Below are 57,671 nucleotides of genomic sequence, written 5' to 3'. Positions count from 1 at the left end.
GGCAAGGCGGCCATCGCCGGCCCCGCGCCCGACGGCATTGACCTGAGCGGCGCGACGCCCATCGCGCCGGTCGTCAACGGCACAGGCGATGTGTCTTTTACCAACAACGCGCACACCGGCAGTCTGGCGCTGATCGGGCGGCCCATGAACGGCGTGACGCTGTTTGGCCGCGTCGGCAACAGCGTGCGCATTCCGGCCTTGATCGAAACCTTCTTCTTCCGCGTCTTCAATCAAGGCACGTTCGCGTTCGTGTTTTATCCCAACGCCAATATCAAACCGGAACGCGGCGTCAATGTGGACACGGGCCTCAAGGTCACGAAGAAATACTTCCGCGCCGGGCTGACCTATTACAACAACACCTACACCAACTTCATCGAGCAGAGCGCGCCGATCTTGCAGGCGGGTGGCCCCGGCAGCGTGACCGCGCGCATCAACCAAGAGTTGGGGACGAACTTCGGCTTTGCCTTCTGGGTGCAGCGCCGCAACACGGGCCGCGCGCGTTCGCAAGGGTTGGAAACCGAATTTGAAGTGCCGATCAGTCTGGGCAGCGCCGGTTCGCTCAATCTGTCGAGCAACATGAGTTGGCAGCACGGCCAAGACCTGACGCCGACGTATGCGCAGCGTTGCGCGCTGGATCGCCAGGCGGTGTACAACAGCTATGTCGGCAGCAACTTTTTCAACTTCGGGACGCGCTCGGCCAGCACGGGCGGCGCGAATTGCCCGCTGACGGGTGTGCCCGCCTCGGTTTATACCGACGTGCCCTTTGAGCGCATCGTGCCGTTTATGGCTTCGACGACGTTGCGTTATCAGGAACCGAAGGGTCGCCTGTTCGCCGAATTGAACGCCCGGCAACGCACGCGCATTCACCGGCTCGATCCCGACTTGCAGGAAAACTTCCTGCGCTTCGGCTATTTCACCATGCGCTCATTGGCGGGGGTGACGACCTACAGCGCGCGCGGCGGTTATTCATGGTATCGCGAGAACGGACGGCTGTCGCTGAATCTGGCGCTCGACAATCTGAGCGATAAGTTTTACGCCGAGCCGTTCCAATACACGGCAGCGCGGGGCCGCAGCCTAAGCGTCGGCTTCACGGTCGAAGCATTCAATTTGCTGAAAGTTTTCGGCAAATAACCGTCACGGCGTTGGAACAAGACGGTTGCCACAGAGTCACAGAGTCACAGAGCCAGGCAGAGTAAAAAGAGAGAGCTCAAGCTTACCCTGTTGCGTTCACTCCGTGTCCCTGTGCCTCTGCGGCAAATTCTTTTTCCCTAGTTTTGCGGGCTTTGATTTCGATTTGCTTGCCGCACAGCGTGCGCTCTGGTTCAATGACGCCCGTGTCAACGAACCAATTTTCGAATCCTGATCCCTCCCTCCCAATCCAATTCGATCCAGTGAAAGTCGCGCATGTGCTGATGGTTGGCACGCGCGCGTTGGCGCTGTTCAAAACGGCGTTGGCCACGGGCGAGTGGCCGCCGTTTTTTGAACTGCTGGCCGATGATTTCACGCTCTATTTTCCGCACGGCAAGTTTCAGGGCCTGAGTGTTGGCAAGGCCCAAGGCGAAGCGTTTTTCCACTTGGTGACCGAGGCTTTTGGCGGCTGTCTGACCATCACCGAAGTCATGCGCGTCGCGGCGAGCGAGACGACGTTCATCTTCGAGTTTCGCAACGAAGGCCACTTGCGCGGGGCCGAATACAAAAACCGCGTGACGATTTCATGGGACATTCGCGGCGAACAGATTGTGGCGGCGCGCGAATACTTTGGCAGCGATGGCAAATCGAATTGAGGCCCTGGGTACGCATCGCTTCCAGCGTGCGGCCGGGGCCTCAGACAGTAATGATGCCGGAAGGGGTTTCCTTTCAGCATTAGCCGGTTTGACGCCACGCCTGCACGCTGGAAGCGGTGCGTACCCAGGGCTGAGCAATCGTCAATGACAGAGCAATCCAAAAACTATCCCGTCGTCGCCTTCCTGATTTGCTTGCTTGCATACGCGGCCAGCCAGATGGACTTGGCGCTGTTTGGTTACGTGCTGCCGCTGCTGCGCAAAGACTTCGGCTTCGGCATCGAAGTCGCCGGGCGCATCCTGGCGGTGTCGTTCCTGATCGGCAGCGTGCTGATTGTCTGGCTTGGCTCGATGGCCGATAAATTTGGGCGCAAGACGATGTTTCAATTCGCGCTGGTCGCGTCGGGCATCATCATCGCCCTGCATTCGTTGGCCCGTAGCGTCGAAATGATTACGCTGTTGCGCGGCTTGAGTATTGCCACCGGCGGCTTGCTCTATCCGGTGACGGGCGCGATTGTGGCGGAGGAAGCGCCCGCGCGGTATCGCGGCCTGTACGCCGGATTCTTGCAAACGGGCTATCCCTTCGGCTGGTTCATCGCGCCGTTTTTGGCCGCGCCGCTGCAACGGCATTACGGCTGGCGCGGCGTATTTTTGCTGGGTTTGTTGAGCCTGTCGCTGGTGTTGGTGGTGCGCTTCTTTTTGCGCGAACCGCAGCGCTTTGCTCAACAGCAAGCAGCGTTGGCTAAGCGCCGCCCGTTTGAACGCCTAGGCGAATTGTTCACGCCAGAGATGCGGCGGCGCACCGTCACGCTCTGGTTCGGGCAGTTTCTCTTCGTCATCGCTTACGGCGGTTCGGCGTTTTTGCTGCCGACGTACTTGCACGAAGCGCGCGGCTTTGAAGTCATCCAAGCGGGCTATCTTTCGGGCATCGCTAACGGCATTGGGATTCTGGGTTACATCTTCGCGGCTTTAGTCGGCGAATTCGTGTTGACGCGGCGCAACACGATCATCCTCTGGGCCTGGCTGGGAACGCTGGCGTTTCTCGCGCTGCTCTGGCTGGCTTCGACCTGGAGCGCGGTATTGGTGGCGTATGCACTAATGACGATGTTTTTTTACGGCACGGCGGCGGTCAAATTCGCCTTCATCGGCGAACACTTTCCGACGCGCTTGCGGGCGACGGGGCTGGCGTTTAGCGGTTCATTCGCCGTCACGCTGGGCAGCGCGCTAGGGCCGTTAATGGTAGCGTATGCGGTGCGGCACATCGGTTGGAACTGGGCGTTCTCATGTTTCGCCGTCGTGCCGCTGTTTTTATCCGGGCTGGTCTTTTTAGCATTGAAGCCGTTGCCTTCGGGGTTGGAAGTGGAGGCAATTGCAGCGTGAATCTAGCCGCAGATGGACGCAGAGCAACGCCGATAGGCCTTTCATCGGCGTCATTCCGCGTTAATCAGCGGCAGTTATCTTGAGGAGCAAAAATGAAAGCAATTGTGGTTCATGAATTTGGCGGTATTGACGCGATGAAGTTGGAAGAATGGCCCGATCCCGTGCCGGGGCCGGGGCAGTTGCTCGTGCGCGTCAAAGCTTCGGGCATCAACTTCGCCGAGACGCGCATGCGCGCCGGTAACTTTTTCGGCCAGGAATTGCCCTTCGTCATGGGCATGGAATCGGCGGGCGTGGTCGAAGCCGTGGGTGAGGGCGTGACCGGCTTCAAAGCGGGCGACCGCGTCTTTGGTCGCGCGCGCGGTTCGCACGCCGAAAAAGTCTTGATGGGCGCGGAGCACGCGCTGCATCTGCCGGATAACCTGACGTTTGAGCAGGGCGCGGCGATTCCCGTGGGCTGGCTGACGGCCTGGCACGGGCTGATTACCGTCGCGCAATTGAAACCGGGCCAGCGCGTCCTGATCGAAGCTGTCGCCAGCAGCGTCGGCAGCGCGGCGCTGCAAATCGCCAAGTGGCGCAACGCCTGGGTTGCGGGTACGGCCAGCCGTGATGACAAAGTGCAAAAGGCGTTGGCCTGGGGCGCGGATGCGGCCTACAACTACAAGACCGAAGACGTCGCCAAGCGCGTGCAGGCAGACACGGGCGGCAAAGGCATTGATGTCGGGATGATGACCATCGGCGCCGAGACGGCACAAACGCTGTGGGATGTGATGGCGATGGACGGCAAGGTCATTATGTACGGCACGACGGGCGGGCGCGTCATCAGCTTCGATCTGGCGATTGGGATGAAGAACCTGCAATTGCTGAGCATCAGCATCACGTCGAGTCCGGCTTATTTCACCGTCACCTTACCGGAGTTCCGCGCGCAGGCGTTGCCATTGTTCGCGGGCGGGATTTTCAAACCGGTGGTGGATTGCGTGCTGCCATTGAAACAAGTCGGTAAGGCGCACGAGATGATTGATGCGCGCACGCATTTCGGGAAGGTCATTTTGTCGGTGCCGTAAGGCAATCAAACACGCCCGTCTTTCACAGGCGAAAGATTCAATGTCATCCTCAACCCCGCTTTCAAGACGGCGCGATTTCATGCAAGCGGTGCGCGGCTATCCGCGCACCGCCTTTCTCATTTGTCTGTGCGGCGTCAGCCTCGAAAACATGGATCAGGCGTTGTACCAATACGTCTTTCCGCAACTGCTCACGCACTTTGGCTGGACGCCGCAACAGGCGGGTCTTTATTCGGCCATCGTCTTCACCATCGCCGGAGCGAGCATTGCGGCGTTGGGTGTGCTGACGGATCGCGTGGGGCGCAAGCGCGTCTTTATGCTTTCGATGATTGTCGGCTCGTTCTTTGTGGCGACGATGTTTTGGGCGCGCACGACCTGGCAAGTGCTGACGTTGCGCACCCTCGGCTTTGCGACGGGCGGCATTCAATCGCCGGTGACGGGCACCATCGTGGTCGAAGAAGCGCCGCCAAAATATCGCGGCTTGTTATCGGGCATTTTGCAGATCGGCTATCCGCTGGGCTGGGCTTTGGCTTCGCTGGCGTGTTTGGCCGTGATCAAACTGGTGGGGCAGGACGCCTGGTTGGCGGGCGCGTGGCGCTATGCGTTCTTTATCAGCCTGCTCAGCATTCCGTATTTTCTGCTGATCGCCAAATATCTGCGCGAGACCAAAGCCTTCGAGGCCGCCCAATCCGCCATCCGCCATCCGCCATCCGCCATCCAGGCGCCGCGCTTCAAAGAATTGTTCGGCCCGCAACTGCGCTTCAAAACCGCAATGCTTTTTCTGGGCGAATTCTTCCATGTCTTCGCCTACGGCACGACGCTGTGGCTGAATCTGTACTTTCAAAAGGCGCGGCTGTGGCAGCCGAAAGATGCGATTGCAATCGTGGGGTTGTCTTACGCGGTGGGTTCGCTGGGTTACATCGTCTCGGCGTATGTCGGCGAATTCCTGCTCAAGCGGCGCAACGTCATCATCATTTGGGCGCAATTGGGCGCGCTGTCGTTTGCCGTAATGATCTGGCTGGCACATTCCTGGTGGGCGGTATTGATTAGTTATTGCCTGATGACGTTTTTCTTTTACGGCACGACGGCGGTCAAATTCACCTTCATTGCCGAGAACTTTCCGACGCGCTTGCGGGCGACGGGGGTAACGTTTGCAGGCTCGCTGGCGGTAAATCTGGGCGTGGCCTATGGGCCGCTGGCCTTGGGGTTTGCCGTGGAGCGGTTGGGCTGGAATTGGGCCTATTCAATCTGCGGGATTGCTTCCATCTTCGTTTCCGGCTTATTCTTCCTCGCACTTCCCGCCGAAATACATGAACTGGATTAGCGCGCAACATTCGCAAGCGAGTTGTTAGGTCAGACGACCTAGACTACACGCTCGCTTAACAAGGAGAACTTTACGAATGCCCCCATCTATGTCCACGGCTGCTGCGACCAGCGGCCCCGTCATCAGCGCGATCAAAAGCGCTGTCATCCGCGTGCAGACCATCGAACAGGCGCGCCCGTTTTATGAAAAGCTGCTGGGCCTGCAGGCGTTGAGTGAGACCGACATGCTCACCGACAAAACGCGCCGCCTGTGGGGTTTGAATGCGCGGCAGGTGCGTTGTTTGCGGCTGGGCAAACCCGGCGACAATTTCGGCATGCTCGATCTGGTCGAACTGACGGGCCAAACCTCCGAGCCGTTGCGCAATCCGAATCGCCCCTGGGATTACGGCTGGTTCACCTTGAATCTGAAAACCAACCACCTCGACCGCGCGATTGAGGCCGTGCGCGACTTGGGCGCCCTGACCATCTCGGCCCCACACAGTTATGAGGCGGGCGGCAAGCAAATCCGGGAAGTCATGATTAACCTGGTCTCCGGTGAACGGCTGACGCTGTTGCAAGTCGGCCCAGTTGACGAAACCGCGCCGTTGTTTGGCGAACCGCTGGCCACGATGGGCGCGGTCGTGCCTTCGCTGGCGGAATCGTTGGCGTTTTATCGTGATGCGCTGGGGCTGGGCGTCGCCGTGACGCTGGATCAAACGGGCGAACCTTTTGCGACGATGTTGGGCATGCCTGCCAGCACGCGCGTGCAAATGGCGCTGCTGACATCCGGCGGCAACTGGACGGGCAAATTTGAATTGTTGCAATTGACGCCGCCGCCCGGCACGCCGCCCGCGCTGGATCGCAATCGCGATGCCGATGGGATGCGGCTGGGCTTTTGGATGATGAGCGTGATGACGCCGGATGTGGATCAGTTGCAGGCCGCCTGCCGCCACGCCGGAGTGAGCGTCATCCGCGGCCCCGCCACGATTGACCGGCCCTGCTATGGCCGCGTCAAAGCGCTGGTCATACGTGCGCCGGGCGGTGAGTTGTTGGAATGCATGGCGCCCGCCACGGGGCCGGTGTCATCGCGTTGAAGCCTGGGTACGCACACGGAGAGGCGTATGTCCCTCGGAAGCTGTTTTTATCAGGACTTACGCAGAAGTTTGCCACAGAGGCACAGAGACACAGAGCAAGAGAGAAAGAGTGAGGAACGAAAGCGAGCGGGCAAGCGCAAAGAATAATCGGGTCATTGCAATATCTCCCATAACAATGTGCTTGCTCTGTGCCTCTGTGGCTATGCTTCGTGTTGTGGCGTAAGTCCGATTGATCAAAATGAACTTCACGATCCGCGCGGCGGCAGTGACCGATGAACCCTTCTTGTGGGAGATGCTTTATCAAGCCTTGCACGTGCCGCCGGGGCAACCGCCCTTTCCGCGCGCGATCTTGCAGCAACCCGAAATCAGCCAGTATTTGGTTGAGTGGGGCCGCCCCGCTGATTTTGCCTTACTTGCTGAAACCGCCGGGCGAGCAGTAGGCGCAGCCTGGCTACGGTTGCTGCCGCAAGGCTACGGTTATGTGGATGCGGCGACGCCGGAATTAACGCTCGCCGTCGTGCCGGAACAGCGCGGGCGCGGCCTCGGCGCGGCGTTGTTAAGGGCGTTGCTGGCCCACGCCCAAATGCGCTATCGCGCTGTGTCGCTGAGCGTGTCAGCCGACAATCCGGCAACGCGGCTCTATCAACGGGTGGGGTTTGAAACCCTGAGGCGAACGGGCGCTTCACTGGTGATGTGCAAATTTCTAGGCTGAACGCCAATGCTGTTCTGGACTAGACCCCATTGCACCAAAAGTTTTATGACGAAGCGCAACCGTGCCAGGAAATCATCGAAACCAAATCAGCCACGGCACGTCTTTTTGAAATAAGCGCTCGCTGCAACGGGCACCCGCTGGCTGATTCCAGAGATGTCCTCCGACAAACTTCTTCCCACCCTGAATACCACCGTTGCCGGGCAGGCGAAAGGAATTAACGCAATGACGACCACCACGGCCTATCGCGCAATCTGCATGCAGGTGAAGTGTCAAGCCGTTAGCATGATCAAGGACAAGGCCGAAGCGCGCCTGGTGATGAAAAAATCCATCGAACGGCTGCACGCACAAACCCTGACGGCGTCCGGTTTTTTTGGCGATGATCTCAAACTGGCCGTTTTCCCGGAGTATTTTCTCTCGGGCTTTCCTTGGGGCGAATCCATTTCCGCTTGGGCCGACAAGGCTGCGCTCGAAATGAACGGCCCCGAATACGAAGGGCTGGGCAAAATCGCGCAGGCAGGCAAACTCTATCTCGCGGGCAACAATTACGAAGTTGATCCGAAATTTCCCGGCCTTTACTTCCAAACTTCGTTTCTCATCGAACCCTCCGGCAATGTCGTGCTGCGGTACCGCCGCTTGAATTCCATGTTTGCGCCGACGCCGCACGATGTCTGGGACAAGTATCTGGATGTGTACGGGCTGGACGGTGTTTTCCCCGTGGCCAAAACGCCTTTCGGCAATTTTGCGGCGATTGCCTCGGAAGAAATTCTCTATCCCGAAATCGCGCGTTGCCATGCGATGCGCGGGGCCGAAATCTTTCTGCACAGCTCTTCGCAAGCGAACGAAACGGCCAAAGGCATCAAAGAGGTCTGCACGATTGCGCGCGCCATCGAAAATTCGGCTTATGTCATTTCCACCAATTCGGGCGGTTATCTGGGCACGCCGGTGCCGGATGCTTCCACCGACGGCGGTTCGAAGATCGTGGATTATCAGGGCCTCGTGCTCACAAAAACCGGTTGGGGCGAAAGCTGGGCCGCCACGGCGGAGCTTGATCTAGTGGCGTTGCGGCGCTTCCGCCAACGGCCCGGCATGGAAAACATGCTGGCGCGCCAACGCTTCGAGGCGTATGCGGCCAGCTACGCCGAACATCACCATTATCCCGCCAACAATATGCTCGATGTGCAACCGGAACGCAGCCATTTCATCAATACCCAAAAAGAGACGATTGAGAAATTGGTCAAGGCCGGGGTGATTAGGGAGTGAGGAACGTGCCATGCGCTGGGATACATTTGAATGGGACGATGAAAACAGGAAGAATGGCAACGTCCAGCATCTACGCGATCACGGGATTGAGCCAGAGGAAGCGGAGGAGTGTTTCGAACACATCTATGACAGGGTGCGGGATGAACGGCGCGCTGAAGCGGTGTACATTTTGGATGGCAGGACGAATCGTGGCCGTCGGCTGCGCCTAGTCTTTGAGGATAAAGGGCACGGGTTAGCCCGGATTTTCACTGGTTGGGATTTGCAACCGAAGAAGAAAAAGAAATGAAGAAACAAATTCGTGAGCTAGCCGCCGTCGAGCGCGCACAACTCGAAGAGGCGTACCATCAAATGAATCCGGCAGACCTGGATGAGCTAATGGCGCACGCCACCAGCTACCAGCCGGTGCTGTTCCACTTGCCCGAAGCACTGGTCACGCAGTTAAAGGCGCTGGCCGAAGTGACGGGCGAGTCCGGGTATCAAACCATGATCTGCCGTTGGATCGAAGAACGGCTGCAACAGGAAGCACGCTTGGCGCTGCGCATCGCCAAACAAGCCAAGCCCAAAGCCATCGCGGTGCTGGCGCGGCGCGGCGCTAAAAAGACGGTGCGCACGCAAACCATTTAACGGAAAACCAAAATGAAAAGAATTTTTCTCGTACTGGCGCTCAGCGGCGTCTGGCCGCTGGCTGGTTCATTGCAGCCCGCTTGCTGAACGGGGGCCAACGCGCAACGCGCCAGCCAGTAAATCAGCTTTCCCCTGGCAGTATTCCCAGCCAAGCCTTGCCGCAACCGCGCGCACGCGCTACCTTACGCCTGCACAAAATCAATTCCCGCAAGACAATCCAACACCACGGAGACGACGCAATGAACCGATTGATGAACCGCTGTCTCATACCAACATGCTGCACAGCCCTGCTGCTCGGCGCGTTGGCCTGCGATCCGCCCAAGAAAGACGAGCGCGCGACACCGGCTGCCACAAGTAAGAACGCGGCACTGCCCAAACCAACCATGACCAAAGCACCCTTCGGAAAACTCGCAGACGGCACGGCCGTTGACATTTACACGCTGGCAAATAGCAAAGGCTTTGAAGCCCGCATCACTAATTACGGCGGCATCGTCGTTTCCATCAAAGCGCCCGACAAAGCTGGCAAGCTCGACGATGTCGTGCTCGGCTTTGACAACCTGGATGGCTATCTCAAGACGCATCCATTTTTCGGCGCGCTCGCCGGGCGCTATGCCAACCGCATCGCCAAAGGCCAATTCAAACTGGGCGGCAAGACGTATAAGCTTTTCGTCAACAACGGGCCCAACAGCTTGCACGGTGGCAAGGTCGGCTTCGACAAAAAACTTTGGACGGCCAAAGACGTTTCCACTGACAAGGCGGCGGGCTTGGAATTGAGCTATCTCAGCAAAGACGGTGAGGAAGGCTACCCCGGCAACCTCAACGTGACGGTGACGTATTGGGTGACCAACGACAACGAATTGAGGATTGATTATGCCGCCACGACCGACAAAGAGACGGTGCTGAACATCACCAACCATTCCTATTTCAACCTGGCGGGCGCGGGCAATGGCGACATCCTCAAACATGAAGTGATAATCAATGCCGACCGCATCACGCCGGTGGACGAGACGCTCATTCCGACTGGCGACATCAAACCCGTCGCCGGGACGCCGCTCGATTTCACCAAACCGATGGTCATCGGCGCGCGCATTGACGACGCCAAAGATCAGCAGATGGTTTTTGGCAAAGGCTACGACCACAATTTTGTGTTGAACAACAGCACCGGCGCTGTGGCGCTGGCCGCGCGTGTGACTGAGCCCACGACAGGCCGCGTCTTGGAAGTCTTGACCGATCAACCCGGCGTGCAGCTTTACACCGGCAATTTCCTGGATGGCACGCTCACCGGCAAGGGCGGCAAGGTTTATCCGCGCCGCGCGGGCTTCTGCCTGGAGACGCAGCATTACCCCGATTCGCCCAATCATCCGAACTTCCCGACGACCGCGTTGAAGCCGGGTGAACAGTTCAAGAGCACGACTGTGTTTAAGTTTTCGGTGCAGTAATTCAGACTCGAAGTTTCTTTGGAGTGCGGCGGCTCGACGCCGCTTTGGTATCCCTTCGGCAATTCGAACAATTGCAGGAACCGACCACCACAGTAATACGCGCATTCGCTGCGTCTGATACCGAGGGGTATATCAAAGCGGCGTCGAGCCGCCGCACTCCAAAGGCTCCGCCAAATCGAAGTCGCGAAAAGAGGAGCAACCCCATGAAACCCGAAAAGCCCGATACCGATCTGGAACGCCGCACGCTGCTCAAATCCGCCGTGGCGGTGACGGTTGGTTTAGCTGCCGCAGAAAACAATGCCAACGCCGCGCCCGCGCACAGCGAAGAAGTCATCGCGCCGCGCACCGCGCAAGCACAGCCGCGTCGAACGACCGTCCGCGAAAGCGTCAAGATCACCAAGCTCGAAACTTTTCTGGTCAAACCGCGCTGGCTCTTTCTGAAAGTCCACACCGACGCGGGCGTGGTCGGCCTGGGCGAGCCGATTACCGAAGGCCGCGCGCTGACCTGCGCCGAAGCGGTCAAAGAGATCGCGCCGTATCTGGTCGGCAAAGACCCGCGTGACATCACGCACCACTGGCAAGCGATTTACCGCCACGCCTTTTATCGCGGCGGCCCGATTCTTACCAGCGCGCTGAGCGGTATTGACCAAGCGCTCTGGGACATCAAAGGCAAACTGCTGGGCGTGCCGGTGTATGAATTGCTCGGCGGCCCGACGCGCCAGCGCATTCGTGTGTACGCGCACGCGGGCACGCCGGAGTTGATCAAAGAGCGGCGCGCGCAAGGTTTCACCGCCTTCAAAACCGGCCCCGCCAAGCTGAATGGCCGCAACGCGCGCCTCATCGAAAACAAAGCCTGGATTGATAACGCCGCCGCCAAGTTTGAAGAACTGCGCAAGATCGTCGGCAAGGAAGGCGACTTGGGTATTGACTTCCACGGCGCGGTGCCGCCCGCCACGGCCAAAATCCTAATGAAAGAATTGGAGCAGTTCCACCCCTTCTTTTACGAAGAGGTCATCAATTGCCAGGACGTGAATTTGATGGCCGAGTTGGCAAAGACCACACACATCCCGATTGCGACGGGCGAGCGCATCTTCACCAAATGGGGCTTCCGCGAGATTCTGGAAAAGGGCGCGGCGACGATCTTGCAACCCGACCTGTGCCATGCGGGCGGCATTACCGAAGTCAAAATCATCGCGGGTATGGCCGAGTCTTATTACGCTTCGATTGCGCCGCACAATCCGCTCGGCCCGATTTCGCTGGCCGCCGGCTTGCAGATCGCGGCTTCGATTCCCAACTTCCTGTGTCAGGAGCAGGTGAGTTTGGGCGAAGGCTACATCAAGAAACCGTTCACTGTGCGCGATGGCTATCTTGATCTGCCGACCGGGCCGGGCTTGGGCATCGAATTGGATGAAGAAGCCATGAAAGACAAGCTCGGGCACGATTGGCGCAATCAGGAAACGTATGACCCGGATGATGGGTCAGTAGTGGATTGGTAGAAAGAGAAAAGAGATTACGGAACAGACGGAAATAACGGAACAGACTGAAAAGATGCTTAGGCTAAGTTTTGTTTCTGTTTGTTCCGTTATTTCCGCCTGTTCCGTAATCTCACCTCCTTTAGGCAGGACAGACTCTCAATAATGACGCGCGTTAGCGGCGTCCATTTCCCCAGGAGCAGACGCATGCGAAGAAAGATTTTCTGGTCACTCATCTTGGCTACGACAAGCTTGTTCGCAGCCTTTCAAATCGCGAGCGGGCAACGGCGCGCGCCGGCTAACCCTGAACTGTTCGCCCAACGCAACGCGACCGAGGCGGAGTTGCAATCCGTCGCCATCGTCGAGCGCAAGCTGATGATCCCGATGCGCGACGGCAAACGCATGGCGGCTGACCTGTATCGCCCCAAAGACACGTCGCAGAAATATTCGACGATCTTTTCGCGCACGCCCTACAACTTCAATTACTGGGATGTGCGCAACGGCGTCGTGAGCGACATGCGCACGCAACTCGACGCCGTCAAACGCGGCTATGCGTACATGGTAATGAACGAACGCGGCCATTTCTTTTCGGAAGGGAATTACGACATTCTCGGCCCGCCATTGACCGATGGCGATGACGCGCTGACCTGGATGGCGAAACAGTCCTGGTCGAATGGCAAGGTCGGCACGATTGGCTGTTCATCCACCGCCGAATGGCAACTGGGTGTCGCGGCGCAAGGCAATCCGGCCTTTGCGGCGATGATCCCGCAAGGCTTTGGCGCGGGTGTAGGGCGTGTCGGTGGTTATTACGAACAGGGCAACTGGTATCGCGGCGGCGCGGTGCAAATGCTGTTCATCGCCTGGTTGTATGGCGAACAGAATCAAGTGCGCCCGCAAATGCCGCCGCATGCCACGCAGGAAGATTTGATTCGCGCCTCGAAAGCTTTTGATCTGGCGCAACAGTTGCCGCCGGTGGATTGGTCGCAGGCGCTCACGCATCTGCCGGTGATGGACATTATGAAAGCTGTGGACGGGCCAAAGGGGATTTTCGCCGATGAAATGCCGGTGGATACCGGCGGCGCGATGATCAAACGCGCGCCCAACGATCCGGCATGGTACAAGGGCGGTTTGTGGCACGACAACATGAAGGTCAACGTGCCCGGCTTCTGGTTCATGTCCTGGTACGACGTTTCGGTGGGGCCGAATCTAGCGGCATACAATCACGTGCGCAAAACGGCGCGGCCCGACATCGCCAACCAGCAATACGCCGTGATCGCGCCGACGCTGCATTGCGCCTACAAACGTGCGACTGAAAACACCATCGTCGGCGAACGCAGCATGGGCGATGCGCGGCTCAATTACGACGAACTGACTTACGGCTGGTTTGATCGCTTCTTGAAAGGCGAGCAGAACGGCGTGCTCGAAAAGATGCCGAGGGTGCGTTACTACACGATGGGCCTCAACAAATGGCAGAGCGCCGACTCCTGGCCTCCGGCGGGTGCGCAGCCGCTGACGTTTTATCTGGCGAGCGGCGGCAAAGCGAATACGCTGAATGGCGACGGCGTGCTGGTCGCGGCGGCTCCGGCGACAGACAGTCCTGACAAATTCGATTATGACCCGATGAACCCCGTGCCTTCGTATGGCGGCAACGTTTGCTGCACAGGCAATGCTGTGCAAGGCGGCGCCTTCGATCAGCGCAAGATGGAAGCGCGCCCGGACATCCTCGTTTACAGCAGCGAACCGTTGGCGCAAGGCATGGAAGTCAGCGGCCCGATTGAAGTCACGCTGTATGTTTCATCCGACGCCAAGGACACCGATTTCACGGTCAAGCTGATTGACGTGTTGCCGGATGGGACGGCCTACAATCTGGATGAAACGATTCAGCGGGTGCGTTACCGCGACGGTTACGACAAACCGCCGGTGTGGATGGAAGCGGGCAAGGTTTACAAAGTGACGCTGCAACCGATGACGACCAGCAATTTCTTTGACGCGGGCCATCGCATTCGTTTGGAAGTGTCGAGCAGCAACTTCCCGCGCTTTGATCGGAATCTGAATACGGGCGGGAAGAATTACGATGAAGTGAAAGGCGTGGTCGCGCACAACGCGGTGCATCATGCACGGCAGTATCCGTCGGAGGTGAAGCTGACGGTAGTGAAGAAGTAGTTGGCGTGTGCGTGTTCCAAGCGTGCTTCAAGCAAGCTAAAAGGGGTTTTATGTCGAAACGTTTGCTGCTGATTGCGATAACGGCCTTGTTGCTTCCGATGTCGGCAATTTTACCCACCTCATTGCAATCGGCTGGCTTGCCAACGCTAAAGGCCAAGGGCGCTGAAGCGATTGACCGATTGTTCAAGGCTGCCGTCGCCCAGAAAGAACTCGCCGGCGTGGTGGCTGCGGTCGTGAATAAGAATCAGACGCTGTACCTCAAGGCTTTTGGCAACCAGGACGTGGCCCAAAATGTCCCGCTGTCTAAAGACACCGTGTTTCGCATCGCGTCCATGACCAAGCCCGTTACCTCGGTTGCGGTAATGATGCTGGTTGAGCAAGGCAAGTTGCGGCTCGACGACGCGGTGGGCAATTACCTGCCTGCGCTCAAGGGGCGCGAAGTGATCGCCACATTTAATGAGAAGGACGCCACGTATACGACACGACCAGCGAAGCAGGAGATGACCATCCGGCACTTGCTCGCGCACACATCGGGGCTGAGTTATTCGTTTACCAGCCCCACCATCCTGAGCCTGCAACAGAAAACCGGTAAGAATCAGCGTGATCTGCCGCTCTTGTTCGATCCCGGCACGAAATGGCAATACTCGCATAGCACGGCGGCGCTGGGTGACATTGTCGAAAAGCTCTCGGGGCAGTCGCTCGAAGACTACTTTCAGGCAAACATCTTTCGTCCGCTGCAAATGACTGACACGTCTTTTTTGCTTCCCGCCGAGAAAGCGAGACGGCTCGTTACCGTCCATCAACGGGAAGCGACCGGACTGGTCGAGACGCCGAATCCTGCCAAATACACGTCGGTCGTGCGGGGCGACGGCGGATTGGTCTCGACTGCTTCGGACTACTCCGCCTTTCTGCACATGTTGCTGAATGAGGGAAGCTGGCACGGCGCCCGTTTGCTCAAGCCCGCAACCGTGCGGCTCATGACCTCCAATCAGATCGGCGCGCTTGTGGTCGAGGAGATGCCTGTGGTGATACCGAAACAATCGGCTGCGTTCCCGTTCGGAGCGGGCAAGGACAAGTTTGGCCTGGGCTTCCAGATAACCATGACCGAAGGCAAAGCGGCTCACGAGCGCAGTGCTGGCAGCTATACCTGGGCCGGAATCTTCAATACGCATTTCTGGGTGGACCCGAAACGGGGCATCGGCGTCGTGTTCCTGACGCAAGAGCTGCCGTTTTATAACACCACGACTATGGTTGTTATGAGGAGGTTCGAGCACTTGATTTATGAGCACCTACAGTAAGTCATCACGTTCAGTGCAGGCATGAGGGGCAAGGGCATTGAATTAAGCGCGACAAAGTTTCAGAGTTCACGCTTCAGCGTGTTCATTCGACTGAGACACGCTGAAGCGTGAACTCTGAACCTGAATTCAATGCCATTGGGCCTGAGGGGTATAACACAAGATGCGAGTAATGACGAAAACTGCGGGGTTGTTGGCACTGATATTGGTTGGGTGGCTGGCCGCGTGTGGCAACAACAAAATGTTCGACTCGGCGGCGTGGTTGCAAGGCAATCTGCGCGCGCGTGGCAGGATGTGCGAAGACCTGGTGCAACGTAAACTTCTGCTCGGCCAACCCGTTGCCGAAGCCCATCGCCTGCTCGGCCCACCCAACAAAGATTACGGCAGCGTGCTTTCATACAACATTGACCTGGGGTGGCCTTTCAAAGACCCTATTCATTATGGCTTGCAAGTGCGCCTCGACCAGGACCGCAAAGTGCGCGAAGTCAAGATTGTTGATTGACCGCACAGGCTTCATCGAAGGAGCAGCAGATGATCGTCAATGATCTCATCAGTCTTTACGATTACGGCTATTGGGTGAACCGGAAACTCTTTCAGGTGCTGGCGCAACTCACGCCGGAAGAATTCACACAGCCTGTGGCGGGCAGTTATGGTTCTATCCGCAACACCCTGGTGCATGTGCTGAGCGCCGAATGGGGCTGGCTGGATCGTTGCGGCGGCCCGGCGCGCAGCGTGGCGCTCAAAGGCGACGATTACCCCACGCTCGAAACGTTACGCGAAACCTGGGGGCGCGTAGAAGGTTATGTGCGTGAGTTTCTGTCCGGGTTGAAAGACGAAGACCTGACGCGCGTGGTTGAATTCACGCTCGGCCCAACGGGGAAGCAGGCTATGCCTTTGGGTGAACTGCTGCACCACGCGGCCATTCATGGCGTCCATCATCGTGGGCAGGTGGCGTTGTTGCTTAGGATGCTCGGTTATACGCCGGGCAATTTCGACATCCTGTTTTATTACGCTGAGCGCCGCGCCGCCTAGCTCCGAGCGGTGGGCTGCTCTTTATTTTTACAGCAGACGCAAGCGTAGGCTGTTCCTGTTTATGCAAAGGCGGTGACGCAAATGAAAAGAATGTTTTCCGGCAAATTTGGGCGGGCGTTGCTGTTGGTGCTGGCAAGCCTGGTTGCCAGCCTCTCCGGTTCAGTAAATGCGCGCCAGCAACCCGGCGTACAGCTTCCTGACACGCCCCTGAAATTCGGCGCCTTTAACGCACGCTTCGACCCCGACGGCACGTTCAAGCTGGAAGGCACGGGCTGGCCCGCCTTCAGCGGCACTTGGAAACGCACCGGCGATGGGCTTGAACTGGTCAGCGCCAAAGCGCCCAAGGGTTGCGAAGGCGCGGGCCGGTATAAAGCGCGGCTCGAGGGCAAGCGCGTCATCTTCAATCTCATCGCGGATGAATGTGTGCCGCGCCGGATGATTCTAGGCGACAGCGTTTGGTCGCCCGCCGAGGAAGCCAAAGTCATCGCCCCGCGCCGCATCGTCACCAAAGCCAGCGCGCGTCCGCCCAAAACGGTTGAACCGTCTGCGGCGAATGCCAACTGGCCGGCTTTTCGAGGAATACAGGCGTCCGGTGTGACCGAAAAGCAAAACCTGCCGGACAAGTGGGACGGCAAGACGGGCGAGAACGTTCTGTGGCGCACGCCAATTCCGGGCCTCGCGCATTCCAGCCCGGTCGTCTGGGGCGCGCGCCTCTTCGTTACCAGCGCGGTCAGCAGCGATCCCAAAGCGAGTTTCAAACCGGGGCTGTATGGCGACGGCGACGCTTCGCAAGATCGCACGCCGCAACGCTGGACGCTTTACGCCCTGGACAAACACACGGGCAAAATTCTGTGGGAACGCGTGGCGCACGAAGGCGTGCCCAACGAAAAGCGCCACATCAAGTCTACCTACGCCAGCGCGACGCCCGCGACCGATGGGCGCATCGTCGTCGCCTGGTTCGGTTCGCAGGGCGTATATGCGTATGACCTGAACGGGCGGCTGTTGTGGCAGGTTGAGCTGGGCCGCTTGAATGTGGGCGCGTATGACATTCCGACCTATGAGTGGGGCACGGCCAGTTCGCCGATCTTATGGAATAACCTCGTCATCCTGCAATGCGACACGCAGGACGATTCGTTCTTGCTGGCGCTCGACGCCGACACCGGCAAGCAGGTGTGGAAGACCGAACGCGACGAACTACCTTCGTGGGGCACGCCGACCGTGGCGATGACTGCGGCGGGGCCGGAGTTGGTGACGAACGCGGCGAATTATGTGCGTGGTTACGATCCCCGCACCGGCAAGGAATTGTGGCGGTTGGGACGCAGTTCCAAGATCACCGCGCCGACGCCGCTCTTTGCCGACGACAAATTCATCATCGCCAGTGGCCGCGCGCCCGAACGTCCGATCTTTGTCGTGAAGGCCGGCGCGCGTGGCGACCTGACGCTGCCGGAGGGCAACACCGCGAGCGAGTCAGTCGTGTGGAGCCACAACGGGCGCGGGTCGTATATGCCGACGCCGCTCGTGTATGACGGCATCTTGTACGTGCTCGCCAATAACGGCTTGCTCGACGCTTACGACGTCAAGACGGGCGAAGAAATCTACCGGCAGCGTTTGCCGCTGGTGGGCAGCGGTTTTAGCGCCTCGCCGGTCGCGGCGGATGGCAAGCTGTATCTATCCAATGAAGACGGCGATGTGTTGGTGATCAAGGCGGGCCGTAAGTATGAGCACCTCGGTACCAATGCGATGGGCGATTTGTTGATGGCGACCCCGGCGTTGTCGGAAGGTGTGATGTATGTGCGGTCGGCGCAGAGTTTGTTTGCGGTGGGCCGGAAGAAATAGCCATGTTCGAGGACTAAGGCTATCCGCCAAGCTGAATAAGAAAGAGCCTGGGATCGAGGCACGCCTCGATCCCAGGCTCTTTTCATTTCCGCCGTGACCTGCGGTTAACCTGCTTAGCGCGGCGCACCCGGTATGGGCGTGTCACCGCTTTGTCCATTGGCTTGAATCAGGTACGTGCCATTGGAACTGCGCAGGACATACCAGGTGGCATTATTGCGCCGCCAGACGGCGATGTCGGCTTTGCCGTCACCGTCGAAATCGGCAGGCGCGGGCGTGTCGAAGAACGGAGCGCCGCTGGCGCCCCAAGCCGTCACGACAGGCGCATTCGGCGTGGCGCTGGGGCGTATGTACCAGGTCGAACTCGAGGTGCGCCAGACCGCGCAATCGGCCTTGCCGTCGCCGTCGAAATCCGCCGGAACAGGCACATCAAGGAATGGCGCAGCCCCGGCACCCCAGGCAATAACCTGGAAGCCGCCACTGCTCTTTTTGATGTACCAGTTACCATCACCGGGCCGCCAGACGGCGAAGTCGGCTTTACCATCGCCATCGTAATCGCCCGGCACGGGCTTGTCGCCCGCTGTGCCCCAAGCCTCGATCAGGAAGCCGCCATCCGAACTCTTCAAGACGTAAAACCGCCCGTCAGCAGGCCGCCAGACGGCGATGTCCGTTTTGCCGTCGCCGTCATAATCGGCGGGCGCAGGCACGTCGAAATAGGGCGCGTTGCTGCTGCCGAAAAGTTTCAAGAGCGATTGCCCGTCCGAGGATTTGCGGATGTACCAGATCGAATCGGCGCCGCGCCAGATGGCTTGATCGGCCTTGCCATCGCCGTCGTAATCGCCCGGCACGATCACGTCGTTATACGGCGCAACCCCCGCGCCCCATTGGACGGTTTGCAATTGGCCATTGCCCGAATTGAGCGTGAGCCAGTTGCCGTTGTTGCCGCGCCAGACGCCCAGATCGGCCTGGCCGTCGCCGTCGAAATCCGCCGGTGTGATGCGCTTGCCCACCCGCAGCGTGTAAAGGTGATCGTCGAAACAGCCGAAATCGTCATCCACTTCGACCGCAAAACTGAACACGCCGTTTTGCGTGGGCGTGCCAGCCAGCAGACCCGTCGGCGACAAATTCAACCCCGGCGGCAACGTGGAATCGGCTGCGAGCGCGAAGAAATAGGGCGCTTGCCCGCCGCTCACGCTGAGTTGTTGCTGATACGCCACGCCGGGCAGCGCGTTGGGCAAGGCGCTGGGCGCGAAGGCGAAGGCCACGCAATCGTCGTCCAGAATGGTGCAATCGCCCTGACCGTCGTGCAGCACGGCGTTGACTGCGCCGCTGAGGTTGACAAAGAAATCTTCGTTCGCCTCATGCCCGTTGTCATTTATCAGCAGGACGGTGATGGTGCGCGTGGCCGTGTTTTGAGTGAATGGCGGCGCAAAGTTCAGCGTGCCGGAGGTGGCGATATAATCGCTCCCCGCCAGCGCGGTGTTGTCGGCGGTCGCGTAATTCACCGTGATCGTTTGGTTGTACCCGCGCACACCGCCCAACGTGACCGTGAAGGTAACGGGCGTGGTGGTCTGGGGCGCGTTGCGGCGGTTCGCCCCGTTGCCTTCGCGGGCTTCGACATTGTTGATGTCGAGCATCGGATCAGCCGGTGGCAGCACGGTGAAGGGGGCCGAGAGCGTATCGGCGCAATTGGGTTTAGTGAGCGTCAGAGGCCCGGTCACCGCACCCGCCGGTACGGTCGCGGTGATTTGCGTGTCGTTGACGACATTGAATTGCGCCGCGACGTTGTTGCTGAACGCGACGCCCGTCACGCCGGTGAAATTCGTGCCGGTCAGCATGACTTGCGCGGCGACCAAGCCTTCGGCAGGCGTGAGGTTGGTGATCGTCGGGCAAGTGGGCGGCGCGGTCACGGTGAAAGCTGCCGTCTGCACATCGGCGCAGCCGGGTTTGGTGATGGTCAGCGGCCCGGTCACCGCGCCCGCTGGGACGGTTGCGGTAATTTGCGTGTCGCTGTCAGCGGTGAATTGCGCGGCCACGTTGTTGCTGAACCGCACGCCCGTCACGCCGGTCAGGCCCGTGCCGGTGATGACGACTTGTGCGCCGGTCATCCCGGTGGTCGGGTTGAGATTGGTGACGGTGGCGCACACCGGCCCCGCGCCGCAACCCAGCGTGTAGCCCGCGCGAATCAGCAGATTCGCGTTGCCCTCGATCACCGCAAAGTTGGTTCCGTTGTTTGAGGAGTAAGAGCGCCCTTGCGGATTGTTGGTGTTGCGCAACAGTGGAAAGCTGTTCTCACGGTTGATGCTGAAGCCCACGACGAAATCGCCCGCGTTGATCGTGACGGGCGTAGTCAGATTGTAAGTGACGAATTCGCGCAGCGTGCCGACTTGCGCATTGACCTGCTGAAAGGCGAGGTTGTCAATGTTCGCCCCGCCGTTGGGATTGGCCGCGCCGAGCAGCGTGAACGCGGTGCCGGTGGGAATTGCCTGGAAAGGATCGAACCGGATGATGACGCTGTTGAGCGTGGCCGGATAAGCCATCGGCGTCAGCCGGTTGACCAGGAAAACCTGTCCGAACGCGCCGCTCGCGCCTTGCTGCGTGCCGTCGTCCACTTGCGCGGAGAGCGGCGTATTGCAGAGCGTGATGGCGGCGGTTTGCAAAGTTGGACAGCCCGTTTTGCTCAACGTGATGGGGCCGGGCGTGGCGCCATTCGGGACGGTCGCGGTGATTTGCGCGTCGCTGTCCACGGTGAACACCGCGCTGACCTCGTTGGTGAATTTCACGATGGAGACGCCAGTCAGATTGGTGCCCGTGATGGTGACCGTGCCCCCGACGGCGGCGCGCGGCGGATTGACGCCCGTCACGGTGGCGCAGTTGATCGGATTCACCGTGAAGGCCGCCGTCTGCGCATCCGGGCAATTGGGGCGCACGATGGTCAGCGGCCCGGTCACTGCGCCGTTGGGCACGGTCGCCGTGATCTGACTATCGCCGTTGACAGTGAATGCGGCATTGACGTTGTTGCTGAAACGCACCGCCGTCACGCCGGCAAAATTCGCGCCCGCGATATTCACCATTGTCCCGACTGAGCCGTTGTTCGGCGTCAGGCCGGTCACCATTGGACAAGTCACGCCGCTGCCGCAACCCGTCAGGATTTGGGCGCGGATGGGGTAGTTCCGGTCATTGAGTTGATTCCAGTTGGTTCCGCCGAAGCCATTGTAAGAACGCATTTGCGGCGTGGTGGTGTCAAAGGCGATGGGGAACTGCGTCCCTTCGACGAAACAACCCACGACGAAATCCCCCGACCCCAGCGTGAGCGCGGGCACGTTGTACTCCCGGAATTGCCCTGGCGGCCCCGCTGTTACCGCAGTTCGTTGCAGCGGCAAATCGTTGATGTTGGCATTGCCGCTTGGATTCGCGCCCGTCAGCAGCGTGATGTTCGTGCCTGCCGGCACATCCAGTTGCAGGCTGATGCTGCGCAAGGAGGCGGGATACGTTGCCGGCGTCAGCCGGTTGGCGAAATACGTGCCGCCGGCGCCACCCTCAAAGCCATTATCATCCACCTGCAACGTGGTGGCGGGATTCGTGCAAAAGACGAAGACGGGCGTAGTCACCTCCGGGCAAGTGGCTTTGCTCAGCGTGAGCGGCCCGGTCACCGCGCCAGCCGGTACGGTCGCAGTCAGCGTCGTGTCATTGACGACATTGAAAGCCGCCGCCGCGACGTTGTTGCTGAAACGCACCGCCGTCACGCCCGTGAGGCCCACGCCGGTCAGCGTGACGACCGTGCCGGGATTGCCGACGCTCGGCGCGAGGGCCGTGACGTTCGGGCAGGCCGCGCCCGCGTTGATCGCAAAGTTCACATCCGAAATATCGAAGAAGATGTTGCCGAGGGCCTCGACTTTGACGCGCGCCGCCGTCGTGTTCAAGCCATTCGGCACGGTGACATTGGCCGTGCCGTTGTTGGGCACGCTGGCCGCCAGCACGAAGGGAAAGCTCTGGCCGCCGTCAACCGAAAGCGTGAGGCGCACGCTGGCCGCATTGATCGGCGCGGCATTGGTGTTGTTGATGCTCCACGTCACGGTTTGCTGCGAACCTACTGTCCAGGTCACCGCCGTGTTCGGCGCGGTCACCAGGAAGGGGCCGGACGCGCCGTCCACCGTCAAGGTCACGTTGTCGTCATTCAACCCGCCGCCGCCCGCGCGGTTGTCGCGCAACACGACGCGGAAGTTGATTTGCCGGGCCACGCGCGGCAACTGCTCCGCCGTTTGGAAGGTCTGGCCGAACTGACCGGGAAGCGTATCGGGCGGCGTGTTGGCGTTGTTCAGAATGTAGGTCAGGCTCGGAAAGGTGCGGGCCGGGCTGGCCGTCGGCCCAAAGGGGCGGAAGATCGGGCGCGTCGTGGTGGGCGGATCGCCCGCATCGTTATACGGCGGATTGGCGAAATTCGCGCCGCCCGAATCTACCTGGTGCCAGGCATAGGTCAAATTGGCGACGTCGGCGAGGTCGGGATCATTGCCAACGGCCGTCAACGTAAAGGGCGTGTTGCGCGGGATCGTGTAATCAGGCCCGCCACTGACGACCGGTGGATTGTTGCCCGTTGCCACCGTCGCCGCGCAAGCCGTCGTCGCCAGAAAGGTTTGGACTTGGACAATGCTGCTGGCGTGAAAATTCAGCACGTCCGCGCCGTTCGTAATGGCGAGCACATTGCCGGTGCAATTCCCGCGATAGGCCATCAGCGACAAACCGCCGCCAGCTTCAAACGCGGTCTCGGCGGTACGGCCAGCGCAATTCAAAGCATTGTGCGTATGCGAAGCGCCGAATTGGTGACCGATCTCGTGCGCGAGCAGCGAGGTGAACCCGCCGCCAACCGGCCCTTGCATACGGCTCGCGCCGCGTTCCTTGCTGTTGCCGGTGTTGCTGCAAACCACGCCGAAGCCCGCCACCCCCGAACCACCTGTCCCCAGCACGTGGCCCAGATCGTAATTGGCCGCGCCGATGACGTTGCGCAACGGATTCACGATCTCGTCCAGCATCGCGTCTTCATTCCCATTGGTGAAAGGGTCGGGTTCCGCCGTAAAGATCAGCGCATTGTTGGTGACCAGCAACAGCCGTACCGCCAGGTCGCGTTCATACAGCACATTGACGGCATTGATCCAGGTGTTGAGCGAGGCCACCGCGCCGGCCACCGTGCCGCCGCCCAGTTGCGGGTCGTTGGTATATTCCTGTGTCGTCGCAATGGCAATGCGGTAGGTGCGCAGGTTGTTGCCGGTCGAGACGCGCGGGCTATTCTGTTTGAGCGAAGTGAGCGCGCCCGCGACTTGCTGGTCTGCCGTCACCCCGCAGATGCCGCTAAGTTCGCTGACCGTGCTGTCGTAACTGACATAAGTGGCCGCGTCATTCGCTTGCGCCGGTTGAATGGTGACGGATTGCGTGCTGCCCAGCAGCAGCGCATGAAAGCCGCGCGGCGACCAATCGCAACGCATCGTCAACGCCGGATTGTCGAGCGCCTGGCCGCGATAGCTTTTGATTTCGGGATACTGCGCGGCAACTTCGGGCACGAGCACCGGCGATTCTTCCAGCCGGAAACGCGCGAACGACCCATCCGGCAGCGGCAACGGCAGAATGACTTCACTGGCTTTTTCCTTGAATTCGCGCGGCGCGCGGTTGAGCACGTCGGCCAACGCGGCGGTATTCAAACGCAACGCGCGGGCATTATTGGGCAGGCCCGGTGTGTTGCGACCTTGCAACGCGGTGCGTTCGAGGTTGCGCCAGAGTTCCGTTGGTGCGCTCTCTTGCAACTTGCTTGCCGCCTGCCCGTGTAACCAAGGCAGCAAGCATCCGAACATTACCGCACAGGTTGTCGCGAAGAGGCCAAATTGCAATAAAGCGCGTCTGCGCGAATTGCGCACGATTCTGTGGTGAAGGGTGTGTCTTAATTTTCTCATGACATCTTTCCTTTGGGGTTTAGTAGTTGAACCAGCCGCACGCTCAGCATGAAGCTTGCCTGGGAACCTGCCGTCCTGGCACACCGACCTCCACCGCACAGACTGCCCGTCCTTGCGTGACACACTGTGACCTGGCGCCAGCCGATCTGGCAGTTCATCCAAGCGAAATTTCGGGATTCATGAGGAAGATGCGGAAACGGCGCGCAAACCCGGCAGTCGTTGGCAGAAAAAAATTCTTCCTGTAAAAAATCCGGTGGTGACGATGTAGGGGCAGACCTGGGTGTCTGCCCCGGTGGCAGCAGACGGCATCAAAGGCCGCAAAAGCGACCGGGGCAGACACCCAGGTCTGCCCCTACATCGTCACCGAAAAATTTACAGGAAGAAAAAGTTGAATAGGACTTACGCAAAAGCCGGAAATTTGCCACAGAGGCACCGAGACACAGAGCGAGCGAGCGTTTACCAGTCAGGCAGGCCTTTCCTCTGTGACTCGGTGCCTCTGTGGCAATGGTTCTGCGTAAGTCCTGTTAAAAACTATTGCGGGAGCGAACTGGGCGAGGAGATTCCAGCTAAGGCCTTTGCGATCTCCTTCGCTTTCAACGCCGTTTTGCAAACGATGACGTTCGGCGGCAGGGAAGCCGGGCCTTCGCGGCTACAGCGTAATTCTTCGACAACAATCAAGAGGTAATTTGTCACCTTGCCGCGTGCCAAGACCAATAGCTTGTCTTGTAAATGGCGCGGCGTCCAATAGCCCAGCATTTCCAGAGAGGCCGTGCCGAGTTGCGGATGCTTGAATTCCAGATCGGGCACGAGCGCCGTTTCGCCCAAGTCGAGCACGGCTTGGTTCACCGTCAATGACCATTCACTGCCCACGGCCGGCCAATCCTGCACCAGCTTCGCGAGCAACGCTTCGTTTGGTCGGGCTTCATCCGGCAAGTAATGCGAGCGCAATTTGCGTTGGGTGCTATCGAGTTCAAAGTAAGCCTTACCGCGTTTGGTCTCGATCTCGGCGCGCATCTGCCAGCCTTCTTGCAAGAGCAGCGCGGGCAGAAACACGGACATTTGTATGCCGTAGCGTTGCGAGCGATGAAAGAGCGAAACCGGGCCGCTCAAGCGCACTTCGTAACCGGTGCGCGCGTTGCCGCGAATCGCGTGGATCAGGCGGAAGGCTTTGATCGCCTGAAACAGTTCACGCGTGCGGTGCGCCTGTTCAGCCGCAATCCATAAGCGTATCTCGGAGCAGCGGTAGAGCAGCGCTTGCGCTTGGGCGACGTTGTACCGATCAATCAGTTGTGACGCCTCGAGTTCGTCAATCAGCGTCAGCACCTGATTGTCGGAAAGGTCGGCGTAAAGACCTTGCACCACTTCTTCAGGCGCGCAAACCAGGTCGGCGGCGAGAGTGGCCAGCACTTGTTGGCGGGCTGCGGCGGTGACAACGGGGTGTTGTTCGACGGCTTTGAAAAACAGGGCGTGGCGCAATTCAGCAGCATCGCGCACGCTGACGCTCTCGAATTCGCAACGATCCAGCAATAGTTTGATCAGGCCACGCAAGACTTTGTAATCGGTGCCGACGCCGATGTATTCATCCAGCGCCTGTTGCAACGCGGCGCGCCGTTGGCCCGCGTGTTGTCGCACGAGCAAGATCAAATCCGCCGCCGTCTGCAAATGGCGCGGGTCTTGGGCGTCAATCGTGCGCGGGTTGATCTTGTCGCCGCGCTGAATGTGAAGTGCTAAGTCAGCAGTCAGCATAGAGCATCCGGTTGCCTGAATGACTTGACCATAAATGACGATTGGCGGGGCAGGCAAGTGCTTTTGCGCCATGAGCAGCACGGCAACGGGTGTGACTGCCAAAAATATAGGACTTACGCAGAACCATTGCCACAGAGGCACGGAGTCACAGAGGAAAGGCAGGGCGTTTGCAAAGTCGCCAGCGCGCGCTCTCGAACGGTCTGACTGACTGCTGACTCCTGATTCCTGGTTCCTGACAAATTGAAAATCAGCCGGTATTTTCAGTTTAGCAGGAATCAGGAATCAGCAGTCAGCAGTCAGTCAAAAGTCTTTGGCAGATGTTTTGAGGACTTTGCAAAAGCCCTGAGAGGAAAGGCCTGCCTGACTGGTAAACTCTCTCTCTTGCTCTGTGTCTCGGTGCCTCTGTGGCAAATTTCCGGCTTTTGCGTAAGTCCTAAAATAAAAGGCGGCAACCTGGTGGGCGCCCAGGTTGCCGCGGGTTGAGCGTTAAGGATGACGAGGGGTTTACCGTGGCGCGCCAGGTACCGGCACATCACCTGTTTGCCCTAGTCCTTGAATGAGGAAGCTGCCATTCGTGCTGCGTTTGACGAACCAAGTGCCATCGCGCCGCCAGACCGCAATGTCCGCCTTGCCGTCGCCGTCGAAATCTCCTGGCGTCGGAATATCGAAGTATGGCGCGTAGTTCGCTCCCCACAGTTCCAGGATCGGATTCCCCGGATTGGCGCTGGGCCGGATGTACCAGATCGAATCCGCGCCGCGCCAGATGGCTAGGTCAGCCTTACCATCGCCGTCATAATCCGCCGGGACGGGTGTGTCGAAATATGGCGCATAGCCCGCACCCCATTGAATGCTGGTGATGGTGTTCGTCGAACTATTCAAGATGATCCAGTTCGGCGTTGGCGCAATCGCCCCAGGCCGGAAAACCGCCAAGTCGGTCTTGCCATCGCCATCGTAATCCGCCGGCACCGGGATGTCGCCGTTCTGGCCGTGCGCTTGGATCAGGAAAGAGCCGTCCGAACTGCGTTTGACGAACCAGGTGCCATCGCGCCGCCAGACCGCGAGGTCGGTCTTGCCGTCGCCGTCGTAATCGCCCGGCACCGGGATGTCGAAATACGGCGCATTGCTCGTACCCCACAAATCCAGGATGAAGCCGCCATCGCTGCTCTTGCGGATGTACCAGATGCTGTCGGCCCCACGCCAGATGGCCTGGTCAATTTTGCCATCGCCGTCATAATCGCCCGGCACGATCACATCGTTGTACGGCGCATAGCCCGCGCCCCATTGCTGGGTTTGCAAACTATTGGTAGATGAATTCAGCCATTGCCAGTTGCCGGTCGAAGGTCGCCAGACGCTCAGATCGCTGCGCCCATCGCCATCGAAATCCGCCCAAACCTGGCGGCGGCGCATGGTCACCGTATAGGCCCGGCTGCCCGTACAACCATTTGCATCCGTGGCCCGCACCGTGAAGCTGAAGGTATTGGCCGCACTCGGTGTGCCGCTCAGCACGCCGCCCGCCGACAGGCTCAGCCCGGTTGGCAGCACGCCCGCAATGGTGCTGAACGAATAGGGCGCAGTCCCGCCGCTCGCCGTCAGCGTCTGGTTGTAACTCATTCCCACTGCGCCGTTGGGCAGCGTAGTCGGACTCAAACTGATCGTCGGGCACACGACGGTGAGTGTGAGAGTGGCGTCGGTTGTCGCACCGCAATTGTCAGTGGCGCGAATCGTGATGGTGTGTGTGCCATCGGGCTTCGCATTGCTGATGGAAACGATGCCGGTACTGTTGTTGACCGAGATCGTGCCGGTGTAGGCGCCCTGGCTTTGCACCGTAATCGTGCTGACCGAACCGTTATCGCTCGGCCCGCTGGCGGGGCTGATGTTCAATGCACCACCCGCCGCGACGGCTTGCGCGCTGTAGGTCAGCACGGGCGCGGTGTTGGCCGTGACATTCACCGTGAGGTTGGCCGTCGTCGTGCCGCCGTTGCCATCGGTCACGGTCAGGACGACCGTGTTCGCGCCCAGCGTAGCCGCGCAACTCGCCGCGACATTGGCGGTGATCGTGCCGCTGGTGTTGGTGATGCCCGTCACGGTCAGGCCCGCCGGAACGGTTGTGGCCGTGACGGTCAAACTGCCTGCGGGCGTTTCGGTATCGCTGACGGTGGCCACCGTGGACACGATACCCGCGCCGCCTTGCTGGCGTGCGAGCGGAGCCGCCGCCGTAATCGTCGGCAAGTTGTTGTTGACGGTGAGCGTGAACGGCGCATCGGTCGTTGCGCCGCAATTATCGGTGGCGCGGATGGTGATGGTATGCACCCCAACCGGCGCGGCATTGCTCAGGGAAACGACGCCGGTGCCATTGTTGACCGAGATCGTGCCCGTGTAGGTGCCCTGATTCAGCACCGTGATCGTGCTGACGGAGCCGTTGTCGCTCGGCCCGCTGGCGGGGCTGATGTTCAACGCACTGCCTGCCGCGAGCGCTTGATTGGCGTAACTCAGCGTGGGCGCGGTGTTGGCCGTCACCGTGACCGTCAACGTTGCCGTGGTGGTCGCCGAGGCCGCATCCGTGACCGTCAGCGTGAAGCTGGCGTTGGTCGCCCCGCAGGCCGCCATCACGTTGGCGGTGACTACGCCCGCCGCATTGACGCTGAGGCCATTCACAGTCACGCCATTGACCGTCGCACTGGCCCCGCTGTTGACCGTGACAGCCAGCGTATTCAACGCCTGATCGGGATCGTTGACGTTGGCGATAGTCGAATTGGAAACAGGGCTACCTTGCTGGCGGCTTACCGCCACCGCATTGATCGTCGGCAGGATGTTCGCCGGATTGATCGTCACCGCATACGCCAGTGTCCCCGTGCAGCCATTCGCATCGGTCGCCAACACCGTGAAGTTGAAAGGATTCGCCACACTCGGCGTGCCACTCAACACACCTGCCGAGGACAGCGTCAAGCCGGTCGGAAGCACGCCTGCGCTGATGCTGAACGAATAGGGCGCGGTCCCGCCGCTCGCCGTAATGGTCTGGTTATAGCCGATGCCCACCGTGCCATTCGGCAAGCTGGCCGGGCTGAGACTAATCGTCGGACAGTTGACGGTCAGCGTGAAGGTCGCATCGGTCGTCGTGTTGCAATTGTCCGTCGCGCGAATCGTGATGGTATGCACGCCGCCCGGTTTGGCATTACTGAGCGAGACGACGCCGGTTGAATTGTTGACCGAGATCGTGCCGGTGTAGGCACCCTGGCTTTGCACCGTGATCGTGCTGACCGCACCGTTATCGCTCGGCCCCGTCGCCGGGCTGATGTTCAACGCACCACCTGCGGCGACGGCTTGCGCGCTGTACGTCAGGACAGGTGCGGTGTTGGCCGTGACATTCACCGTGAGATTGGCTGTCGCCGTGCCGCCATTGCCATCGGTCACCGTCAGCACGACGGTGTTAGTGCCCAGCGCCGCATTGCACGCCGCCGCGACATTCGCCGTGATCGTGCCGCTGGTGTTGGTGATGCCCGTCACCGTCAGTCCAGCCGGAACAGTCGTGGCCGTGACGGTCAAACTGCCTGCCGCTGTTTCGGTATCGCCGACGGTGGCCACCGTGGACACCGTACCTGCGCTGCCTTGCTGGCGCGCCAGCGGGCCGCCCGCCGTGATCGTCGGCAGATTGTTGTTGACCGTGAGCGTGAACGGCGCATCGGTCGGCGCATTGCAATTGTCAGTCGCGCGAATCGTCACCGTGTAGCCGCCTATCGGCACGTTATTCGGCACGCTTACGGCGCCTGTCGTGTTATTGACCGTGATGGTGCCGGGCGCAGTGGAGGGCGTGACGCTTTGCAACACAATCGAAGCGACGCTGCCGTTGTCACTGGGCCCGCTGGCGGGATTGACCGTGAGCGCGTTGCCAAACAGCACGGCTTGATTGTTATAGGTCAACGTGGGCGCGGTGTTGGCGCTCACTGTGACCATGAGTGTGCCGGGCGTCGTCAGGCTGCCGTCAGAAACGTTGATAGTGAAATTGGTCGTGCCCAGCGTGGCATTGCACGCCGCCACGACATTGGCGGTGATCGTACCGCTGTTGTTGACCAGATTGGAGACGGTGATATTGTTGACCGTAGCCGAGGCGCTGCCATTGACGTTGACCGTCAGGGAACCCGCAGCCGTTTCGGTATCGCTCACCGTGGCGATGGTCGAATTCGAACTCGGCGAGCCTTGTTGCCGGTTCACGGCGACTGGCGTAATCGAAGGCGCGGTGTTGCCGCCGGTGACGGTGAGGATACCGTTACCTACTGTGCTCTGTCCGTCGGGATTGGTCACCGTTACGTTCTGCGCGCCTGCTGATGCGCCCACGGTCGAAAGGTTGAGCGTGATGTGCGTTGGGTCGGTGTAGGTCACGCTGTTGACCGTGACGCCGCCCGTGACCGCTGCCGCAATGTGCGTGAAGGGCAGGGCTGGCGCGGGCAGGTTTGCACCCGGATCATAAAAGCCTGAGCCGGCGGTTGACGTACCCGTGATGGTGACATTGACGGAGGCCTGCCCGGCGCTGACGGATGACGGTGCGAGCGTGCTAAGCGTGGCGGGCGGCGGGGCCAATAGCTTCCCGACCCGCACGGCGTAGGAATTTGACGCCTGGTTGTACTCCTGAATCGTCCAGATGGTCATGTCATCCTTCGGATCAAGACTGGTGTGCGAATAATCGCCCCAACGCCGTCCGCTGGCTCCGCCCGGATCGCTGGCGGGGTTGTAATTCGCAGTCGTCGTCCCAAACGCCACAGCCGCAATCGTGGGTGGCCCAGCCATTGTCCCCAGCGTGTCGCTGGCCAGCCTGCCGACGTAAGCCGGGGTCGCGCCCACGGGTGAACCGGCCATCGTGAAGCCCAGCACGGCGTGTCCCTGGCCGCTGACCGTCACTGAAGGGATGGTGTATTGCCGCGCTGCCGCGCGTGTGGCGGCGTTGTCGAAGACCGTGCCGGATTGCACCAGCGTTGGCGTAGAGGTCAGGCCCTGGAATTCGTACCAGCGCACCCCATTGCGCGCTGCTGCTGCTACAGTGCTGGCGACACCGGCGGAACTGACCCGGAAGTTGTGCGCCGACCACAATCGCCCGTTGCGAATCATCGCCTGAAAGAAACGGTCATCAATGGTGTCCAGGTTGCCGTTGGCGCCACCGGTATTCCCTAAATGCTCCACGGTATTGGGACTGGTTGTCGTCGGCACAGTCACGAAGATATTCGCGGAGATCGTCGGAGTGGCGCTCCCCGGATTACTTACCCGGCGGAACGTGATCGTGCTGAAACTGGCATTGTCAGGGCCGACGATGTAGCCTTCCGTCGCGGTTGAATCGAAATTATCCACGCCGCGTGGCGACTCAGGCCCGGCGCCCGCGCCCGCCGCTATATTCGCAAAAGCAGTCGCCACACCGGGGCCTCCACCGAGAATGGAAGACTTCTGCACGACATAGCCGTTACACCCCACGAACGCCCCGGCGCTGCTGAACATATTGCCGCCGATATACAGCGCATTCACATCCACGCCCAGCGAGGGGTAATCCAGGAAGTTCGTCCCCGGATCACCGACGAATTGAAAGAATGTCCAGACCGTACCGGCGCTGATTGTGCCGTTGCTGGCCGCATCGCTGACGGCGATCAGCACGCGATTGGCCGCCGTCGTCGTGCAGGTGGCATTGGTACAGGGCACGTCAATGATGGTCAGAAACCAGCGGCTGGTGAAACGGTCGTAACGGACATTGGGGTCGCTGGTGAAGTTGAGCACGACCGGCGGCGTGACCGGCGTCATCACCGAAGCGAAAAAGACATCCGGGTCGGCGTTGATGACGCCATCCGCCGTGCCGGTTTTGCTGAAGGTGCGCAACCGGCCATTCACAAAAGTAAAGTATTGCGTAGGCCCCACCGCGCCCATCGAATCGGGCGGAAAAGCGCCGGTATCGCTCAGCGTCGCGCCGTCAAATGACAGGCCGGTTGTTTGCGGCGCCTGGGGTTGAACTTGCGGCTGATCGCCTGCTTTCGGCACGGGCCACTGCGAAGTTGCAGGCGCGCCCGGGCGCTCAGCTTTTACCCCGCGCTCAATCTCGTGTTCCGGCATAACACGTTCAGGCCGCCGGGGAGCGGAGGCCTGATCTCGCATAATTTCCCTGACAGTGCGCTGGATGCCCTCATCCATGACAATCTTTGCCCCAGTGATGGTGCCATCCGCGTTGATTTGCGACTTTGACAGATATTGGGCGTCTTTGGATTGCCGGGTTGCAGGCACGAAGGGAACTGAATTTTCAGCCTTGCCCGCAAAACGCCGCCCGCTGGGTTGTTCAACAGTTGGTTGGTTTTTCGAACGGCGGGTTTGCAACGTAATGCCCGCGACGCCGACGACTGCCAGACAAACCACGAGCAACAAGATGCGCGTGGCGGTAATTTTCTTGTGTTCCGGTTGCCCGGCTGACTCATTGAAGTTGTTGTTATTGTTCACCGTGAGGTCTCCCGATTCAACTCACCCGATACGCACAATTGCGGTTAGAGCGATGGAATGCTTGTTGAGCTAATTATAAGTTGCTAGAACGTCTGTGGGTTTTGTCAGTCAATTCCGAATGTGAATATGGTTTTGAAAAGCCGTGACGGCTTTAAGATAGGATGCTGACGCCATCTTGACTCAGCACCGTGAACTTTGGCAATGGCCAAGGCAGCATTTTTGTGTGGGCGCGATTCGGGTAAGTTTGAAGTCGTTGTTATGCGTGGAAAGCGGCGCTTGGCGTGCGTTGCCAAGCGCCGCTAAGCGGTCGTTTCGCTGACTGGCTGTGGGCGTGTAGGTATTGTGCTCATTCAAAAAGCCCATCTTCCTCGGCCTGGCCGCCACGCGCTTCCTTGAATTGGTTCACGTTGGTGCGGCGTTCGCTGATGCGCTCTTCCGCCGTGCCGGTGGTGACGACTTCGTACAGGATCGCCTCTTTGCCTTCCTGTTTGCGCAGGATGCGGCCCAGGCGTTGGACGTGTTCGCGCGAGGAACCGGAGCCTGACAAGACGATGGCAATCGCCGCTTCGGGGATGTTGACGCCTTCGTTGAGCACCTTTGAAGTCGCCAGCGCCAGGATGCGGCCCTGGTTGAAGGCCGCCAGCCAGGTGCCGCGCTCTTTGATCGGCGTTTCGTGCGTGATGGCGGGGATTAGGAACTGGTGCGAGATGCGATAGACCATCTCGTTTTCCGCCGTGAAGATCAGCACCCGCTCGCGGCGATGGCGTTGCAGCAGCTTTGCCAAGGTATCCAGTTTCGCTTCGGTGCCGAGCGCGATGCGTTTGGAAGTGCGATAGGCTTGCATCGCGCGCCGTCCAGCTTCGCTGCGCGCGCTGGCGATGACGAAATTTTGCCAGCCATCCAAACCGGGTGCGCTGCCCAGACTCGCCATAAATTTGCGGAAGATCGTGCGTTCCTGTTGATACAGCGAATGCTCTTCAGGCGTCAGGTCTACGCTCAAGCGCACCACGCTGTAATCAGCCAGGTATTCGCCCGCCAGATGCTGGGCTTCTTTGCGATAGATGATCGGCCCCAGCAACTCTTCCATCAACGCCTCGCCACCATCGGCACGTTCGGGCGTCGCGGTCAACCCCAGGCGATAAGGCGCGATGGATAGCTCCGCGATGTAGCGATAACCCGCGCCCGGCAGGTGATGGCATTCGTCGCAGATCAGCAAGCCGAACTGATTGCCCAGTCGTTCCATAAACCGAAAGGCCGACGCATACGTCGTCACGGTGATTGCGCCGATTTCAAAATAGCCGCCGCCGATCAAGCCGATCTCCGCTTTGAAGGTGGCGGTGAGCACGTCGTACCACTGATTCATCAAATCGAGCGTCGGCACCACTACCAGCGTCTGCCGCCCGACCAAATCAATCGCCATCTGCGCGACAAAGGTCTTGCCCGCGCCCGTCGGCAGAATAATGACGCCGCGCTTGCCGCTTTTTTGCCAGGCCGCGACGGATTCGGTTTGGTAAGGGCGCGGTTCGGCCTGGATGGCATTGTCCGCCGGGCGGAATTGGAATTCCAGATAGCGGCGCGCCTGGTCTTGATGCGGCGTCTTGCTGCGCACCAGTTCGGTCACGATGTCGCGATAAGCAATGGCTGGTGCGCGCCAACGCCGGACGCGGTCGTCCCACTTGAAGGCAGCGGGCCATTTGAAAGCGGCGGGGACAGGCGTGTTTTGTTCCGCGCCTTCGAGCAAGAGCGTGCCGGAGTCGAATTGGAGGATGAAGTCGGACATTGTGCTGATGGCACTCGGCGAGACAGGCAGTGTCAAAGTAGAGCATGCTTCATTGGCTTAACTACGCGATGTTTCATTAAACCCTGTCTTCGCGCATCTCCGAGATGTATTCGGTGGAGTCTGCGCTCAGCGCAGGCTTTGAATCCAAGCCTCGCGGTTGGGCAGCGGGTTCCCCTGGCGTTTGGCTTGGAGCGGAATCAGAGTCGCAAACGGCTGCCCGTGTTCTGTGATGACGATTTCTTCATCCAGCAGTGTTTGCCGAAGCCAGGCCGCCACTTCAACTTGCATTTCATTGATGGTGATCTCTTTCATGGCCGGATGATGTCATAAAGACCTGATAGGCTCAACATCTGTGTTTCGTCGTGCGCTTGCCCCAAGCCAGCCTCACCGCGTATCGTGCCGCCTGCCGTTGATCTCTCTTGCTCGCAATCCAACGGAGGCAAAGATGAAAGGATTCAACCAATGGCTGAGCGCCTTGCTCGCGCTCGGTTTATTCACAACGACTATGCAAGCACAAGAAGCACCACCCAAACCGCCCGTCGCCAAACGGGTGCCGAAAACAACGCAGATTCACGGCCACACGACCGTGGACGATTACTTCTGGTTACGTGAAAAGGAGAACCCGGAAGTCATCGAGTATCTGAAGCAAGAAACCGCCTACACCGATGCGATGACGCAATCGAGCAAGGGCTTCCGCGATGCGCTGTATAAAGAAATGCTCGCGCGCATCAAAGAGACGGACGTGGAGGTGCCTTACAAAAAAGGTAACTTCGTCTATTACACGCGCACGATCAAAGGGCAGCAGTATCCGATTTATTGCCGCAAGCCCGGCTCGGTGCGCGGCAAAGAAGAGATCACGCTTGACGAAAACAAGCTGGCGAAAGGCAAAGACTTTTTCAGCGTTGGCGCTTACGAAATCAGCGAGGACGGCAACCTGTTGGCGTATACGACCGACGAAACCGGCTTCCGCCAATACACGCTGCACGTCAAAGACCTGCGCACAGGCCGCGTCACGCGCAACCTTGCCGAACGTGTCGTGAGCGTGGAATGGGCCAATGACAACAAGACGCTCTTTTACACGCAGGAAGACGCCACGACAAAACGTTCGCACAAGTTTTTCCGGCAAGCGTACAAGAGCAAAGACGCCGCGTTGCTTTACGAAGAGAAAGACGAGTTGTACCGCATCTATGTCGGCAAAACGCGCAGCGCCGGTTATATCGTATTGTCCATCGCCAGTTCGACCACCAGCGAAATCCGCTATCTTTCCGCCGACCATCCGCAAGAGGAATTGAAGCTGATGCTGGCCCGCAGCGGCGAGCACGAGTATTACCTCGATCACATCGGCGAGCAGTTTTACATCCGCACCAACGACCAGGGCAAAAACTTTCGCCTCGTCAGCGTGCCGGTCAGCGACCCCGCCAAAGAGAACTGGAAAGAAATCATCCCGCACCGCGCCGATGTGATGTTGGAAGACGTGGATTGCTTTGCCACGCATTTCGTCGCTGTGGAACGCCAGCAAGGCATTCCACAATTGCGTATCACCGATCTGAAATCGGGCAAGTTCCATTACATCAAATTCCCCGAACCGGTTTATCAGGCGTATCCGGCGCAAAACGCTGAATTCAAGGCGACCAAATATCGCCTCGGCTATGAGTCATTGATCACACCACGCTCGCTCTACGACTATGACGTCAACACCAAAGAGCGCAAACTGCTCAAACAACAGCCGGTGCTGGGCGGCTACAACGCGGCGGAATACAAATCCGAACGCCTCTGGGCGACGGCCAGCGACGGAACCAAAGTGCCGATTTCGATTGTTTACAAAAAAGGCATGCGCCGGACGGGCAAAGCACCGCTCTTGCTGGAAGGCTACGGTTCGTATGGCATCTCAAACGACGTGGACTTTTCGTCGAACCGGCTGAGCCTGCTCAAGCGCGGTGTAATTTACGCGCAAGCGCACATTCGCGGCGGCGGCGAGATGGGCAAGCAATGGCACGACGACGGCAAGCTGATGAAGAAGCTCAACACCTTCACCGACTTCATCGCTTGCGCCGAACATCTGGTGAATGAGAAATACACCGCCTCCGACCGGCTGGCGATCACCGGCGGCAGCGCGGGCGGTTTGTTGATGGGTGCGGTCACGAACATGCGGCCCGACTTGTTCAAGGTCGTGCTGTCTTATGTGCCCTTTGTGGACGTGATGAACACGATGCTCGACGCTTCCTTACCGCTGACGGTGGGCGAGTATTTGGAATGGGGCAATCCGAACGAGAAGGCGGCCTACGATTACATGCGCGGTTATTCGCCGTATGAAAACCTGGCGGCCAAGAATTACCCCACGATGCTGGTGCGCACTTCGCTGAATGACAGCCAGGTGATGTATTGGGAGCCGGCGAAGTATGTGGCGCGCTTGCGCACGTTGAAGACAGACAACAATCTGCTGTTGTTCAAGATCAAGCTGGAGCCGGGCGGGCACGGCGGCGCGTCGGGGCGTTACGACCGGCTGAAGGATACGGCGTTTGATTATGCGTTTTTGTTGGGCCAGTTCGGGATCGTGAAGTAGACCGACAGCTTCCGCCAGAGTAGCGCAACCCGCCGGGGTTGCGCCGTTTCATCATTGCCATCACGGTGTTCAACATCAACCGTGGTGCGGACGATGAAACGGCGCAACCCCGGCGGGTTGCGCTACTCTGGCTGAGGCGATGGCCGGCGTTTGAGGCATAGCGCGCCGTTGTGATAGGGTGACGCCGCAAAGCACCAAAGAAATTCAAGCACGCATGAATCGCCGCAATCTCATACAGCACTTACAAGCGCATCAATCCTTTGACGCCCGCGAACACGCCATGTGCGACGCACTGATCCAGTTTGTGCAGACCTACGAAAATTGTGCCGCCCGCGCCTTGCAGGTCGGCCATCTGACCGGTTCGGCTTGGGTCGTTGATTACGACCTGACGCACACCTTGCTGACGCATCACCGCAAGTTGAATCTCTGGGTGCAACTCGGCGGGCACGTGGATAACGATCCCGACATGCTGGCCGCCGCCTGGCGCGAGGCGCGCGAAGAATCCGGCTTACAGGATTTGCAATTGCTCGTGTCTTACATCTTTGACGTAGACATCCACGCCATCCCGGCTCGTCCGCACGAGCCGGAACATTTTCACTACGACATCCGCTACGCCTTTCAGGCCGACCGCCACGCGCCGCTGACCGTCAGCCGCGAATCGCGCGAATTGGCTTGGGTGGCGTTGGATGAGATCGAAACACTGACGACCGAAGAATCGGTTTTGCGCATGGTGCGCAAGACCATGCAGTACCGCGCGCGTCAGCAAGCGGGATCGTCATCCCTTATTCAATGATTAACACTGACGGTTCCGCTTGCTCACGCGCGCGGTACTGTACCAACCACCTAACCCGAAGTAACCTTACATGACTTTTGAAACCTGGTTCCAAGACTTACACGCCGCAATTTCTCTCGCCTCCGCCGATGCCGTGCTCAAGCTGACCACAGAGGGCGGCACCGTTCCCTTCATCGCCCGTTACCGCAAAGAGCAAACGGGCAATCTCGACGAAGTCGCCATTCAACGGGTGATTGACGCCAAAGAGCGTTGGGACGAGATCATCAAACGCCAGACCTTCATCGTCGAAGAGATCGAGCGGCAGGGCAAACTGACTGACGAATTGAAGAACAAGATTCTCGCCACCTTCAACCTCGATTCGCTCGAAGACCTCTATCTGCCCTACAAACAGAAACGCAAAACCAAAGCGACGGTTGCGAAAGAAGCCGGGCTGGAACCGCTGGCCGATTGGGTTTGGAATGTGGGCCACGGCGCCGCCATTGCCGAGCCGGGGCAATTGCTCGATGTGTACGCGCTCGCCTTTTACAACGAAGAAGCCAAGATCACGGATGCCGCCGCGGCCATTCAGGGTGCGCAGGACATCCTGATCGAACGCTTATCCGAAACGCAGGAACTGCGCGAATTCACGCGCAAGTATGTCTTCGAGAAAGCGCATGCCCGCACGGGCAAGAGCGACAAGGCGAAACAGCACAGCAAGTACGAAAAGTATTTCGATTACTGCGAGCCGATTCAGCCGTTGCTCAAACCCGAAAACTCGCACCGCTATCTGGCGATGCGGCGCGGCTGGATGGAGGAGGAATTGACGCTCAACCTGGGCGCGGGACTCATCCCCAGCACGACACAGGAAGGCGCGCAGGAGATTGATCCGAATTATGAAGCCGGTTTGCTGGCACGCTACGAAAGCGCAGCCGTGTCGAATGAGGCGGCAGAGCAGGCCATCAAAGACTTGTTACTCAAAGCGGCGCGCATGGCGATGAAGGCTTACGTCGTGCCCAGCATCGAGACCGAAGTGCATCGCGCCTTGAAAGAAGTCGCCGACGAAGCCGCGATCAAGGTCTTCGCCGAAAACGTGCGCAAGCTGCTGCTGGCTGCGCCCTTCGGTTCCAAAGCCGTGCTCGGCGTTGACCCCGGCATTCGCACCGGCTGCAAGTTGGCGTTGGTGGATGACGCGGGCAAATACATCACCTCGACCGTGATGCATCTGCAAGGCGAGGGCGACAAGAGCAAAGCCAAAAAGCTGCTGGAAGAGACGGTCAAGAACGGCCACGTGCGCGCCATCGCGGTCGGCAACGGCACCGCCGGACGCGAGACGGAACTGTTCGTGCGCGAGGCATTGAAAGAAGCGGGACATGGCAACATTCCCGTCGTGATGGTCAACGAATCGGGCGCGAGCATTTACAGCGCCAGCGAAACCGCGCGCGAAGAGTTTCCCGATTTAGATTTGACCGTGCGCGGCGCGATTTCGATTGCGCGTCGCTTGCAAGACCCGCTGGCCGAGCTGGTCAAAACCGATCCGAAAAGCATCGGCGTCGGCCAGTACCAGCACGACGTGTCGCAACCGGCGTTGAAAAAAGGCCTCGATTTCGTGGTGGATTCCTGCGTCAACTCGGTGGGCGTCAACCTGAATACGGCTTCGTATCACCTGCTCGAACATGTTGCCGGCATTGGCCCTTCGCTGGCGAAAAAGATCGTCGAACAGCGCAGCGCCATTGGCCTGTTCACCTCGCGCCAGCAACTGCTCGACATCCCGCGTTTCAGCAAGAAGACCTTTGAACAGGCCGCTGGCTTTCTGCGCATCGCTAGTGCTGAACATCCGCTCGACAACACCGGCGTCCACCCCGAACGTTACCCGCAACTGGAAGCGTTGGCCGCGCGGCTGGGCAAGACGGTCGCCGATTTGACCGGCCCCGGCGTCGCGCTGGTCAAACAGGACGAGGCGCTCAAAGCCGAAGTCGGCGAATTCACCTTTGCCGACATCGTCGCCGAACTCTCGAAACCGGGCCGCGACCCGCGCGAAGAGTTCCAGGCCTTCACCTTCCGCGAAGACATACACGCGGTCAGCGATCTGCAACCCGGCATGGTTTGCCCCGGCATCGTGACCAATGTGACGAACTTCGGCGCGTTCGTGGACATCGGCGTGCATCAGGATGGCCTCGTCCATATCTCGCAACTGTCGGATCGTTTTGTCAAAGACCCGCGCGATGTCGTCAACCCTGGCGACCGCGTCAGTGTGCGTGTGCTGGAAATCAATCTGGATAAAAACCAGATTGCGTTGACGATGAAAAGCAACGCCGAGGTCGTGCGCTCCCAACCGCGTGAACAGGCGGCCGCCGTTGGTGGCGAGCGTCGTCCGCGTGGCGACAATCGCGGCAATGACCGCCGCCCGCCGCAAGACAATCGTCGCAATGACCCGCGCGACAACCGGCAACGTGACGAACGCAAGCCGAAAGCGTTTAACAATCCCTTTGCCGATCAATTGGCGAACTGGAAAAAGTCGTAGGAATTACGTTTGTAGTTCCGCCTTCAGGCGGTCAGCTTGATTGGCAAATGCGCCGCCTGTAGGCGGAACTACAAGCGGCAACCCCGCGTTGACAACGCCCTCCCGCTAGCTTGTCTCGAAATGAAAGCGCGCGCCCACCTGCTCACCTTAATTTCTCTCCTCGGCGGCGCGGCCCTCTTCGTTTTTATCCTGCAACGATTCGATGCGCACGAACTCTGGCAGCGCGTGCGCGCGCTGGATGGGCGTTTCGCGTGGATACTGATCGTTTCCGGCTTGCGTCCGGTGCTGCGCGCGCTGGCCTGGTTGCGCTGTTTGCACGAAGACGAGCGCGGCGTGGGTTTGTTTTGTGTCTGGCGCGCGCGCGTCATCGGCGACGCCATCGGCAACCTGACGACGGCGGGGCCGCTCTTGGCCGAGCCGGCGCGGCTGGTGATTTTCAGCGCGCATTTGCCGCTGGCGACGGTGGTAGCTTCCCAAACGCTGGAACTCTTCAGTTACGTTTTGAGCGCCTGTGTGGTGATGCTGGCCGGGGCGCTGGTGTTACTCACGGTTACCGGATGGCACACGCCGCTGGGTTTGGTCAGCGCGGGGCTGGCGTTGGGATTGGGCACATTTTTGCTGGTGGCGGCGCTGGTGTGGTGGCGGCGCTGGTCACTGATCGAGCTTTTGCGTAAAGTAGGCGCGCACATAAGCAGTCTTCATCAGGTTTTCCATTCCATCATTCAGCGGCTCGAAGCGCCCTTGCAGAAATTGCAACGGTTGGAAGAGCACCATTTCAAGTTTTATCGCCAGCGGCCCCGCGATTTCGCCTGGGTCTGCGTGTACGAAGCGGGCTTCCATTTATTTGGCGTACTCGAAATCTGGCTGACGCTGCATTTGCTGGGCGTGCATACGAGTTGGCTGGCCGTCTTTCTCTTTGAAGCGATTGGCCGCTTCATCAATTTCGCGTTTGCGTTTGTGCCGGTGCGCCTGGGTGTTGACGAAGCGAGCGCCGGATTGCTGGCCGAGGTGCTGGGCCTGGGTTCGCTGACCGGCGTGGCGCTGGCGGTTTATCGGAAGTTGCGCGTGTTGTTTTGGACGGCGGTTGGTTTGCTATTGCTGTTGTCGTTCTATGTGCAACGTAAACGGGGCGAGTTGAAATCGTGAGTAAGGCGAGTGCGTAATGAGGCAGTGCCGGCCACCTGGGTACGCACCGCTTCCAGCGTGCAGTCTTGGCAAGCTGCTTTGACCGGCCAACAGCTCTGACTTGACTCCTGCACGCTGGAAGCGGTGCGTACCCAGGTGGCCTGCGCAAGTTTTACGAAGGCGTTAAGGTTGATGAACAAGACAAGAACTGCCTGGCTTGAGGGCGTACTCACTGCCGCGAGCATCGCTGTCATCGCTGCGCTCTGCACCGCCTTCAACGGCGGCATCAGCATCGGCGCGTCCAATCACTCAGGGCTGTTGCCCGTTGTGCGGCGCCTGCTTGATCCGAATTATCTGCCGGGCGATTTCAACATTTCATTGCGGCTCTATCATCATCGCGTGTTTGCGTGGCTGCTGGCCGGGGCGTCGTCGTTGCTGGGCGAAACGCGCGGCCTCATCGCGTTACATGTGTTAGGCGCGCTGTTGCTGGCGGGGGCGCTTTGGTATTTGTGCCGCACGGTTGGTTTGGGGCGGCTGGCGTATCTGGCCGTTGGTCTGTTCATCGCCACGGGTTTCCTTTGGGCCGGGCGCGGGTTGGAAGAGAACGATTTCATCGGCAACGCCGAACTGCAACCGCCCCTGTTTGCGCACGCCTTTGTGTTGCTGTCTACGGCCATGCTGATTCAGCGGCGTTACGCGCTGACGGCGATGTGCGCCGGCTTGGCGGTGCTCTTTCACTTACAGATCGGCGTCATCTGGACGCTGATGATCGCGCCGTTTTTCGTGCTGCAATTGCGCACGTTCGGTTGGCGAGAGGTGCTGAAGCTGGCGGCGTGTTATCTGGCTGCCGCCGCGCCGGCCTTTGGGCATCTGCTGGGCATGTTGCGGCGCGGTTTGTTGCAGCCAGTCGTCAGCGAGTATTCGCTGGCCTATTACATTGATTTCCGCCACCCGCACCATTTCGCGTTGATGTCGGCGGCGCACGGGTTGTGGGTCGGCGGGCATTTCGTTGTGTTGGGGCTGGTCTGGTGGTGGTTACGGCGCGGTGAACGGACGGAGGCGCGCGCAGTTGGCGTGTTGTTTGGGTTAAGTGCCGCATTCGCCGTGCTGGCGCTGATGCATTTCAGCGATTACTACCTGCTCAAAAACGACAAGTTCGCCAACCTGCAATGCATTCGGTTGAGTCCGTTACTGACGGTATTTGGCACGCTGGCGGTTGTGTTGCTATTCAATCTTGTGTTGGCTGCGGCTTCTCAACGCCAGGGGCAACGCCAAGGCCAGCGCTGGTTGGTGCCTGCGCTGAATGTCGGATTGATATTGGCCGCTTCGATTTGGGGTTATCGTGTCGCGCGGCAGCCGGACGCGGAATTCCGCTGGGGTGTGACGGTGTATTCCGACCTCAGCGACAAAGGCGGCAATCAGCGGGAATGGCAATGGATCGAGATGTGCAATTGGATCAAAGCCCACGGCGCGCGCGACACCGTTTACCTGACCTCGCCCGCCAATGAAGGGTTCACCGTGCTGACGGATCGTTCAAACGTCGTCGAGTTCAAAACCAATCCCGACGGAGCGTTGCAAATGAATGAGTGGTTTGCGCGGTTGAAAGATTTAACCGGCGGCAAATTGCCCACGGCGCGCGGGTTGGAAAATCGCCGCCCGTTGAACAAGGCTTACGGCGAATTGAGCGCCGAGCAATTTGCAATGTTGGCGCAAAAGTATCGCGCCGGATTCGCCGTCGTGCCCAAGCAGGCGAAGCTGCCGTTCGAGATCGTTTATGAAAATGCCGGGCTGAAGCTGGTGAAGCTACCCGCCGCACCGTAAAGGAGAGGACTGATGATTCGTCGCATGCAGATCGTTGTGATGTTGTGGCTGGCGCTGAGCGCGGCTGTGTTCGCCCAGGAACGCCAAACGGCCCTTGATCGTTACATCGCGCAAAAAGACGCCGTCTACGGCTGGAAGCTGGTCAACACGATCAAAGCGCCGGGGCTGACGGGCTATGTGTTGGAACTGACTTCGCAAACCTGGCGCAGCGCGAAAGACGTTGATCGTCCGGTGTGGAAGCATTGGCTGACGGTGGTCAAGCCGGACAAGTTGGCGAGCGGCGCGGCAGGCCGGAGCGCGTTGCTTTACATCGGCGGCGGCAGCAACAAAGACGCCGCGCCGACCAAACTCTCCGAACGTGCGACGATGATCGCCAGTGACACGAACACCGTTGTGGCTGAATTAGGGATGGTGCCGAATCAACCGTTGTATTTCACTGATTCGCCGGACAAGGGACGTTCGGAAGACGATCTGATCGCTTACACGCGGGTCAAACATTTCACGACCAAAGATGATTTCTGGCTGGTGCGGTTGGCGATGGTCAAAAGCGGCGTGCGCGCGCTGGATGCCGTGCAAGAGTTTCTGGCGAGTGAGGCGGGCGGCAAACTCAAAATTGATCAGTTCGTCATCACCGGCGGATCGAAACGTGGTTGGACGACCTGGCTGGTGGGCACGGTGGACAAACGTGTGATGGCGATTGCGCCGATGGTGATTGACGCGCTCAACAGCGAAGCGATCACGCGCCATCATTTTGAGGTTTATGGGTTCTTCTCTTCGGCGCTCAACGATTATGTCAATCACGGTCTGTTCCCGCACAAGATCGGCACGCCCGAATACCAAGCGGTGCTGGGCATCGAAGACCCATTCAATTATCGCCAACGCGCCAGCCTGAAGATGCCGAAGTTCATGATTAACGCATCCGGCGATCAATTTTTTCTGCCCGACAATTCGCAGTTTTATTACGGCGAATTGCCGGAAGAAAAGCATATTCGTTATGTGCCGAACGCCAAGCACGATCTGGCCGGTTCGGATGCGCTGCAAAGCCTGGCGGCGTTTTATCAGGCCGTCATCACAAACAAACCACGCCCGCAATTCACCTGGCGCAAGGCGGCGGATGGCACGCTGACCGTCACGCCGAAAGACAAGCCGCGCGAAGTGAATCTGTGGCAAGCGACGAATTCTAAGGCGCGTGACTTTCGTCTGGACGTGCTTGGCAAGGCGTATACGAGCACGCCCTTGCAGGCCGAAACGAACGGTGCGTATGTAGGCCGCGTCGCGAAACCGGCCAGCGGTTACACGGCGTTCTTTGTCGAGTTGGTGTATGACAGCGGCGGCAAGTATCCGTTCAAGTTCACCACCGAGGTCAGCGTCGTGCCGGATGTATTGCCGCACAAGTGGGCAGAGGCCGCAACAAAATACGCAAGCACGAAGAAGTAACAACCAAGTAAAAAGAGATTACGGAACAGACGGAAATAACGGAACAGACGGAACGAATAACATCAGGGCTTTTGCCAAGTCGCCAGCGCGAGCGTTCGAACGGGTTGACTGACTCCTGACTCCTGATTCCTGGCAAATTGAAAGTCAGCCGGTATTCTCAGTTTGCCAGGAATCAGGAATCAGGAATCAGGAATCAGTCAAAGGTCTTTGGAGGATGTTTTGAGGACTTGGCAAAAGCCCTGCGAATAACATCCGAAACAGCTTCCGTCTGTTCCGTAATCTCTCCTGCTTCATCCATCGGAGAATCTATGCAACGAATGATTTCAATCTTTTGCCTGCTGGCTCTGGCGGCTTTACCCGCATTCGCCCAACAACCTGACAAAATTGCCGAGAAGGCGAAAAAGATTCATTTTTCCTCCATCGTGATTGACACACACATTGACACCACGCCGCGCTTGCAACGCGAGGGCTGGAAGTTCACCGACGAACATACCGACAACGCACTCGATCTGCCGCGCATGAAAAAGGGCGGGCTAAACGCGCTGTTCTTTTCGATCTTCATGTCCGGCACCGTGACCGGGCCCCTCGCCGTTAATAACTCGCTCGAACGCATCGCCGCCGTGCATAAGCTGGCGGCGGATATGCCCGATCAGGTGATGCTGTGTACGACGGCTGCCGACATCCGCAAGGCGCACAAGCAAGGCAAGGTCGCCGCGTTGATGGGGATGGAAGGCGGGCACATGATCAACAACAGCCTGCCACTGTTGCGCATGTACGCCGAACTGGGCGTGCGCTATTTGACGCTGACGCATTCGGTCAATACCGACTGGGCCGATTCGTCGGGTGATGCGCCGAAGCACAACGGCCTGACCGATTTTGGCAAAGACGTCGTGCGTGAACTGAACAAGCTGGGCGTGCTGGTGGACATTTCGCACGTGGCGGACAAGACGTTTTTCGACGCATTGGCCGTGAGTCAGGCGCCGATGATTGCGTCGCATTCTTCGTGTCGCGCCGTCGCCGGGCATCCGCGCAATATGACCGACGAGATGATCAAGGCGCTGGCGGCCAAAGGCGGCGTGATTCAGATCAATTACCTGGACAGCTTTATTGACGAAGGGCTGTATCAATACGGGCTGAAAACGGCTGACGCCCAGCGCGCGATCATGCAGCAACTCGGCGGTCAGAACCCGGAAAACCGCGCCAAAGCCCGCGAAGAGGTTGCCAAGCAATTCGGCCCCGCGCCCAAAGTTTCGTGGGAAAAGATCGTCGAACACATTGACCACGCGGTGAAGCTGGTCGGCGCGGATCACGTTGGGTTGGGTTCGGATTTCGACGGCGGTTCGATGCCCGAAGGCATGAAGGATTGCACGCAGTTGCCCAAGATCACCGAGGCGCTCTTGCGCAAGGGCTATGCGGAAAAAGACATCCGCAACATTTTGGGCGAGAACACTGTGCGCTTGCTGGGCGAAGTTGAAAAAGTAGCGGCGCGGTTGCAGCGACGCTAAATGGACGGGAGCGCCGACCCCCCCGTCCGCCTCTGCTTAAGTCGTGCAACGTCCTTTCCCCACATTCAAGGAAGTTGCGCGGCTTAACTCTCTAAAGCGGACGGGGGCGGCGGCGCTCCCGCTGGCGACCGTTTTTGCTGCGCGCTGGTTTATTGCCCAGGTTGCGACAGATTGAGGGCCGTGGTGGGTTTTACCCGTTCATTGTCGTTCGTGTAATCCAGCCAGCCAATCATCATTTCGTCATAGGTCGGTTCGCCGTAGCGCACCGCCTTGGTCGGATCAGGGTTGTATTTGTTTTTCGTCGAATTGTCGAAATACGCCGTCACCATAATCCGCGTGCCTTTCGGAATCGCTTTGGCCTGTTTGAAGTAATAGGCCGTCTGCCAAGAGAAATCGTATTGCGGCACGTTGAGCAGGATTTCGGCCTTGCCGTCCGGATAGAAGGCTTTGTATTCGACCGCTTTGCCGCGCAGGTGCAGGTGCGGCATGAAGTTGATGATGTGCATGTCCTCTTTCGTGGTGAAGCAGGCTGTTACGCGGTGATTCTCTGCGCCAGGTGGAATCAGAAAAGCGTTGTTCGAGATGCCGAAGGTATGCACCAGCTTTTCGGGTTCGCGTTTGGCCAGAATCAAGCCGATGCTCGAACGGTCTTGCTGCACCGAACCGGCAGCTTTGTTGTAATGCATCTGAAAGAGAATCTTCGAACCGGCGGGAATCCTCTTGACGGTGCCGGGTTCCCAGACGGCCTGATTCATGCCCGGCGCATAGCCCGCCAACAGTTGACCACTTTCCATGTCCTGGCCACGATCCCCGCGCCCCAACTTGCCGCTCGTCGGCGATGCGCAGCCATCATTGTCAACCGGCGCATCGGCCTTGGTGCGAATGAGGAAACCTTCGCGATAGGTCGGCGAATTCTTTTCCATTTGGGCGCGTAGCTTTTCGATCTCTTCTTTGCTCAGTTTGCTCAGATCGGGGCGCTGACGGCCACTGGCATTGGGCGTCTGGATAAAGGCGATGATGTGATGGACGATCTTGCGATTGTCGGGCCGCGCCTCGGCACTTTGCACGTAGATGTCTTCTTTGAAACCTGGGTCAACGGTGAAGTATTGATATTCATCCGGCCCGGTCGCTTCCAGGGTGAAGGTTTCGGGCATGGGGATGACGATGTCGGGCTTGCCAATCGTCCAGCCTTCCGTAAATTTCGGCACGGGCGGCATGTCTTTGGCATTGCCTTCGGGCGCACCATTGGCAACCCAAGCGAGAATCGTATCCATCTCGGCCTGCGTCAGGCGGCGATCATTGGCCCATTCGCCAAAATGCGGATCGGCGTGCCAGGGCGGCATAGTTTTGAGCGCGATTTTTTCCTTGATGGATTTGGCCCAGGGGCGCACGTCCTTGTAACTCAAAACCGAAAAAGGCGCGCCTTCGCCGGGGCGATGACACTCGGCGCAATTCTTGAAAAAGATCGGCGCGACGTCTTTGGAAAAGGTGGCGTTTTTGACTGGCGCGTTACTCGCGCTGCTGCTGTCTTGCAGCAGGAAAGCCACTGCACAAGCCAATGTAAGAGAAAGCAGGAAAGTGATGCTGCGTTTCATGATGCTCGCTGCCTCCAAGTGATTGAGTTGAATGGGAAAAAATGCCGGGAGACGGGGAATACTTCGCAAGTTACGCGAATGCTTCCCCACCAATCGGTGGAATTCCGCGCTCCCGCGGTGACTTTTTATCGCTACTGACCGGTCGGCAAGTGCCGTGCCGCGCGGCTTGGGTTGGGACGGTACCGCGCGCGTGAGCGAGCGGCGCATCAAGCGTGAGCCAGTCGCTGAGTCGTCTGGCCGCCGCTTGCTCACGCGCGGTCAGGGCTTTTGCAAAGTCGCCAGCGCGAGCGCTCGAACGGTTTGACTGACTCCTGATGCCCGGTTCCTGATTCCTGACAAACTGAGCATACCGGCTGATTTTCAATTTGCCAGGCATCAGGAGTCAGCCAAAGGTCTTTGGCGGATGTTTTGAGGACTTTGCAAAAGCCTGCGCGCGCGGTACCGTTTGGTGCGCGCGGATTGAAAACTCACGCCTGTTCGCACACAATCACGCCACCGAAATTCAACGTTGTACCGACATCATTCCGACATCCCTTGGAGGTCATCAGATGAAACCCATCCGCACTCTATTGGCATTGCTCTGTCTTGCCTTTTTGCTCGTCACCGCGCCCGCGCCCAGCCGTGCGCAGCAGTTTGCCGCCAATCTGTATCAGGGATTGCGTTGGCGCTGTATCGGCCCGTTTCGCGCCGGTCGCACCGTCGGCGCGGTGGGCATTCCGTCGCAACCCAACACCTTTTTCATGGGCGTCAACAACGGGGGCGTCTGGAAAACGACCGATGCCGGGCGGACGTGGCAGCCGCTGTTTGATGACCAGCCGACCGGTTCCATTGGCGACGTAGCCGTGTGCGAGTCGCAACCAAATGTGCTTTATGCGGGCAGTGGCGAAGGCTTGCCGCTACGGCCAGACTTGTCCGTCGGCGATGGCGTCTACAAATCCACCGATGGCGGCAAGACGTGGAAAAACGTGGGGCTGCGCGATGGGCAGCAGATTGGCCGCTTGATCGTTGACCCCAAAGACCCGAATCGCGTCTTCGTGGCCGTGTGCGGCCATCCCTTTGGCCCGAACAAAGAGCGCGGCGTCTATCGTTCGCTCGACGGCGGGGCGACCTGGCAGCAAGTGCTTTTCAAAGATGAGAACACCGGCGCAATTCAAATCGAGTTCGATCCGACCAACACCAACACGCTCTACGCCGACCTTTACGAAGTGCGTCACGGCCCCTGGGAAAACGGTCAGTGGCAAGGGCCGGGCAGCGGGCTGTACAAATCCACCGATGGCGGCGCGACGTGGAAGCCGTTGACCAAAGGCTTGCCGACGTTCGAGCAGGGCTTAGGCCGCATCGGCTTCGGCATTGCCAACAGCAATTCGAATATCCTTTACGCGACGGTGGACGCGAATCAGCAAAACGGCGGCATCTATCGCAGCGATGACGCGGGCGAATCGTGGCGCAAGCTCGGCAACGACCAACGCACCTGGGGGCGCGGCAGCGATTTTGCTGAGATTCGCGTGCATCCCAAAAATCCTGAAGTTGTGTTTGTCGCTAACACGGCGACGTACAAATCCACCGATGGCGGCAAGAGTTGGACGGGCTTCAAGGGCGCGCCGGGCGGCGATGATTACCACCGCATTTGGATCAATCCCGAACAGCCTGATGTGATGATCTTGGCCGCAGACCAAGGTGCGACGATCACGGTCAACGGCGGCGCGACCTGGAGCAGTTGGTACAACCAGCCGACGGCGCAGATGTATCACGTCATCACCGACAATCGCTGGCCCTATTGGGTCTACAGCGGGCAGCAGGAAAGCGGTTCCATCGGCGTGGCGAGCCGGGGCGATTACGGCGCGATCACCTGGCGCGATTGGCGCACCGTAGGTGTGGAAGAATACGGCTATGTCGCGCCTGATCCGCTGAATCCGGAGATCATCTACGGCGGCAAAATCACGCGCTACGATTGGAACACTGGCCAGGTGCAAAACATTTCGCCCCAGGCCGGTGGACGCGGCGGCGGCGGCCAGTATCGTTTCCTGCGCACCGCGCCCGTCATCTTTTCGCCCATGGACAACAAGACGCTGTATTACGCGGGCAACGTGCTCTTCAAAACGCTCAATGGCGGCCAAAGCTGGGAAGTCATCAGCCCCGACCTGTCGCGCGAGAAATACGACGTGCCCGAAGTCATCGGCAAATACCGCACGCCCGAAATGGCCTCTGGCCCAGGAGGTATGCCGCGGCGCGGCGTGATTTACACCATCGCGCCCTCGCACAAAACGCTCAACACGATTTGGGTGGGCACCGATGACGGCTTGATTCATCTGACGCGCGACGGCGGAAAGAATTGGGCGAACATCACCCCGCCCGAATTGAAGTCGTGGATGAAGGTCTCGCTGATGGATGCCTCGCATTTCGACGATGACACCGTCTATGCCGCGATTAACACGCTGCGAATTGATGATCTGCGTCCGCACATTTACCGCACACACGACGGCGGCAAAACGTGGAAACACATCACCAACGGCATCCCTGACGGCACCACCGTCAACGTCGTGCGTGAAGACCCGCAACGCAAAGGCTTGTTGTATGCAGGCACAGAGCAGACGGTTTATTTTTCGGTGGATGACGGCGAACATTGGCAATCCTTGCGGCTGAACCTGCCCGCGAGTTCGATCCGCGATCTGGTCATCAAGGATGATGATGTGGTCGTCGGCACGCACGGGCGCTCGTTCTGGATTTTGGATGACGTCACGCCGCTGCGGCAGCTCAACGATCAAGTCGCGCAGGCTGACGCTTTCCTTTACAAACCGCAAACGGCGATTCGCGTGCGCCGCAGCCAGAACACCGACACGCCCATCCCGCCCGAAGAACCGATGGGCCAGAATCCGCCCGACGGCGCGATCATCAATTACTGGCTGAAGGCCGACGCGAAAGAGGTCGCGCTGGAAATTCTGGATCGTTCCGGCCAACTCGTCCGCCGTTATGCCAGCGCCGACCAGCCCGACGTCGTTGACCCAAAGACGCAAGCTTACCCCGAATACTGGTTCCGTCCGCCGCGCATTTTGCTCAACCAAGCGGGCATGCAACGCTGGGTGTGGAATCTGCGTTATACGCCGCCCACAGGCCAGCCGCGCGCTTACCCGATGACCGCGATTTACCGCGACACACCGCCCACACCCGAAGGGCCGCTGGCGCAACCGGGCGATTACACGGTGCGGCTGACGGTGGATGGCAAATCGTTCACGCAACCGCTCACACTGAAACTCGATCCGCGCGTAACCGCTACGCCCGCCGCGCTGGCGCAACAAAGCGAATTGACGATGCAATGTTATCAAGGCATCAACCGTGTGCGCGCCACGCAAGCCGAGATCGGCAAGCTCAAAGCCCAACTGCCAGCGTTGAAAACACGCGCGGGACAAGGCGCAATGGCCGACGCGCTCACCGCGTTTGAACAAAAGTTGACCGGCCTCGAAGGCGCTGCTGGTAGCTTTCGTGGCGGCGGTGGCGGTGGCGGCGGTGCGGGCATCGCGCGTTTGGCGGGCGAGTTCCTGAACATCATGAATCTGGTTGGTGAAGTTGACGCGCAACCCACCACACAGGCCAAAGCTGCCGCGCAGGCCTTGCAAAAATCGCTGGATGACCAATTGGCGCGCTGGCAAACGCTCAAAGGCGACGAACTCAACAAGCTCAACGAGCAATTGCGACAAGCGGGGTTGCCGCTGCTTGTTCGGTGACAACCCTGGGTACGCACCGCTTCCAGCGTGCGGGGTTGATTGGCAAACCTACTGGGAAACCAGTGCGTCTCCTGCCAAGCACGCACGCTGGAAGCGCTGCGTACCCAGAGAGGAAATCATGCGCTATCAAGACAAAGTCACCATCATCACCGGCGCGGCCCAGGGCATCGGCGCAGGCTGCGCGCGGGTCTTCGCCCAAGCCGGCGCGCACGTCATCGTCGCCGACCGCAAGGAAGCCGAAGGGCAGGCCATCGCCGCCGAGATCAATGGCCTTTTCGTCAAAACCGATGTCACCCAAAGCGGCGACATTCAACGTCTGATTGATATTGCCGTTGAGAAGTACGGGCGGCTGGATTGCCTCATCAACAACGCGGGCTGGCATCCGCCTTATCACACGATTGATGAGTTCTCGCTGGATGATCTGCGCTCTGTGTTGGAAGTAAATGTCGTCAGCGTTTTTGCGGCCAGCAAATTCGCGCTGCCGCATTTGCGCAAAACCAAAGGTTGCATCATCAATATTGCCAGCTTGGTCGGCACAATGGCGCAACCGCACGCGACGACTTACGTGGCGAGCAAAGGCGCGGTCGTCGCCTTCACCAAAGCCCTGGCGATTGACGAAGCCTGCCACGGTGTGCGCGTCAATTCGGTTTCGCCCGGCAACATCTGGACGCCGCTCTGGAAGGAAGGCGCAGACGCTTCGCCCGACCCAGCGCAAACCATCGCCGAAGGCGAAGCCGTGCAATGGTTGGGCCGTATGGGCACGCCGGAAGAAGCTGGACGGCTGTGTCTGTTTCTCGCCGCCGAAGCAACCTTCACAACGGGCGTAGATCATTTGCTGACGGGCGGCGCGGAGATTGGCTACGGACGGAAACCTTTTTAAGCAGACCTCAGACTTCAGACTTCAGACCTCAGACCTCAGACCTTTGTTGTCAGCCTGTTTTAGTTGCGGCATTCGGTTGTGAAGTCTGAAGTCTGAAGTCTGAAGTCTGAAGTCTGAATATGTGGCAACGACATCGTACCTTGTGGGCCTCGATTGCGGCGGGCTGGCTGTTGATCGCGCTGGCCTTCACGCTTAACTATTATTTCTTTTCCAGCCATTACGTCGAAATCTTTGCGCACCCGCCCGCATTGGTGCAGATGCTGATATGGGAAGTGCCGTATTGGATTTTGTGGGCCGCTCTCGCGCCATTGGTGTTGTGGCTGACACGGCGCTTTCCCTTGGAGCGGCAAAACTGGCAACGCCACGCGCTGGCGCATTTGCTGGCGTGTTTCGCGCTGACAGTGGCGCATCGGTTTATTTATCTGCCGCTTTGTTGGTTCCTTTATGTAGATGCTTACGCGCGTCGGCAAACGTTGCTGGCGCTCTACGATTCCGATTTGCTGTTCAACCTGCCCGTCGGATTTATGTGCTATGGCACGTTCCTACTGGTCAGCAGCGTGACGGATTATTATGAGCGCTATCAGGCGGGCGAATTGCGCGCTTCGCAGTTGGAAGCGCAACTCGCGCAGGCGCAGTTGCAAGCGCTGAAGATGCAATTGCAGCCGCACTTCCTGTTCAACACGTTGAACTCAATCTCGGCGCTGCAATTGACCGATGTCGAAGCCGCCAACCGGATGACCGCGCGGCTAGGCGACTTTCTGCGGCTGACGCTCGACAACGCGGGCCAGCACGAAGTGACCTTGCGGCAGGAAATGGAATTCCTGCGCGGCTACTTGGAAATCGAGAGCATTCGCTTTCAAGACCGCTTGCAAGTGACGCTGGACATCGAACCCGAAGCACTGGACGCGCACGTACCCAACTTGATCCTGCAACCCATCGTCGAAAATTCGATCAAATACGCCATCGTGCTGCGCGCGGCGGCGGGGCATATTCAGATTCGCGCCGCCCGCCGCAATGGCAGCTTGCGTTTGCAAGTGCAAGACGATGGCCCTGGCTTGCAATTACCGCAGCGCGGCAACATCGCCTCACGCGGCGTCGGGCTGACCAATACCGAGGGCCGGTTGAAACAACTTTACGGCAGCGCGCACAAGTTCGAATTGCTGAACGTGCCGGAAGGCGGGTTGTTGGTGACACTGGAACTTCCGCTAAAGCATGACCACTGAAGTAAAACACATCCGCGCCATCATCGTTGATGACGAACCGCTGGGCCGCACCGTCATCCGCGAGATGCTGCGCGGCGATGCCGAGATCCAAATCATCGGCGAATGCGCCAACGGCCACGAAGCGGTCGAACTCATCAGCCGCGCCAAGCCCGAACTGCTTTTCCTCGATGTGCAGATGCCAGAGGTGGATGGCTTCGAGGTGTTGAGTGCGCTCGATGAATTGCCGCTGGTAATTTTCGTGACGGCTTACGATCAATACGCCGTGCGCGCCTTTGATGTACACGCGGTGGATTACTTGCTCAAACCGTTCGACCGTGAGCGCTTTGGCAAAGCCGTCCAGCGCGCCAAAGCGCAGTTGCAACTCGCGCACAATCACGCCGTCAACGAACGCATCCTCGCCTTGTTGGAAGAGCAAAAAGCCAAGACCCGCTATCTGGAACGGCTGGTCGTCAAAGCCAATGGCCGCGTCTTCTTCCTGAAAACCAGCGATGTGGATTGGATCGAAGCCGCAGGCAATTACGTCTGTTTGCACGCCCGCCAGGAAACCTATCTGTTGCGCGAAACGCTCAGTTCATTGGAAACGCAACTCGACCCGCAAAAATTCCCGCGCATTCACCGTTCGCAAATCGTCAACGTCGAACGCATCCGCGAATTGCAGCCCTGGTCGCACGGCGAATACCACGTCATCCTGCACGACGGCACGCAACTCACACTCAGCCGCAGCTACCGCGAAGGTTTGCACGCATTGCTGGGCAAAACACTGTAGCCGCAAAAAGGCACTAAAGACGCAAACCCAGTCTCGGCCTCGGTCACGCTGTAGTACGCTTTCAACCCTGCTCACTGCCGGTTCATCACAAAACGCTTCTGACCATTCCCGCCTCCGCCTAAGCTCGCGCGCACGTTTACCACCATCAAGGAGCAAGTCGCATGGGCAATCTCTTCATCACCAAACCGCTGGATAAACTGCTGGCCGAGGCACAGGCCGAAGGACAGCACGGCTTGAAACGTGTGCTGGGGCCGCTGAACCTGATGGCGCTGGGCATTGGCGCAGTCATCGGCGCGGGCATTTTTGTCATCACCGGTTCGGCGGCGGCGCAATTTGCCGGGCCGGCCATTGCGCTTTCATTCGTGCTGGCGGGCTTGGGCTGTGCGTTCGCCGGGCTGTGTTACGCCGAACTGGCGGCGATGATTCCAATTTCCGGTTCGGCCTATACGTATGGCTATGCGTCGCTGGGTGAATTGGTCGCGTGGATCATCGGCTGGGACTTGGTGTTGGAATATGCCTTCAGCGCGGCGACAGTGGCGTCAGGGTTGAGCGCGAACATCGTCCTCCTGTTGCAGAATTTGGGCCTGCACTTGCCGCCGCAATTGATCGAGACGCCGGGGCGCGAGTTGTTTTTGTTCAATGGCCGCTGGGAATTGCTGACGACCTTGCAACCGGCGTTGCAGGCGGCGGGTATTAGCGCCGACACGTTGCCGCACGCGACGGCGCTGTTCAACCTGCCCGCGTTTTTGAGCGTGCTGGCGGTGACGGTGATTCTGATTATCGGCGTGCGCGAATCGGCCAACTTCAACGTCGTGGTGGTCTTTATCAAAGTCGGCACCGTGCTGGGCTTCATAGTGGTCGCGGTGTCTTTTCTCTGGCACCACCCGCAAATCGCCGCCGCCAACTGGACGCCATTTATTCCGCCGAATAAAGGCAGCTTCGGTCAATTCGGTTGGTCGGGCATTGCGCGCGGCGCGGGCAGCATCTTTTTCGCCTACATCGGCTTTGACGCGGTCTCGACCGCCGCGCAAGAAGCCAAGAATCCGCAACGCGACATGCCAATCGGCTTGCTGGGTTCACTCGCCATCTGCACCGTGCTTTATCTGGTCGTAGCTTTTGCACTGACGGGCGTGATGCATTACTCGCGCTTGAACGTCGCCGCGCCGGTGGCGTTGGCGATAGAGGCGACGGGCGTGCGTTGGGGCAGTTGGTTGGTTGTCTGCGGCTCGATTGCAGGTTTAAGCACGGTGATGCTGACGACGCTAATGGGCCAGTCGCGCATCTTTTACACGATGTCGCGCGACGGGCTGTTGCCGCCCTGGGCCAGCGCGATTCATCCGCGCTTCCAAACGCCGTGGATTTCCTCCATCGTCGTCGGGCTGTTCATCGCCGTTTTTGCAGCAGTGCTGCCGATCAATTTGCTGGGCGAGTTGGTCAGCATCGGGACGCTGTTCGCGTTCATCATCGTCTGCATCGGCGTCTGGGTGTTGCGGCGGCGGCGGCCCGACATCGAACGCCCGTTCAAAACGCCCTGGGTGCCAGCGGTGCCGATCCTGGGCATTCTGATTTCGTTTCTCTTGATGTTGAGTTTGCCGGGCGGCACGTGGATGCGGCTGATTGTCTGGCTGGTGATTGGCTTCGTGATTTACTTCGGCTACAGCCGCCATCACAGTCGCGTGCAAATGCAGCAGCGGTAAGAAATTTTCCCACGAAGACACACGAAGGGGCGCGAAGGAAATTTTGGTTTTCTTTGTGCCCCTTCGTGTATCTTCGCGGGAAAATTATTCTTGCTGTAAAAAATTCGGTGAACCTGACTGCGGCTTTGCCGCCCGATGTGCGGAAGGTCTGTGACCTTCCGGGCGTGTGGCGCTTTTCCTGGGGCTACGCCCCGACTGTTTGGGGCAGAGCCCCAATAGAGTTGTAGCCGTTGGCCGGAAGGTCAGAGACCTTCCGCACATCAAGCGGCAGAGCCGCAAAGCCAGCCCCGGAAAATTTACGGCAAGAAATTTTTTGGCGTGGGTAAGCGATTAGGCGCGCACCGGCCTTTTGCATTATCCTTAACCCGCATTCTTCATTCCATCACTAGCTAAAACAGGAGTAATCGTTATGGCAGAAGCAGTCATCATTGACGCCGTGCGCACGGCGATAGGCCGCAACAAAGGCGCACTGCGTGACACGCGCCCCGATCAATTGCTGGCGCACGCCTTGGAAGGCCTGGTCAAACGCACCGGCGTAGACAAGGCCAAGATCGAAGACGTCATCATCGGTTGCGTCGGCCAGGTCGGCGAGCAAGGCATGAACATCGCGCGCCGCACCGCCTTGCTGGCCGGATTCCCGATTGAGGTGCCCGGCGTCACGCTCAATCGTTTTTGCAGTTCAGCGCAGCAATCCATTCATTTCGCCGCGCAAGCGATTGTCGCGGGTGATGCCGATTACATCATCGCGGGCGGCGTCGAGAGCCTGACGCGCGTGCCGATGGGCAGCGATGGCGCGGGCGTCTGGCCCAAGATTTACGAGGCGATGAAGGAGCATCACGACCTCGCGCATCAAGGCATCAGCGCCGAAATGATTGCCGACAAATGGAGCCTCACGCGCGCCGACGTGGACGGCTTTTCCACCGAAAGTCATCGCCGCGCCTTCGCCGCAATCAAAGAGCAACGGCATAAAGAAATCCTGCCGACGCCGGGCGTAGACGCCGAGGGCAAGAACATTTCGCTGACCTGGGATGAGGGCGTGCGCGAAAAGATTGATCCGGCCAAGATGGGTTCGTTGCCGACGGTCTTTCGCCCGGCTGGCGATGGCGTCGTCACGGCAGGCAATTCCAGCCAGATTTCGGATGGCGCGGCGGCGGTGCTCGTGGCGAATCGGGAACGCGCTGAAGCGGATGGCTTCAAGCCGCGCGCAAAGTTCCGCGCTCGCGTCGCCGTCGGCAGCGATCCGACTTTCCAGCTCACCGGCGTGATTCCGGCAACGCAACTGGCGCTCAAAAAAGCCGGACTGACGATCAATGACATTGACTGGTTCGAGATCAACGAAGCCTTCGCCACCGTCGTGCTGTGCTGGGAGCGCGAACTCAAACCCGATATGGCTAAGGTCAACCCCTGGGGCGGCGCGATTGCGCACGGCCATCCGGTCGGCGCGACCGGCTCGATCTTGCTGGCGAAGCTATTGACAGGCCTCGACGCCGTTGACGGCCAATTCGGCCTGCAAGTGATGTGCGCTGGGCATGGCATGGCGACTTGCACCATTGTTGAGAGAATGAAGTAGCCGGTAATCGGTAGTCGGTAGTCGGTTAATTACAACCGCCCGTTGACTACTGACTACTGACTACTGACTACTGACTACTGACTACTGACTACCAATATG

36 protein-coding genes (1 of these 36 running past the window's edge) are annotated in these 57,671 nt (G+C 59.2%); 30 read left to right on the top strand and 6 right to left on the bottom strand.

The features are described from left to right. From HY011_04910 to HY011_04830, 17 genes are all read left to right on the top strand, one after another. On the top strand, positions 1 to 1,131 hold the 3' end of the coding sequence (locus HY011_04910) for a TonB-dependent receptor (GenBank protein MBI3422256.1). Its footprint begins 1,842 nt before the window's first position; 1,131 of the gene's 2,973 nt are visible here — the last part of the coding sequence; its start codon lies off the left edge, out of view; it ends in the stop codon at positions 1,129 to 1,131. Between the two features lie 281 nt (positions 1,132 to 1,412). Further along, positions 1,413 to 1,784 (top strand): nuclear transport factor 2 family protein, encoded by a 372-nt coding sequence (locus HY011_04905; protein MBI3422255.1) that lies wholly within the window; start codon positions 1,413 to 1,415, stop codon positions 1,782 to 1,784. Positions 1,785 to 1,928: 144 nt separating this feature from the next. Then, positions 1,929 to 3,161, top strand: coding sequence for an MFS transporter (locus HY011_04900; protein ID MBI3422254.1), 1,233 nt, complete (start codon positions 1,929 to 1,931; stop codon positions 3,159 to 3,161). Positions 3,162 to 3,253: 92 nt separating this feature from the next. Beyond that, positions 3,254 to 4,222 carry a zinc-binding dehydrogenase gene (locus HY011_04895; GenBank protein MBI3422253.1) on the top strand — a complete coding sequence of 323 codons (969 nt, stop codon included), beginning with the start codon at positions 3,254 to 3,256 and terminating at the stop codon, positions 4,220 to 4,222. Between the two features lie 40 nt (positions 4,223 to 4,262). Continuing rightward, entirely contained in the window at positions 4,263 to 5,543 is a 1,281-nt protein-coding gene (locus HY011_04890) for an MFS transporter (protein ID MBI3422252.1), read from the top strand. Positions 5,544 to 5,619: 76 nt separating this feature from the next. After that, positions 5,620 to 6,615 (top strand): VOC family protein, encoded by a 996-nt coding sequence (locus HY011_04885; protein MBI3422251.1) that lies wholly within the window; start codon positions 5,620 to 5,622, stop codon positions 6,613 to 6,615. 292 nt (positions 6,616 to 6,907) lie between these two features. Next, positions 6,908 to 7,327 (top strand): GNAT family N-acetyltransferase, encoded by a 420-nt coding sequence (locus HY011_04880; protein ID MBI3422250.1) that lies wholly within the window; start codon positions 6,908 to 6,910, stop codon positions 7,325 to 7,327. A gap of 222 nt (positions 7,328 to 7,549) precedes the next feature. Continuing rightward, the gene (locus HY011_04875; protein ID MBI3422249.1) at positions 7,550 to 8,587 is read left to right on the top strand and encodes a nitrilase; all 1,038 of its coding nucleotides are present in this window, start codon (positions 7,550 to 7,552) and stop codon (positions 8,585 to 8,587) included. A 10-nt stretch (positions 8,588 to 8,597) separates the two neighbouring features. After that, positions 8,598 to 8,873 carry a hypothetical protein gene (locus HY011_04870; GenBank protein MBI3422248.1) on the top strand — a complete coding sequence of 92 codons (276 nt, stop codon included), beginning with the start codon at positions 8,598 to 8,600 and terminating at the stop codon, positions 8,871 to 8,873. Then, the gene (locus HY011_04865; GenBank protein ID MBI3422247.1) at positions 8,870 to 9,211 is read left to right on the top strand and encodes a hypothetical protein; all 342 of its coding nucleotides are present in this window, start codon (positions 8,870 to 8,872) and stop codon (positions 9,209 to 9,211) included. Before HY011_04870 ends, HY011_04865 begins: the two co-directional genes overlap by 4 nt. Positions 9,212 to 9,462: 251 nt before the next feature. Continuing rightward, positions 9,463 to 10,650, top strand: coding sequence for a galactose mutarotase (locus tag HY011_04860; protein ID MBI3422246.1), 1,188 nt, complete (start codon positions 9,463 to 9,465; stop codon positions 10,648 to 10,650). A gap of 203 nt (positions 10,651 to 10,853) precedes the next feature. Further along, positions 10,854 to 12,146, top strand: coding sequence for a galactonate dehydratase (gene dgoD, locus HY011_04855; GenBank protein ID MBI3422245.1), 1,293 nt, complete (start codon positions 10,854 to 10,856; stop codon positions 12,144 to 12,146). A gap of 183 nt (positions 12,147 to 12,329) precedes the next feature. Beyond that, positions 12,330 to 14,285 (top strand): CocE/NonD family hydrolase, encoded by a 1,956-nt coding sequence (locus HY011_04850; GenBank protein MBI3422244.1) that lies wholly within the window; start codon positions 12,330 to 12,332, stop codon positions 14,283 to 14,285. Between the two features lie 50 nt (positions 14,286 to 14,335). Continuing rightward, entirely contained in the window at positions 14,336 to 15,583 is a 1,248-nt protein-coding gene (locus HY011_04845; GenBank protein MBI3422243.1) for a beta-lactamase family protein, read from the top strand. Between the two features lie 169 nt (positions 15,584 to 15,752). Continuing rightward, a complete protein-coding gene (locus HY011_04840) occupies positions 15,753 to 16,082 on the top strand; it encodes a hypothetical protein (protein ID MBI3422242.1) in 330 nt (109 codons plus the stop codon). A gap of 29 nt (positions 16,083 to 16,111) precedes the next feature. Continuing rightward, positions 16,112 to 16,612 (top strand): DinB family protein, encoded by a 501-nt coding sequence (locus HY011_04835; GenBank protein ID MBI3422241.1) that lies wholly within the window; start codon positions 16,112 to 16,114, stop codon positions 16,610 to 16,612. Between the two features lie 81 nt (positions 16,613 to 16,693). Continuing rightward, the gene (locus HY011_04830; GenBank protein ID MBI3422240.1) at positions 16,694 to 18,448 is read left to right on the top strand and encodes a PQQ-binding-like beta-propeller repeat protein; all 1,755 of its coding nucleotides are present in this window, start codon (positions 16,694 to 16,696) and stop codon (positions 18,446 to 18,448) included. Between the two features lie 113 nt (positions 18,449 to 18,561). Here the strand turns inward: HY011_04830 and HY011_04825 are convergent, their stop codons facing one another. The 5 genes from HY011_04825 to HY011_04805 form a co-directional block, all read right to left on the bottom strand. Beyond that, a complete protein-coding gene (locus tag HY011_04825) occupies positions 18,562 to 24,240 on the bottom strand; it encodes a VCBS repeat-containing protein (GenBank protein ID MBI3422239.1) in 5,679 nt (1,892 codons plus the stop codon). A gap of 678 nt (positions 24,241 to 24,918) precedes the next feature. Further along, positions 24,919 to 26,133, bottom strand: coding sequence for a DUF790 family protein (locus tag HY011_04820; protein ID MBI3422238.1), 1,215 nt, complete (start codon positions 26,131 to 26,133; stop codon positions 24,919 to 24,921). Positions 26,134 to 26,637: 504 nt separating this feature from the next. Continuing rightward, on the bottom strand, positions 26,638 to 32,595 hold the full coding sequence (locus HY011_04815; protein ID MBI3422237.1) for a VCBS repeat-containing protein: 5,958 nt from the start codon (positions 32,593 to 32,595) through the stop codon (positions 26,638 to 26,640). Between the two features lie 346 nt (positions 32,596 to 32,941). Beyond that, on the bottom strand, positions 32,942 to 34,375 hold the full coding sequence (locus tag HY011_04810; protein MBI3422236.1) for a DEAD/DEAH box helicase: 1,434 nt from the start codon (positions 34,373 to 34,375) through the stop codon (positions 32,942 to 32,944). A 126-nt stretch (positions 34,376 to 34,501) separates the two neighbouring features. After that, positions 34,502 to 34,687 carry a hypothetical protein gene (locus HY011_04805; protein ID MBI3422235.1) on the bottom strand — a complete coding sequence of 62 codons (186 nt, stop codon included), beginning with the start codon at positions 34,685 to 34,687 and terminating at the stop codon, positions 34,502 to 34,504. Between the two features lie 193 nt (positions 34,688 to 34,880). Between HY011_04805 and HY011_04800 the strand changes: the two genes are divergently transcribed. The 7 genes from HY011_04800 to HY011_04770 all read left to right on the top strand — a co-directional run bounded on the left by HY011_04800 (position 34,881) and on the right by HY011_04770 (position 46,119). Further along, on the top strand, positions 34,881 to 36,938 hold the full coding sequence (locus tag HY011_04800) for a S9 family peptidase (GenBank protein ID MBI3422234.1): 2,058 nt from the start codon (positions 34,881 to 34,883) through the stop codon (positions 36,936 to 36,938). Positions 36,939 to 37,152: 214 nt separating this feature from the next. Further along, positions 37,153 to 37,731 (top strand): NUDIX hydrolase, encoded by a 579-nt coding sequence (locus tag HY011_04795; GenBank protein MBI3422233.1) that lies wholly within the window; start codon positions 37,153 to 37,155, stop codon positions 37,729 to 37,731. 70 nt (positions 37,732 to 37,801) lie between these two features. After that, positions 37,802 to 40,231 carry an RNA-binding transcriptional accessory protein gene (locus HY011_04790; protein MBI3422232.1) on the top strand — a complete coding sequence of 810 codons (2,430 nt, stop codon included), beginning with the start codon at positions 37,802 to 37,804 and terminating at the stop codon, positions 40,229 to 40,231. 120 nt (positions 40,232 to 40,351) lie between these two features. Further along, entirely contained in the window at positions 40,352 to 41,377 is a 1,026-nt protein-coding gene (locus tag HY011_04785; GenBank protein MBI3422231.1) for a flippase-like domain-containing protein, read from the top strand. Positions 41,378 to 41,548: 171 nt separating this feature from the next. Further along, positions 41,549 to 43,177 (top strand): hypothetical protein, encoded by a 1,629-nt coding sequence (locus HY011_04780; GenBank protein ID MBI3422230.1) that lies wholly within the window; start codon positions 41,549 to 41,551, stop codon positions 43,175 to 43,177. A 12-nt stretch (positions 43,178 to 43,189) separates the two neighbouring features. After that, positions 43,190 to 44,614: a PhoPQ-activated pathogenicity-related family protein gene (locus HY011_04775; GenBank protein ID MBI3422229.1), complete on the top strand. Its 1,425-nt coding sequence runs from the start codon at positions 43,190 to 43,192 to the stop codon at positions 44,612 to 44,614. Positions 44,615 to 44,922: 308 nt separating this feature from the next. Further along, positions 44,923 to 46,119: a membrane dipeptidase gene (locus tag HY011_04770; protein ID MBI3422228.1), complete on the top strand. Its 1,197-nt coding sequence runs from the start codon at positions 44,923 to 44,925 to the stop codon at positions 46,117 to 46,119. Positions 46,120 to 46,268: 149 nt separating this feature from the next. Here HY011_04770 and HY011_04765 read toward each other — a convergent pair whose 3' ends face one another. Next, positions 46,269 to 47,714, bottom strand: coding sequence for a cytochrome c (locus HY011_04765; GenBank protein ID MBI3422227.1), 1,446 nt, complete (start codon positions 47,712 to 47,714; stop codon positions 46,269 to 46,271). A 548-nt stretch (positions 47,715 to 48,262) separates the two neighbouring features. On the opposite strand from HY011_04765, the gene HY011_04760 reads away from it, so the two are divergent. The 6 genes from HY011_04760 to HY011_04735 all read left to right on the top strand — a co-directional run bounded on the left by HY011_04760 (position 48,263) and on the right by HY011_04735 (position 57,572). Then, positions 48,263 to 51,436 carry a glycoside hydrolase gene (locus tag HY011_04760; GenBank protein ID MBI3422226.1) on the top strand — a complete coding sequence of 1,058 codons (3,174 nt, stop codon included), beginning with the start codon at positions 48,263 to 48,265 and terminating at the stop codon, positions 51,434 to 51,436. Positions 51,437 to 51,554: 118 nt separating this feature from the next. Continuing rightward, positions 51,555 to 52,316 carry an SDR family oxidoreductase gene (locus HY011_04755; protein MBI3422225.1) on the top strand — a complete coding sequence of 254 codons (762 nt, stop codon included), beginning with the start codon at positions 51,555 to 51,557 and terminating at the stop codon, positions 52,314 to 52,316. A gap of 119 nt (positions 52,317 to 52,435) precedes the next feature. Next, the gene (locus tag HY011_04750; GenBank protein ID MBI3422224.1) at positions 52,436 to 53,539 is read left to right on the top strand and encodes a histidine kinase; all 1,104 of its coding nucleotides are present in this window, start codon (positions 52,436 to 52,438) and stop codon (positions 53,537 to 53,539) included. Continuing rightward, positions 53,529 to 54,305: a response regulator transcription factor gene (locus tag HY011_04745; GenBank protein ID MBI3422223.1), complete on the top strand. Its 777-nt coding sequence runs from the start codon at positions 53,529 to 53,531 to the stop codon at positions 54,303 to 54,305. The genes HY011_04750 and HY011_04745 overlap by 11 nt, the downstream gene beginning before the upstream one ends. Before the next feature lie 161 nt (positions 54,306 to 54,466). Then, a complete protein-coding gene (locus HY011_04740) occupies positions 54,467 to 56,002 on the top strand; it encodes an amino acid permease (GenBank protein MBI3422222.1) in 1,536 nt (511 codons plus the stop codon). Positions 56,003 to 56,411: 409 nt separating this feature from the next. Continuing rightward, on the top strand, positions 56,412 to 57,572 hold the full coding sequence (locus HY011_04735) for a thiolase family protein (GenBank protein ID MBI3422221.1): 1,161 nt from the start codon (positions 56,412 to 56,414) through the stop codon (positions 57,570 to 57,572). The last annotated feature ends 99 nt before the right edge of the window (positions 57,573 to 57,671 follow it).

This window comes from Acidobacteriota bacterium (genome assembly GCA_016196035.1).
GTDB lineage: Bacteria > Acidobacteriota > Blastocatellia > RBC074 > RBC074 > JACPYM01.
Note: the sequence above shows the minus strand (reverse complement) of the source record. Positions and strands in the feature narration are given on the sequence as shown.

Excerpts from the sequence above, each read along its gene's own strand:
- HY011_04905 (MBI3422255.1), top strand. The coding sequence starts at position 1,413 with ATGGTTGGCACGCGCGCGTTGGCGCTGTTCAAAACGGCGTTGGCCACG.
- HY011_04900 (MBI3422254.1), top strand. The coding sequence starts at position 1,929 with ATGACAGAGCAATCCAAAAACTATCCCGTCGTCGCCTTCCTGATTTGC.
- HY011_04895 (MBI3422253.1), top strand. The coding sequence starts at position 3,254 with ATGAAAGCAATTGTGGTTCATGAATTTGGCGGTATTGACGCGATGAAG.
- HY011_04890 (MBI3422252.1), top strand. The coding sequence starts at position 4,263 with ATGTCATCCTCAACCCCGCTTTCAAGACGGCGCGATTTCATGCAAGCG.
- HY011_04885 (MBI3422251.1), top strand. The coding sequence starts at position 5,620 with ATGCCCCCATCTATGTCCACGGCTGCTGCGACCAGCGGCCCCGTCATC.
- HY011_04880 (MBI3422250.1), top strand. The coding sequence starts at position 6,908 with ATGCTTTATCAAGCCTTGCACGTGCCGCCGGGGCAACCGCCCTTTCCG.
- HY011_04875 (MBI3422249.1), top strand. The coding sequence starts at position 7,550 with ATGACGACCACCACGGCCTATCGCGCAATCTGCATGCAGGTGAAGTGT.
- HY011_04870 (MBI3422248.1), top strand. The coding sequence starts at position 8,598 with ATGCGCTGGGATACATTTGAATGGGACGATGAAAACAGGAAGAATGGC.
- HY011_04865 (MBI3422247.1), top strand. The coding sequence starts at position 8,870 with ATGAAGAAACAAATTCGTGAGCTAGCCGCCGTCGAGCGCGCACAACTC.
- HY011_04860 (MBI3422246.1), top strand. The coding sequence starts at position 9,463 with ATGAACCGCTGTCTCATACCAACATGCTGCACAGCCCTGCTGCTCGGC.
- dgoD (MBI3422245.1), top strand. The coding sequence starts at position 10,854 with ATGAAACCCGAAAAGCCCGATACCGATCTGGAACGCCGCACGCTGCTC.
- HY011_04850 (MBI3422244.1), top strand. The coding sequence starts at position 12,330 with ATGCGAAGAAAGATTTTCTGGTCACTCATCTTGGCTACGACAAGCTTG.
- HY011_04845 (MBI3422243.1), top strand. The coding sequence starts at position 14,336 with ATGTCGAAACGTTTGCTGCTGATTGCGATAACGGCCTTGTTGCTTCCG.
- HY011_04840 (MBI3422242.1), top strand. The coding sequence starts at position 15,753 with ATGACGAAAACTGCGGGGTTGTTGGCACTGATATTGGTTGGGTGGCTG.
- HY011_04835 (MBI3422241.1), top strand. The coding sequence starts at position 16,112 with ATGATCGTCAATGATCTCATCAGTCTTTACGATTACGGCTATTGGGTG.
- HY011_04830 (MBI3422240.1), top strand. The coding sequence starts at position 16,694 with ATGAAAAGAATGTTTTCCGGCAAATTTGGGCGGGCGTTGCTGTTGGTG.
- HY011_04820 (MBI3422238.1), bottom strand. The coding sequence starts at position 26,133 with ATGCTGACTGCTGACTTAGCACTTCACATTCAGCGCGGCGACAAGATC.
- HY011_04810 (MBI3422236.1), bottom strand. The coding sequence starts at position 34,375 with ATGTCCGACTTCATCCTCCAATTCGACTCCGGCACGCTCTTGCTCGAA.
- HY011_04805 (MBI3422235.1), bottom strand. The coding sequence starts at position 34,687 with ATGAAAGAGATCACCATCAATGAAATGCAAGTTGAAGTGGCGGCCTGG.
- HY011_04800 (MBI3422234.1), top strand. The coding sequence starts at position 34,881 with ATGCAAGCACAAGAAGCACCACCCAAACCGCCCGTCGCCAAACGGGTG.
- HY011_04795 (MBI3422233.1), top strand. The coding sequence starts at position 37,153 with ATGAATCGCCGCAATCTCATACAGCACTTACAAGCGCATCAATCCTTT.
- HY011_04790 (MBI3422232.1), top strand. The coding sequence starts at position 37,802 with ATGACTTTTGAAACCTGGTTCCAAGACTTACACGCCGCAATTTCTCTC.
- HY011_04785 (MBI3422231.1), top strand. The coding sequence starts at position 40,352 with ATGAAAGCGCGCGCCCACCTGCTCACCTTAATTTCTCTCCTCGGCGGC.
- HY011_04780 (MBI3422230.1), top strand. The coding sequence starts at position 41,549 with ATGAACAAGACAAGAACTGCCTGGCTTGAGGGCGTACTCACTGCCGCG.
- HY011_04775 (MBI3422229.1), top strand. The coding sequence starts at position 43,190 with ATGATTCGTCGCATGCAGATCGTTGTGATGTTGTGGCTGGCGCTGAGC.
- HY011_04770 (MBI3422228.1), top strand. The coding sequence starts at position 44,923 with ATGCAACGAATGATTTCAATCTTTTGCCTGCTGGCTCTGGCGGCTTTA.
- HY011_04765 (MBI3422227.1), bottom strand. The coding sequence starts at position 47,714 with ATGAAACGCAGCATCACTTTCCTGCTTTCTCTTACATTGGCTTGTGCA.
- HY011_04760 (MBI3422226.1), top strand. The coding sequence starts at position 48,263 with ATGAAACCCATCCGCACTCTATTGGCATTGCTCTGTCTTGCCTTTTTG.
- HY011_04755 (MBI3422225.1), top strand. The coding sequence starts at position 51,555 with ATGCGCTATCAAGACAAAGTCACCATCATCACCGGCGCGGCCCAGGGC.
- HY011_04750 (MBI3422224.1), top strand. The coding sequence starts at position 52,436 with ATGTGGCAACGACATCGTACCTTGTGGGCCTCGATTGCGGCGGGCTGG.
- HY011_04745 (MBI3422223.1), top strand. The coding sequence starts at position 53,529 with ATGACCACTGAAGTAAAACACATCCGCGCCATCATCGTTGATGACGAA.
- HY011_04740 (MBI3422222.1), top strand. The coding sequence starts at position 54,467 with ATGGGCAATCTCTTCATCACCAAACCGCTGGATAAACTGCTGGCCGAG.
- HY011_04735 (MBI3422221.1), top strand. The coding sequence starts at position 56,412 with ATGGCAGAAGCAGTCATCATTGACGCCGTGCGCACGGCGATAGGCCGC.